This is a genomic window from Pseudomonas sp. UMAB-08 (assembly GCF_900095225.1).
GTDB lineage: Bacteria > Pseudomonadota > Gammaproteobacteria > Pseudomonadales > Pseudomonadaceae > Aquipseudomonas.
Genome location: NZ_LT607417.1, coordinates 332737 through 389682, shown reverse-complemented (window position 1 = coordinate 389682; position 56946 = coordinate 332737). Strand labels below are relative to the sequence as shown.

Annotated in this window: 55 protein-coding genes, 1 tRNA gene and 1 pseudogene (2 of these 57 cut by a window edge); 49 read left to right on the top strand and 8 right to left on the bottom strand. The window is 59.0% G+C overall.

The features are described from left to right. On the bottom strand, window positions 1-142 hold the beginning of the coding sequence (locus tag K0F75_RS09700; protein WP_219061650.1) for a PA2817 family protein. Its footprint begins 269 nt before the window's first position; 142 of the gene's 411 nt are visible here — the first part of the coding sequence; the start codon lies at window positions 140-142; its stop codon lies beyond the left edge, outside the window. 74 nt (window positions 143-216) lie between these two features. Then, window positions 217-2664, bottom strand: coding sequence for an acyl-CoA dehydrogenase (locus K0F75_RS09695; RefSeq protein ID WP_219061649.1), 2448 nt, complete (start codon window positions 2662-2664; stop codon window positions 217-219). A gap of 259 nt (window positions 2665-2923) precedes the next feature. On the opposite strand from K0F75_RS09695, the gene K0F75_RS09690 reads away from it, so the two are divergent. The 3 genes from K0F75_RS09690 (at window position 2924) to K0F75_RS09680 (ending at window position 5401) form a co-directional block, all read left to right on the top strand. Continuing rightward, window positions 2924-3547: a glutathione S-transferase family protein gene (locus K0F75_RS09690; RefSeq protein ID WP_219061648.1), complete on the top strand. Its 624-nt coding sequence runs from the start codon at window positions 2924-2926 to the stop codon at window positions 3545-3547. A gap of 133 nt (window positions 3548-3680) precedes the next feature. After that, window positions 3681-4613, top strand: a complete 933-nt coding sequence (locus tag K0F75_RS09685) for an ABC transporter ATP-binding protein (RefSeq protein ID WP_219061647.1) — start codon at window positions 3681-3683, stop codon at window positions 4611-4613. Further along, the gene (locus K0F75_RS09680; protein ID WP_219061646.1) at window positions 4610-5401 is read left to right on the top strand and encodes an ABC transporter permease; all 792 of its coding nucleotides are present in this window, start codon (window positions 4610-4612) and stop codon (window positions 5399-5401) included. The genes K0F75_RS09685 and K0F75_RS09680 overlap by 4 nt, the downstream gene beginning before the upstream one ends. A gap of 82 nt (window positions 5402-5483) precedes the next feature. On the opposite strand, the gene K0F75_RS09675 is transcribed toward K0F75_RS09680, so the two are convergent. Beyond that, window positions 5484-5999 (bottom strand): DUF2062 domain-containing protein, encoded by a 516-nt coding sequence (locus K0F75_RS09675; RefSeq protein ID WP_219061645.1) that lies wholly within the window; start codon window positions 5997-5999, stop codon window positions 5484-5486. Between the two features lie 138 nt (window positions 6000-6137). Between K0F75_RS09675 and K0F75_RS09670 the strand changes: the two genes are divergently transcribed. The 12 genes and pseudogenes from K0F75_RS09670 to K0F75_RS09620 all read left to right on the top strand — a co-directional run bounded on the left by K0F75_RS09670 (window position 6138) and on the right by K0F75_RS09620 (window position 17170). Continuing rightward, the gene (locus K0F75_RS09670; RefSeq protein ID WP_219061644.1) at window positions 6138-8354 is read left to right on the top strand and encodes a DNA internalization-related competence protein ComEC/Rec2; all 2217 of its coding nucleotides are present in this window, start codon (window positions 6138-6140) and stop codon (window positions 8352-8354) included. Window positions 8355-8437: 83 nt separating this feature from the next. Next, entirely contained in the window at window positions 8438-9073 is a 636-nt protein-coding gene (locus K0F75_RS09665; RefSeq protein ID WP_219061696.1) for a MotA/TolQ/ExbB proton channel family protein, read from the top strand. Beyond that, window positions 9070-9501: a biopolymer transporter ExbD gene (locus K0F75_RS09660; RefSeq protein ID WP_219061643.1), complete on the top strand. Its 432-nt coding sequence runs from the start codon at window positions 9070-9072 to the stop codon at window positions 9499-9501. Before K0F75_RS09665 ends, K0F75_RS09660 begins: the two co-directional genes overlap by 4 nt. Next, a complete protein-coding gene (gene lpxK, locus K0F75_RS09655) occupies window positions 9501-10523 on the top strand; it encodes a tetraacyldisaccharide 4'-kinase (protein WP_219061642.1) in 1023 nt (340 codons plus the stop codon). The genes K0F75_RS09660 and lpxK overlap by 1 nt, the downstream gene beginning before the upstream one ends. Before the next feature lie 26 nt (window positions 10524-10549). After that, complete coding sequence (locus K0F75_RS09650) at window positions 10550-10735, top strand: Trm112 family protein (protein ID WP_058437370.1); 186 nt, start codon at window positions 10550-10552, stop codon at window positions 10733-10735. Further along, complete coding sequence (gene kdsB / locus K0F75_RS09645; protein WP_219061641.1) at window positions 10732-11496, top strand: 3-deoxy-manno-octulosonate cytidylyltransferase; 765 nt, start codon at window positions 10732-10734, stop codon at window positions 11494-11496. Before K0F75_RS09650 ends, kdsB begins: the two co-directional genes overlap by 4 nt. Continuing rightward, on the top strand, window positions 11496-12521 hold the full coding sequence (gene murB, locus K0F75_RS09640) for a UDP-N-acetylmuramate dehydrogenase (protein ID WP_219061640.1): 1026 nt from the start codon (window positions 11496-11498) through the stop codon (window positions 12519-12521). The genes kdsB and murB overlap by 1 nt, the downstream gene beginning before the upstream one ends. Window positions 12522-12790: 269 nt before the next feature. Continuing rightward, the gene (locus tag K0F75_RS09635) at window positions 12791-13261 is read left to right on the top strand and encodes a (2Fe-2S)-binding protein (RefSeq protein WP_219061639.1); all 471 of its coding nucleotides are present in this window, start codon (window positions 12791-12793) and stop codon (window positions 13259-13261) included. Window positions 13262-13323: 62 nt separating this feature from the next. After that, window positions 13324-13755, top strand: a pseudogene (locus K0F75_RS26210) (molybdopterin cofactor-binding domain-containing protein); the annotation flags it as partial. A gap of 204 nt (window positions 13756-13959) precedes the next feature. After that, on the top strand, window positions 13960-15579 hold the full coding sequence (locus K0F75_RS09630) for a xanthine dehydrogenase family protein molybdopterin-binding subunit (RefSeq protein WP_374028622.1): 1620 nt from the start codon (window positions 13960-13962) through the stop codon (window positions 15577-15579). After that, window positions 15579-16565 (top strand): XdhC family protein, encoded by a 987-nt coding sequence (locus K0F75_RS09625; RefSeq protein ID WP_219061637.1) that lies wholly within the window; start codon window positions 15579-15581, stop codon window positions 16563-16565. The genes K0F75_RS09630 and K0F75_RS09625 overlap by 1 nt, the downstream gene beginning before the upstream one ends. After that, the gene (locus K0F75_RS09620; RefSeq protein WP_219061636.1) at window positions 16562-17170 is read left to right on the top strand and encodes an NTP transferase domain-containing protein; all 609 of its coding nucleotides are present in this window, start codon (window positions 16562-16564) and stop codon (window positions 17168-17170) included. Before K0F75_RS09625 ends, K0F75_RS09620 begins: the two co-directional genes overlap by 4 nt. A 112-nt stretch (window positions 17171-17282) precedes the next feature. On the opposite strand, the gene rne is transcribed toward K0F75_RS09620, so the two are convergent. Continuing rightward, the gene (gene rne / locus K0F75_RS09615; protein WP_219061635.1) at window positions 17283-20507 is read right to left on the bottom strand and encodes a ribonuclease E; all 3225 of its coding nucleotides are present in this window, start codon (window positions 20505-20507) and stop codon (window positions 17283-17285) included. Between the two features lie 711 nt (window positions 20508-21218). On the opposite strand from rne, the gene rluC reads away from it, so the two are divergent. From rluC to sppA, 3 genes are read left to right on the top strand one after another with little or no spacing between them, the layout of a single operon-like run. Beyond that, window positions 21219-22175 carry a 23S rRNA pseudouridine(955/2504/2580) synthase RluC gene (rluC, locus tag K0F75_RS09610; RefSeq protein ID WP_219061634.1) on the top strand — a complete coding sequence of 319 codons (957 nt, stop codon included), beginning with the start codon at window positions 21219-21221 and terminating at the stop codon, window positions 22173-22175. Further along, window positions 22165-22821 (top strand): HAD-IA family hydrolase, encoded by a 657-nt coding sequence (locus tag K0F75_RS09605; RefSeq protein WP_219061633.1) that lies wholly within the window; start codon window positions 22165-22167, stop codon window positions 22819-22821. The genes rluC and K0F75_RS09605 overlap by 11 nt, the downstream gene beginning before the upstream one ends. A 19-nt stretch (window positions 22822-22840) precedes the next feature. Further along, a complete protein-coding gene (gene sppA / locus K0F75_RS09600) occupies window positions 22841-23833 on the top strand; it encodes a signal peptide peptidase SppA (RefSeq protein ID WP_219061632.1) in 993 nt (330 codons plus the stop codon). A gap of 60 nt (window positions 23834-23893) precedes the next feature. Here sppA and K0F75_RS09595 read toward each other — a convergent pair whose 3' ends face one another. Then, window positions 23894-24472 (bottom strand): nucleoside triphosphate pyrophosphatase, encoded by a 579-nt coding sequence (locus K0F75_RS09595; RefSeq protein WP_219061631.1) that lies wholly within the window; start codon window positions 24470-24472, stop codon window positions 23894-23896. Between the two features lie 241 nt (window positions 24473-24713). Here K0F75_RS09595 and K0F75_RS09590 point away from each other — a divergent pair, with 241 nt between their 5' ends. The 13 genes from K0F75_RS09590 (at window position 24714) to K0F75_RS09530 (ending at window position 35118) form a co-directional block, all read left to right on the top strand. After that, window positions 24714-25241 carry a YceD family protein gene (locus K0F75_RS09590; protein ID WP_219061630.1) on the top strand — a complete coding sequence of 176 codons (528 nt, stop codon included), beginning with the start codon at window positions 24714-24716 and terminating at the stop codon, window positions 25239-25241. A gap of 13 nt (window positions 25242-25254) precedes the next feature. Next, entirely contained in the window at window positions 25255-25437 is a 183-nt protein-coding gene (gene rpmF, locus K0F75_RS09585) for a 50S ribosomal protein L32 (RefSeq protein WP_219061629.1), read from the top strand. 4 nt (window positions 25438-25441) lie between these two features. Next, complete coding sequence (gene plsX, locus K0F75_RS09580) at window positions 25442-26449, top strand: phosphate acyltransferase PlsX (RefSeq protein WP_219061628.1); 1008 nt, start codon at window positions 25442-25444, stop codon at window positions 26447-26449. A gap of 146 nt (window positions 26450-26595) precedes the next feature. Next, window positions 26596-27534 carry an ACP S-malonyltransferase gene (gene fabD / locus K0F75_RS09575; protein ID WP_219061627.1) on the top strand — a complete coding sequence of 313 codons (939 nt, stop codon included), beginning with the start codon at window positions 26596-26598 and terminating at the stop codon, window positions 27532-27534. Between the two features lie 15 nt (window positions 27535-27549). Next, the gene (fabG, locus tag K0F75_RS09570; protein WP_219061626.1) at window positions 27550-28293 is read left to right on the top strand and encodes a 3-oxoacyl-ACP reductase FabG; all 744 of its coding nucleotides are present in this window, start codon (window positions 27550-27552) and stop codon (window positions 28291-28293) included. Between the two features lie 193 nt (window positions 28294-28486). Then, window positions 28487-28723: an acyl carrier protein gene (gene acpP / locus K0F75_RS09565; protein ID WP_219061625.1), complete on the top strand. Its 237-nt coding sequence runs from the start codon at window positions 28487-28489 to the stop codon at window positions 28721-28723. A gap of 110 nt (window positions 28724-28833) precedes the next feature. Further along, window positions 28834-30078, top strand: coding sequence for a beta-ketoacyl-ACP synthase II (gene fabF / locus K0F75_RS09560; protein WP_219061624.1), 1245 nt, complete (start codon window positions 28834-28836; stop codon window positions 30076-30078). After that, window positions 30078-30893: an aminodeoxychorismate lyase gene (gene pabC / locus K0F75_RS09555; RefSeq protein WP_219061623.1), complete on the top strand. Its 816-nt coding sequence runs from the start codon at window positions 30078-30080 to the stop codon at window positions 30891-30893. Before fabF ends, pabC begins: the two co-directional genes overlap by 1 nt. A gap of 3 nt (window positions 30894-30896) precedes the next feature. After that, on the top strand, window positions 30897-32030 hold the full coding sequence (mltG, locus tag K0F75_RS09550; RefSeq protein WP_219061622.1) for an endolytic transglycosylase MltG: 1134 nt from the start codon (window positions 30897-30899) through the stop codon (window positions 32028-32030). Between the two features lie 19 nt (window positions 32031-32049). After that, window positions 32050-32682, top strand: coding sequence for a dTMP kinase (tmk, locus tag K0F75_RS09545; protein WP_219061621.1), 633 nt, complete (start codon window positions 32050-32052; stop codon window positions 32680-32682). Then, entirely contained in the window at window positions 32675-33661 is a 987-nt protein-coding gene (locus K0F75_RS09540) for a DNA polymerase III subunit delta' (protein ID WP_219061620.1), read from the top strand. Before tmk ends, K0F75_RS09540 begins: the two co-directional genes overlap by 8 nt. 301 nt (window positions 33662-33962) lie before the next feature. Beyond that, window positions 33963-34319, top strand: coding sequence for a PilZ domain-containing protein (locus K0F75_RS09535; RefSeq protein WP_219061619.1), 357 nt, complete (start codon window positions 33963-33965; stop codon window positions 34317-34319). A 13-nt stretch (window positions 34320-34332) separates the two neighbouring features. Then, window positions 34333-35118 carry a TatD family hydrolase gene (locus tag K0F75_RS09530; RefSeq protein ID WP_219061618.1) on the top strand — a complete coding sequence of 262 codons (786 nt, stop codon included), beginning with the start codon at window positions 34333-34335 and terminating at the stop codon, window positions 35116-35118. Between the two features lie 261 nt (window positions 35119-35379). Here K0F75_RS09530 and K0F75_RS09525 read toward each other — a convergent pair whose 3' ends face one another. Continuing rightward, complete coding sequence (locus K0F75_RS09525; protein ID WP_219061617.1) at window positions 35380-36513, bottom strand: aminotransferase class V-fold PLP-dependent enzyme; 1134 nt, start codon at window positions 36511-36513, stop codon at window positions 35380-35382. Window positions 36514-36591: 78 nt separating this feature from the next. Between K0F75_RS09525 and K0F75_RS09520 the strand changes: the two genes are divergently transcribed. The 6 genes from K0F75_RS09520 (at window position 36592) to K0F75_RS09495 (ending at window position 43621) form a co-directional block, all read left to right on the top strand. Continuing rightward, window positions 36592-37233: a TetR/AcrR family transcriptional regulator gene (locus K0F75_RS09520; protein ID WP_219061616.1), complete on the top strand. Its 642-nt coding sequence runs from the start codon at window positions 36592-36594 to the stop codon at window positions 37231-37233. Window positions 37234-37368: 135 nt separating this feature from the next. Then, entirely contained in the window at window positions 37369-38337 is a 969-nt protein-coding gene (locus tag K0F75_RS09515; protein ID WP_219061615.1) for a GTP 3',8-cyclase MoaA, read from the top strand. A gap of 127 nt (window positions 38338-38464) precedes the next feature. Further along, on the top strand, window positions 38465-39067 hold the full coding sequence (locus K0F75_RS09510; protein WP_219061614.1) for a DUF4823 domain-containing protein: 603 nt from the start codon (window positions 38465-38467) through the stop codon (window positions 39065-39067). A 10-nt stretch (window positions 39068-39077) separates the two neighbouring features. After that, window positions 39078-39638: a DUF1285 domain-containing protein gene (locus K0F75_RS09505; protein WP_219061613.1), complete on the top strand. Its 561-nt coding sequence runs from the start codon at window positions 39078-39080 to the stop codon at window positions 39636-39638. A gap of 106 nt (window positions 39639-39744) precedes the next feature. Continuing rightward, on the top strand, window positions 39745-40755 hold the full coding sequence (locus K0F75_RS09500; RefSeq protein WP_219061612.1) for an aspartate-semialdehyde dehydrogenase: 1011 nt from the start codon (window positions 39745-39747) through the stop codon (window positions 40753-40755). An 88-nt stretch (window positions 40756-40843) separates the two neighbouring features. Beyond that, window positions 40844-43621 (top strand): FimV/HubP family polar landmark protein, encoded by a 2778-nt coding sequence (locus K0F75_RS09495; protein ID WP_219061611.1) that lies wholly within the window; start codon window positions 40844-40846, stop codon window positions 43619-43621. 125 nt (window positions 43622-43746) lie between these two features. On the opposite strand, the gene K0F75_RS09490 is transcribed toward K0F75_RS09495, so the two are convergent. Then, window positions 43747-44787, bottom strand: coding sequence for an acyltransferase family protein (locus tag K0F75_RS09490; protein WP_219061610.1), 1041 nt, complete (start codon window positions 44785-44787; stop codon window positions 43747-43749). Between the two features lie 223 nt (window positions 44788-45010). Further along, window positions 45011-46768 (bottom strand): arsenical pump-driving ATPase, encoded by a 1758-nt coding sequence (gene arsA, locus K0F75_RS09485; RefSeq protein WP_219061609.1) that lies wholly within the window; start codon window positions 46766-46768, stop codon window positions 45011-45013. On the opposite strand from arsA, the gene K0F75_RS09480 reads away from it, so the two are divergent. From K0F75_RS09480 to K0F75_RS09425, 12 genes are all read left to right on the top strand, one after another. After that, the gene (locus K0F75_RS09480) at window positions 46767-46919 is read left to right on the top strand and encodes a hypothetical protein (RefSeq protein WP_219061608.1); all 153 of its coding nucleotides are present in this window, start codon (window positions 46767-46769) and stop codon (window positions 46917-46919) included. The genes arsA and K0F75_RS09480 overlap by 2 nt on opposite strands. Window positions 46920-46956: 37 nt before the next feature. Beyond that, window positions 46957-47682 carry an alpha/beta hydrolase gene (locus tag K0F75_RS09475; protein ID WP_219061607.1) on the top strand — a complete coding sequence of 242 codons (726 nt, stop codon included), beginning with the start codon at window positions 46957-46959 and terminating at the stop codon, window positions 47680-47682. A 234-nt stretch (window positions 47683-47916) separates the two neighbouring features. Beyond that, complete coding sequence (truA, locus tag K0F75_RS09470) at window positions 47917-48741, top strand: tRNA pseudouridine(38-40) synthase TruA (protein ID WP_219061695.1); 825 nt, start codon at window positions 47917-47919, stop codon at window positions 48739-48741. Window positions 48742-48804: 63 nt separating this feature from the next. Then, on the top strand, window positions 48805-49425 hold the full coding sequence (locus tag K0F75_RS09465; protein WP_219061606.1) for a phosphoribosylanthranilate isomerase: 621 nt from the start codon (window positions 48805-48807) through the stop codon (window positions 49423-49425). A 280-nt stretch (window positions 49426-49705) separates the two neighbouring features. After that, window positions 49706-50626, top strand: a complete 921-nt coding sequence (gene accD, locus K0F75_RS09460; RefSeq protein ID WP_219061605.1) for an acetyl-CoA carboxylase, carboxyltransferase subunit beta — start codon at window positions 49706-49708, stop codon at window positions 50624-50626. Further along, complete coding sequence (folC, locus tag K0F75_RS09455) at window positions 50623-51930, top strand: bifunctional tetrahydrofolate synthase/dihydrofolate synthase (protein ID WP_219061604.1); 1308 nt, start codon at window positions 50623-50625, stop codon at window positions 51928-51930. The genes accD and folC overlap by 4 nt, the downstream gene beginning before the upstream one ends. Then, window positions 51914-52540 (top strand): SPOR domain-containing protein, encoded by a 627-nt coding sequence (locus tag K0F75_RS09450; RefSeq protein WP_219061603.1) that lies wholly within the window; start codon window positions 51914-51916, stop codon window positions 52538-52540. The genes folC and K0F75_RS09450 overlap by 17 nt, the downstream gene beginning before the upstream one ends. Window positions 52541-52626: 86 nt before the next feature. Continuing rightward, window positions 52627-53214 carry a CvpA family protein gene (locus K0F75_RS09445; RefSeq protein ID WP_219061602.1) on the top strand — a complete coding sequence of 196 codons (588 nt, stop codon included), beginning with the start codon at window positions 52627-52629 and terminating at the stop codon, window positions 53212-53214. 12 nt (window positions 53215-53226) lie between these two features. Further along, the gene (purF, locus tag K0F75_RS09440; RefSeq protein WP_219061601.1) at window positions 53227-54732 is read left to right on the top strand and encodes an amidophosphoribosyltransferase; all 1506 of its coding nucleotides are present in this window, start codon (window positions 53227-53229) and stop codon (window positions 54730-54732) included. Between the two features lie 15 nt (window positions 54733-54747). After that, window positions 54748-55959 carry an O-succinylhomoserine sulfhydrylase gene (locus tag K0F75_RS09435; RefSeq protein WP_219061600.1) on the top strand — a complete coding sequence of 404 codons (1212 nt, stop codon included), beginning with the start codon at window positions 54748-54750 and terminating at the stop codon, window positions 55957-55959. Window positions 55960-55970: 11 nt separating this feature from the next. Beyond that, the gene (locus K0F75_RS09430) at window positions 55971-56735 is read left to right on the top strand and encodes an SDR family oxidoreductase (protein WP_219061694.1); all 765 of its coding nucleotides are present in this window, start codon (window positions 55971-55973) and stop codon (window positions 56733-56735) included. Window positions 56736-56936: 201 nt separating this feature from the next. Beyond that, window positions 56937-56946, top strand: a tRNA-Val gene (locus tag K0F75_RS09425) (it continues 68 nt past the right edge of the window).

The window sequence follows — 56946 nt, the reverse complement described above, 5'->3', positions numbered from 1 at the left end:
ATAGCGCGACCAGTTCGTCGAAGCGCTCCATGAACAGCTCATGGCTTTCTTCAGGAACTTGTTCGGCCTCGCCAAGGGCGACCAGGATGCTGCGCAGGTGCGCAAGCAGGGCAAGTTGGTGGTCGAGCGTGGCGTCGGCCATGATGGAGTCCTCTAAAGCAAAAACGGGCGCACGAGTATAAAGCTCTGTGCGCCCGCTGTCTTACCTCTGGTCAACTAGCGAGTCTTGCCCTCGGCCAGCGTCAGTTCCTCTTTAGCGAAATCGTCGACATCAATCACTGTGCGCCGCGCCGCCTCTGCTACGCGTAGCGTTTGTGCTTCGGCCGGTAGCAACACGCCTGCGTTCAAGGCAGCATCGATAACGTGCTCACCTGCCGCCGGTTTCAGCTGACCGCTTTTCAGCGCGTGGTGCAGTTTTTGTTGCAGTGGTTGGCTGGCTTTCAGCAAATCACTGGCGTGTTGCAAGGCGCCGACCGGGTCATCTGCCGATTGAGGGCGGTAGCAGCCAGCAAGCAGTTCTTCCAGGGTCGGATCACCTTTGGCGCGACCGATCACTTCGGCGACCTCGGCATCCAGTGCATCCGAGGGGCCGGTGTGCCGGCGCCCGAACGGGAACACCACCGCACGCAGCAGGCAACCCATTACCCGACTTGGGAAGTTGCTCAACAGCTCATCCAGTGCGCGCTCGGACTCGCCAAGGCTTTCCTCCATGGCCCAGCGAAACAGGGGCCGCATGTGCTCGGGTGAGTCGAGGTCGTGGTAACGCTTGAGCGCGGCGGAGGCCAGGTACAGATGGCTCAACACATCGCCGAGGCGGGCAGACAGCCGTTCCCGACGTTTTAGCTCGCCGCCCAGGAGCATCATGCTCAAGTCGGCCAGCAGGGCAAAAGCAGCGGCCTGGCGATTCAGTGCGCGGAAGTAGCCCTGGCTCAGGCTGTCTCCCGGTACGGCCTCGAAACGTCCAAGGCCGAGGTTGAGAATCAAGGTGCTGGCCGCGTTGCCGACCGCGAAACCGATGTGCTTGAGCAACAGGCCATCGAATTCCTCCAATGCGCGTTCCTGATCCTCGCGGCCGGCGAGGGCCATTTCCTTGAGCACGAACGGATGGCAGCGAATCGCGCCCTGACCGAAGATCATCAGGTTGCGCGAGAGGATGTTGGCGCCTTCCACGGTGATGAAAATGGGTGCCCCTTGCCAGCTGCGGCCCAGGTAGTTGTTCGGGCCCATGATGATGCCCTTGCCACCGTGCACGTCCATGGCGTGGCTGATGCATTCACGGCCACGTTCGGTGAGGTGATATTTAAGGATCGCCGACAACACCGAGGGCTTTTCCCCCAGGTCCACGGCGTTGGCGGTGAGCATCCGCGCGCTGTCCATCAGCCAGGCGTTGCCGCCGATCCGCGCCAGGGCTTCTTGAATACCTTCGAAAGCCGACAGCGGCACATTGAACTGTTCACGTACCTGCGCATATTGCCCGGTGACCAGGCTGGTGAACTTGGCTGCGCCAGTACCGACCGCCGGCAGGGAGATCGAGCGGCCCACCGACAGGCAGTTCATCAGCATCATCCAGCCTTTGCCGAGCATGTCCTGACCACCGATCAGGAGGTCTAGGGGGATGAATACGTCCTTGCCGCTGTTGGGGCCGTTCATGAACGCGGCGCCCAATGGCAAGTGACGGCGCCCGATTTCCACACCAGGGGTCTCGGTCGGGATCAGCGCCAGGCTGATGCCCAGGTCTTCCTTGTCGCCGAGCAGGTGCTCAGGGTCGAATGCCTTGAACGCCAGGCCCAGCAAGGTGGCGACCGGACCGAGGGTGATGTAGCGCTTCTCCCAGTTCAGGCGCAGGCCGATGACTTCTTCACCCTGCCATTGTCCTTTGCAGATTACCCCGGTGTCCGGCATGGCGCCGGCATCGGAGCCCGCCAAGGGGCCGGTCAGGGCGAAACATGGAATGTCGTCGCCGCGTGCCAGGCGTGGCAAGTAGTGATTGCGTTGTTCGTCTGTGCCGTAATGCAGCAGCAGTTCGGCAGGGCCGAGGGAGTTGGGCACCATGACCGTGGACGCCAGGTCGCCGCTGCGGGTGGCCAGTTTCATCGCCACCTGGGAGTGGGCGTAGGCCGAGAAGCCTTTGCCGCCATATTCCTTGGGGATGATCAGGGCGAAAAAGCCGTGCTGCTTGATGTGTTCCCAGGCTTCAGGCGGCAAGTCCATTGACTGGCCGATCTCCCAGTCGCTGACCATCGCGCACAACTCTTCGGTCGGGCCGTCGAGGAACGCCTGTTCTTCTTCTGTGAGCTGGACTTTTGGGTAGGCCAGCAGCGTGTTCCAGTCGGGGCGACCGCTGAACAGCTCACCGTCCCACCAGACGGTGCCCGCGTCGATGGCATCGCGCTCGGTCTGCGACATGGGCGGCAAGGTTTTCTTGAACCATGAGAACAACCGCGCAGAGAGGTACTTGCGGCGCAGGTCTGGCAGAGCCAAAGGCACTACGACTGCCAGCCACAACGCCCAGAACACCACCAACAGCCAGCCCGGTGCGTGGCTGAAGGCGCCCATGGCCAGCAAAAAGACAGCGACCACACCCAAGGCGGGCAGGGGTGTGACGCGTCGGTGGGCCAGATAAGCAACCCCGACGACCAGAACCAGTATCCACAACAACAGCATAGGTAATCCTCCGTGACGACAGCGGCAAAAAATCCGCCATCAAGAGCTTAGTCGGCATCAGGTGAAGATGGCGACAACAGCGAGCGCATCGATAGTGACCACCCAGCCGTGGCGGAGTTCGCCGGGCATGAGCGCGGTTTCAGCTCGGACCCCGCGATGCGGGCGATCAATCTCCATAATAGATAGCTGGATTTAGAGGGGCGTGCTCGGATTAAACTGATGCACGATTGGCTCATCACAGGTTTGACAGGGGAAAGGCATGCTGAAAATCTGGGGGCGGAAAAACTCTTCCAACGTGCGCAAGGCGCTGTGGTGCGCAGAAGAGGTTGCGGTGCCGTATGAAACCATTGATGCCGGTGGCGCATTTGGCATTGTCGATCAACCCGAATACCGGGCGATGAACCCTAATGGCCGGATCCCGGTCATTGAGGATGACGGCTTCGTGCTCTGGGAGTCCAACGCCATCGTGCGCTACCTCGCCGCTCGTTATGCGCCGGGCTCGGCCATGTACCCTGACAGCCTGACCGCGCGGGCGTCGGCGGACAAGTGGATGGACTGGACCACCTCAACGTTTGCCGAACCCTTCAAAACCGTGTTCTGGGGCGTGTTGCGTACCCCGGCCGATCAGCAGGACTGGGTGCAGATCAACGGTGCGATCAAAACGTGTCAGACGTTGTTGATCGTGGTCGACGACGCATTGGCCAAACAGCCGTACTTGTCCGGAGAGGCGCTGGGGATGGGCGACATTCCCTTGGGCAGCTTTATATACGCCTGGTTCGAGATGCCGATTGAACGCCCGGCGATGCACCATCTTCAAGCGTGGTATGAGCGCTTGAAAGCACGGCCGGCCTATCAGAAAGCAGTGATGACCGCGTTGAGTTAATACTGACTATCAACACATGTCGCTGTACTTGCGCGGCGTTGCCAAGCACCATTGTCCGGTTGGCCGCAGTTGTTATTGATTGTGCTCGACCTTATTTATTCTTCCTTCCCCCTTCTTGGTGCGTATTTCAGATATGAGTTCCGCTCTGTCCATCCGGCAGCTAACCAAAACCTACGGCAACGGTTTCCAGGCCCTGAGTGGTATCGATCTGGATGTCGCTGAAGGTGATTTCTTCGCATTGCTCGGCCCTAACGGCGCCGGCAAATCCACCACCATCGGCATCATTTCGACCTTGGTCAACAAAACCAGCGGTACAGTGAATATCTTTGGTCATGACCTGGATCGCGAGCCCGCAGCGCTCAAACGGTGCATCGGCGTGGTGCCGCAGGAATTCAATTTCAACCAGTTCGAAAAGACGTTCGACATCGTGGTGACCCAAGCCGGGTACTACGGTATCCCGCCCAAAATCGCCAAAGAGCGGGCCGAGCAATACCTGACTCAACTGGGTTTGTGGGACAAGCGTGACGTGCCATCGCGCGCGTTGTCCGGCGGGATGAAGCGCCGTCTGATGATCGCTCGGGCGTTGATTCACGAGCCGCGGCTGTTGATTCTTGATGAGCCGACGGCAGGCGTGGACATTGAGCTGCGTCGCTCAATGTGGACGTTCCTCACCGAGCTGAACGAGAAAGGCATCACCATCATCCTCACCACGCACTACCTGGAAGAGGCTGAGCACCTGTGCCGTAATATCGGGATCATCGATCACGGCGTCATCGTCCAGAACATGGGCATGAAGCAGCTGTTGAACACGCTGCACGTCGAGACGTTTTTGCTTGATCTGAGGGATTCGTATCAGGTGGCGCCGACCTTGATCGGTTACCCGGCGAAGCTGGTCGACAGCCATACCCTGGAAGTGCAAGTGGACAAGACTGTTGGCATTACCGCGCTGTTCGGTCAGTTGGCCGCGCAGAAAGTCGAAGTCCTGAGCCTGCGCAATAAAACCAATCGCCTTGAGGAGCTGTTCGTGTCTCTGGTGGAAAAAAACCTGGCGAAGGTGGCGGTATGAGTTCCAATCCTGGCTCCGAGCTGCGTCCCAACCTGATTGCCCTGCAAACCATCGTCTATCGCGAGATCCGTCGTTTCACCCGGATCTGGCCGCAAACGTTGCTGCCGCCAGCGATCACCATGGTGTTGTACTTCGTGATCTTCGGCAACCTGATCGGCCGGCAGATTGGCGACATGGGTGGCTTCACCTACATGCAGTACATCGTGCCGGGCCTGATCATGATGTCGGTGATCACCAACTCCTACGGCAACGTTGTGTCGAGCTTCTTCGGTGCCAAGTTTCAGCGTTCGATTGAAGAGTTGATGGTCTCGCCCGTCTCGCAGCACACCATTCTGATCGGCTACACCCTGGGGGGCGTACTGCGCGGTTTGATGGTGGGCCTGATCGTGACCCTGTTGTCGATGTTCTTCACTGACCTGCAGGTCCATCATTTGGGGATCACGATAGTGGTGGTCGTGCTGACCGCGACGATCTTCTCGCTGCTGGGCTTTATCAACGCTGTCTTTGCGCGCAACTTCGACGATATTTCGATTATCCCGACCTTCGTCCTGACGCCATTGACCTACCTGGGCGGGGTGTTCTACTCGATCAACCTGCTGCCGCCGTTCTGGCAGACCGTGTCCATGGCCAACCCGGTGTTGCACATGGTCAACGCCTTCCGTTACGGCATCCTGGGCGTGTCGGACATCCGCATCAGCATCGCCCTCACGTTCATGGTGGTGGCGACCGTTGTCTTGTACCTGGGCTGTGCACGTCTGCTGATCAGTGGGCGCGGGATGCGTCAGTAGTCTTTTGCTTTACAGGCTGTGTACTCAATCCCCGTGGGCGCGAATTTATTCGCTCCCACGGATTGCGTCAGCCGTAACACCCTCACTTCCTCCTCTCTCTCCGCAAACGCCACTGCCTGCCGACCCACCAGCGCCAATACAGCTGGGTCAGGCCGTATGCCAGTGTGCCAAACACGATGCCTGCCACCACCGAGCCCAGCAAGAAGGGCTGCCACAAGGTTGATAGCTGCCCGCTGATCCACTCCCAGGACAGTTCAGGCGGCAGGTGGCGCGGTGGCAATTGCATCAGCCAGGCACCGATCTGGTACGAGCAATAAAACACCGGAGGCATCGTGACTGGATTGGTCAGCCAGACCAGGCTGACGCCAATCGGCATATTGCCGCGCACCGCGATGGCCAGCATGGCCGCCAACAACATCTGCAAGGGAATGGGCATGAATGCCGCGAACAGCCCGATGCCCATCGCACGCGAGACAGAGTGGCGATTGAGGTGCCAGAGGTTAGGGTCATGCAGAAGACGACCGAGAAAGCGTAAGGATTTGTGTTCCCTGATGCGGGTCGGGTCAGGCATGTAGCGTTTGAATAGACGACGCGGCATAGGGGGTCTCGTCCCGGGTGTGTGGGTCAGTATGCCTAGATTCTGCCCGCATCAAATTCAGACTTTGTGACAATTAATAAAAGCGGGGTCTGGCGGGGTGCGCTAATCCAAAGGGAGGGACTTCTCAAGGACAGACTTATGCGCACAGGGATGGTGGCGCTCGCGCTGGGTCTTTTGGCTATTCGCTTCATGCCGGCATTGCCGCCGTTTTGGCTGTTGCTGTTGATGCCTGTCGTGGCGCTGATGTTGTTGCCGTTTCGCAGTTATCCACTGGCATTTTTTCTGTTCGGCTTCAGTTGGGCGTGTGTGTCGGCGCAATGGGCACTGGACGATCGCCTTCTGCCCCGGCTCGACGGCCAGACGCTATGGGTGCAAGGCAAGGTGGTCGGCTTGCCACAGTCGAGCGACGGTGTGGTGCGCTTTCAGCTCGACGGTGCGCAATCACGTCGTGCCCGGTTGCCTGAGCGTATGCGTCTGGCGTGGTACGGCGGCGCCAATGTGCGCAGTGGCGAGCACTGGCGGCTGGCGGTCAAGCTCAAACGTCCGGCGGGCCTGGTCAATCCTGACTCATTCGATTACGAAGCCTGGTTGTTGGCGCAGCGCATTGGCGCGACTGGCACCGTGGTGGATGGGCAATTGCTCGCGCCCGCACGTTCAGCCTGGCGCGATGCGGTGCGTCAGCGGTTGCTGGCAGTCGATGCACAAGGGCGGCAAGGCGGGTTGGCGGCGCTGGTGCTGGGTGACGATTCAGGGCTGACGCCGGCTGATTGGCAAGTGCTGCAGGACACCGGCACCGTGCACTTGCTGGTGATCTCGGGCCAGCATATCGGGTTACTGGCCGGGTCGATTTACGCGCTGGTCGCCGGGCTGGCGCGTTGGGGGCTATGGCCGCGCCGTTTGCCGTGGCTGCCCTGTGCGTGCGGTCTGGCGTTTGCCGCCGCGCTCGGTTACGGCTTTTTGGCTGGTTTTGAAGTGCCGGTGCGTCGGGCCTGCACGATGATCGGCATGGTCCTGCTCTGGCGTCTGCGCTTTCGCCACCTGGGTGTGTGGTGGCCCTTGTTGTTGTCCCTCAACGCGGTGTTGGTCGTCGAACCGCTGGTCAGCTTGCAACCGGGTTTTTGGTTGTCCTTTACCGCTGTCGCGATTCTGATCCTGGTGTTCAGTGGCCGACTGGGCGCCTGGAGCTGGCTGCAAAGCTGGACCCGTGCGCAATGGTTGATCGCCATCGGGTTGCTCCCGGTCCTGCTCGCATTGAACCTGCCGGTCAGTCTCAGCGGGCCATTGGCCAATTTGCTCGCGGTGCCGTGGATCAGCGTCGTCGTGCTGCCGCTGGCGCTGCTCGGCACCGTGTTATTGCCGGTGCCCGGTATTGGCGAGGGTTTGCTGTGGCTGGCCGGTGGTCTGCTGGGGTGGCTGTTCCAGGGGTTGGCGTGGGTTTCTGGATGGGTACCTGCCTGGATCGGCAGCGCCGTGCCGTGGTGGGCGTGGTGGCTGAGCGTGCTTGGCGGCGTCTTGTTGCTGCTGCCCAAGGGCGTGCCGTTGCGTCTGTTGGGCTGGCCGCTGTTGCTGCTGTGCGTGTTCCCGCCAGTGAAGAACGTGCCCCATGGCCAGGTCGAGGTGATGCAACTGGATGTGGGGCAGGGCCTGGCGATTGTGTTGCGGACGCGCCAGCACACGCTGCTGTATGACGCTGGCCCGCGCTTCGGTGATTTCGATATTGGCCAGCGCGTTGTACTGCCGTCGATACGCAAGACCGGCGTACGCAAGCTCGACTTGATGTTGATCAGTCATGCGCATGCCGACCATGCGGGTGGGGCGCAGGCCGTCTATAAAAGCTTGCCCGTTGCCCGCGTATTGGCGGGCGAGGCGGCCAGTTTGCCGCCGCTCTTGCAGGCTCAGCCCTGTCGGAACGGTGAGCAATGGCAGTGGGATGGCGTGCATTTCTCGACCTGGCGCTGGGAACACGCGACAGAGAGTAACGAGGCTTCCTGCGTACTGCGGGTCGAGGCCAATGGTGAGCGCCTGTTGTTGACTGGCGATATTGAAGCCGGGGCCGAACGTGCGGTACTCGACAGCGGGTTCGATGTGCGTGCCCACTGGTTGCAGGCACCGCATCATGGGAGTCGTAGCTCCTCATCCACGGCGTTTCTCAAGGCGGTGGCCCCCGAAGGGGTATTGATCTCCCGTGGGCGCAACAATGCTTTCGGGCACCCGCACCCGCAGGTGATGGCGCGCTACGCGGCCCTGGCTGTGCAGCCTTATGACAGCGCCGAACTGGGCGCGATTCGTCTGCAACTGGGGGTGTTCGGTGAAGCGCAGGGGGAGCGGGCCCGACGGCGCTTCTGGCGCGATTGATCAGGGCGGTTATTCATCGCGGGGTTCGGCGAGCGGGCGGCCCTATGGTAGAGTGGCGCCACTTTTTTCAAGGGGTCGTCACTGTGTGGGAACTGGTCAAATCAGGCGGTTGGATGATGCTGCCAATCATTCTGAGTTCCATCGCTGCTGTCGCGATCGTCATCGAGCGGCTCTGGACGTTGCGTGCCAGCCGCATCACCCCGCCGCATTTGCTCGGTCAGGTGTGGCGCTGGATCAAAGACAAGCAGCTCACCAGCGACAAGCTCAGGGAACTGCGCGCTGATTCGCCGCTGGGCGAGATTCTGGCGGCCGGTCTGGCAAACTCCAGGCATGGTCGCGAGATCATGAAAGAGTGCATCGAAGAGGCTGCGGCGCGGGTCATTCATGAACTCGAGCGTTACCTGAGTGCCCTGGGCACCATTGCTGCCATGGCGCCGTTGCTCGGCTTGCTGGGGACGGTGCTGGGCATGATCGATATCTTCGGTTCGTTCGTGAACTCGGGCATGACCACCAATGCGGCGATATTGGCCGGCGGTATTTCCAAAGCCCTGATCTGTACCGCTTCCGGCCTGATGGTCGGTATTCCTGCTATCTTCTTCCACCGGTTCCTGCAAAGTCGGGTCGATGAACTGGTGGTGGGCATGGAGCAGGAAGCGATCAAGCTGGTCGAAGTGGTGCAGGGCGACCGTGACGTCGATCTGACCGAGGGTAAAGCGTGAAATTCCGCCGCCGTAAACCGCGGGAGATCATCGACATCAACCTCGTGTCGTTGATCGACGTGGTGTTTATCCTGCTGCTGTTCTTCGTTGTCACCACCACGTTTACCCGTGAGACCCAGTTACGCGTCGAATTGCCGCAAGCGGTCACCGGCAGCCCGGAAACCGATTCGGAACTCAAACACCTGGACATCGCGATCAGTGCCGATGGCGTCTATTCGCTGAACAATCGGTTGCTGCCCAAGAATGATCTACCAACGCTGATCGACGCGCTGCAGAAGGAGTCGGCAGGTGACACGACACTGCCGCTCTCGATCAGCGCCGACGGCAAAACCCCTCACCAGGCAGTTATCACAGCGATGGATGCGGCGGGCAAGCTGGGTTTCAGCCACCTGCGCATGACCACCGTCGAGGCGCCAACGGCTAACTGATGGCGCTGACCGACCGCTTACTCAATGCCTGGTACACCGGCCATCCTGCGCTTGGCCTGTTACGCCCGCTGGAATGGGTGTACCGGCGAGTGGTGCAGAACAAACGGGCGCGCTTCCTGGCTGGTGAAGGCGACATCTATAAGGCGTCGGTCCCGGTGCTGGTGGTGGGTAACGTCACGGTGGGCGGTACCGGCAAGACGCCGATGATCCTGTGGTTGATCGAGCACTGTCGCCGCCAGGGTCTGCGGGTCGGGGTGGTCAGCCGGGGGTATGGCGCCACACCGCCGAGTTTCCCGTGGCGGGTCCGTGTCGGGCAGAGTGCCAGCGAGGCCGGTGACGAACCGCTGTTGATCGTGCAGCGCAGCGGTGTAGCCCTGATGATTGACCCGGACCGCAGTCGCGCCGTGCGTGCCTTGCTCGATGCCGAGCCGCTGGACCTGATCCTGAGCGACGACGGCCTGCAACATTATCGTCTGGCCCGGGATCTGGAACTGGTATTGATCGATGCCGTTCGCGGCCTGGGTAATCGCCGCTGCCTGCCCGCTGGGCCCCTGCGCGAACCGATGGAGCGCCTGAGCAGCGTCGATGCGGTGCTTTATAACGGCGCCGCCAGCGACCGCGAAGACGGCTTCGCCTTTGCTCTCAAGCCCACCGCCCTAGTCAACCTGCGCAGCGGCGAGCGTCTGTCGCTGGATCACTTTCCGGCCGGACAAGCGCTGCATGCGGTGGCCGGTATTGGCAATCCACAACGTTTCTTCAACACCCTCGAAGGGCTACACTGGCAGCCTGTTCCCCACGCGTTCGCCGACCATGCAGTTTATAGCGCGCAGGCGTTGACGTTCACACCGTCGTTGCCACTGATCATGACCGAGAAGGACGCCGTGAAGTGCCGGACCTTCGCCGCTGATGATTGGTGGTATCTGGCTGTGGATGCGGAGCCTTCGGCCGCCTTCGTCTGTTGGTTCGATTCGCAGTTGTTACGCCTGTTGCCCTTTTCGTCACTGTCTCCGCTTTCTCCATAAATAACAGCAGCACCACAGGATTTCTTATGGACACCAAATTGCTCGACATCCTCGCTTGCCCTATCTGCAAAGGGCCGCTCAAGCTCAGCGCCGACAAAACCGAGCTGATCAGCAAAGGCGCTGGCCTGGCCTATCCGATTCGTGATGGCATTCCGGTGATGCTGGAAAGCGAAGCGCGCACCCTGTCCACCGAAGAGCGTCTGGATAAATGACTGCAGTGTTCACTGTTGTCATTCCGGCACGTTTCGGCTCCAGCCGTTTCCCCGGCAAACCCCTGAAAATGATCGCTGGCAAGCCGATGATCCAGCATGTCTGGGAACAGGCGTGTAAAAGCAGCGCTGAGCGCGTGGTAGTGGCCACTGATGATGCGCGCATCGTCGAGGCTTGCCGTGGTTTTGGCGCCGAAGTGCTGCTGACCCGTGACGATCACAACTCCGGCACCGACCGACTGGCCGAAGTCGCCGCTCAACTGGGCCTGGCACCCGACGCTATTGTGGTCAACGTGCAGGGCGATGAGCCGATGATCCCGCCTGCGGTGATCGATCAAGTGGCGGACAACCTCGCTGCGCATCCGGAAGCGCGGATGTCGACCCTGGCCGAACCGATCGATGATGTCGCCAGCCTGTTTAATCCGAACGTGGTCAAGGTCGTGGCTGATCTCAATGGCCTGGCCCTGACGTTCAGCCGCGCACCCTTGCCTTGGGCGCGTGATGCCCTGGCCAAGAATCGCGATCAGTTGCCGGCCGGCGTGCCCTATCGTCGACATATCGGGATCTACGCCTACCGTGCGGGTTTCCTTCACGACTTCGTCAGTTGGGGCCCGTGCTGGCTGGAAGACACCGAGAGCCTGGAGCAACTGCGTGCCCTATGGCATGGCGTACGGATTCACGTCGCCGATGCGGTGGAAGCGCCGCCGGCCGGTGTCGACACCGCTGAAGACCTTGAGCGCGTGCGCCGCTTGCTGGAGGTTTGATGACTTTGCAGGTGCAGTCCGCCGTTTCCCTCAAGCCTTTCAACACCTTTGGCGTTGGCGTGCAGGCCAAAGCGTTCGCCGAGGCCCGCAGCGACGATGAGGTGCGTCAGGCATTGGCGTTTTCGGCTGAACACGGATTGCCATTGCTGGTCATTGGCGGTGGCAGCAATCTGTTGCTGACGGCCGATATTCAGGCACTGGTGCTGCGTATGGCCAGTCGCGGCGTTCGTCTACTTGCCGACGATGGCGAGCAGGTCATCGTCGAAGCCGAGGCGGGTGAGCTTTGGCATCCCTTTGTGTTGTGGAGCCTTGAGCAGGGCCTGTCCGGCCTGGAAAACCTCAGCCTGATTCCCGGCACCGTGGGCGCTGCGCCGATGCAGAACATCGGTGCCTATGGTGTCGAGATCAAGGATGTATTCCACAGCCTGACGGCGCTGGACCGCCAGACAGGCCAGTTGCTTGAGTTTTCCCTCGGTGACTGCGCCTTTGCTTACCGCGACAGCGTGTTCAAGCGCGAAACAGGGCGCTGGGTGATTCTGCGCGTGCGCTTTGTGCTGAGTCGCGCGGCGCACCTGCATCTGGAATACGGCCCGGTGCGTCAGCGTCTGGATGAACAGGGCATCGGTCAACCGACGCCCAAGGATGTCAGTCTGGCGATCTGCGCGATCCGCAGCGAAAAACTGCCGGACCCGGCCGTATTGGGCAATGCCGGCAGTTTTTTCAAGAATCCGTTGGTACCTGCGGCACTGGCTGCTGAACTGAAGCGCCACTACCCGGGTCTGATTGCTTATCCACAGGCCGATGGTCAAGTGAAGCTGGCTGCGGGCTGGCTGATTGAACACGCGGGGTGGAAAGGGTATCGCGACGCGGGCAACGGGGCGGGGGTACATCGCCTGCAGTCACTGGTGTTGGTCAATTATGGTAACGCCACCGGGTTGCAACTGCTGAACCTGGCGCAACGTATTCAAAACGACATCGCCCAGCGCTATAACGTGCAATTGGAAATGGAGCCGAACCTTTACTAAGGTTCGGCTGCGTTTAGGGCTATTCTCTACCCTCACTTTGTTCCTGTTTCATTAGAACCATCAGAATCCCTGAGGCGGACTCGTTCGCTTAAACGCTTTTAGTTAGCTTGCTATCGATACGTGTAAAGCGAGCGACTTGTTGATGCATCCGAACCGAGGACCGTGCGACACGGTCCTGTATTAGCCTGAGCCGATCTGCCTCAGCCAAAGAGCTGAATCCAGAGAAAGATCGCTCGTCTCGAACCCCTGATAAATAGGCGGCGTGCTCCATGATTACCCTGAATCTCAATGGCAAAGATCACCAATTGGATGCGACTGACGATATGCCGCTGCTGTGGGCTATCCGGGACATCGCGGGTTACACCGGGACCAAATTCGGCTGTGGCATGGGCGTGTGTGGTGCCTGCACCATCCACATCAACGGTGAGCCCGCGCGCTCATGTGTCACCCCGATCGGCAGCGTGGTCGGTCAACCGGTCACTACCATCGATAACCTGCACAGCGATCCGGTCGGTCAAGTGGTGCAGCAAGCCTGGCTCGACAACGGCGTGGCCCAGTGCGGTTTCTGTCAGGGTGGGCAAATCATGTCCGCGACCGCCTTGCTCAAGAGCAATCCGGCACCCAGCGATGCTCAGATTGAAGACTATATGGCTGGCAATATCTGCCGTTGCGGTACCTATAACCGGATCAAAACCGCGATCCATCAGGCCGCGACTCACCTGAAGGAGGCCAAGGCATGAGCCAGTCCCTGAACGATTTCGCCCTGAATAATTTGAGCCGTCGCGGCTTCCTTAAAGGTGTCGGCGCAACCAGCGCGCTGGTACTGGCTGCCAGTTGGGGTTGGCAGGATGCCTTTGCCGATGAGAAGAAGTTCGGCGCCGACGGCATGCCGCACGGTTCGGTCGACGACCCCAAGGTCTACGTCAGCATCGATGCAGACGGCACCGTAACTGTGACGTGCAACCGTTCCGAAATGGGCCAGGGCATTCGCAGCAGCCTGAGCATGGTGGTCGCGGACGAACTGGAAGCCGATTGGGCGCGGGTCAAGGTCAAGCAGGCACCCGGTGACGAGGTACGCTTCGGCAACCAGGACACCGACGGTTCGCGCAGCATGCGCCACTGGTATGAGCCGATGCGCCGCTGCGGTGCTGCTGCACGGACCATGCTCGAACAAGCCGCTGCCAATCAGTGGAAAGTGCCGTTGGCCGAATGCCACGCGCAGCTGCATAAAGTTATCCACAAGCCCACGGGCCGTGAGTTGGGTTATGGCGAGCTGGCCACGGCTGCCGGTGCGTTGGCCGTGCCTGCCCGTGACAGCCTGCGCCTCAAGCAGCCTTCCGAGTTCCGTTACATCGGCAAGGAAGCAACGCGCGCCCTCGATGGTGATGACATCGTCAATGGCCGGGCGATTTATGGCGCTGACGTGCATTTCGACGGCATGCTCTACGCCACCATTGCGCGGCCACGGGTGTATGGCGGCAAGGTTAAATCCGTTGATTCCAGCGCTGCCCTGAAAGTACCCGGCGTGATCAAAGTCATGGAAATCGAGAGCAGCCCGCTGCCTTCCGAGTTCCAGCCGCTGGGCGGTGTGGCGGTGATCGCCAGCAACACCTGGGCCGCGATCAAAGGCCGTGATGCGCTGAAAATAGAGTGGGACGATGGCGTCAACGCCAGTTACGACTCGGTTGCTTACCGCAAGGAAATTGAAGCCGCCGCGCAGAAGCCAGGCAAAGTGGTCCGCAGCACCGGTGATATCGACGCCGCCCTGAGCAAGGCTCACAGCACGCTCGACGCGTCGTATTACTTGCCGCATCTGGCGCAATCGCCGATGGAGCCGATGGTTGCCATCGCCCGTTTCCAGGATGGCGTCTGCGAAGCCTGGGCGCCGAGCCAGGCGCCGCAAGTGACCCGCACGCGGATCGCGGACCGTCTGGGCATCCACTTCGACAAGGTCACGGTCAATGTCACCTTGCTGGGCGGCGGTTTCGGGCGCAAATCCAAACCGGACTTCGTGATCGAAGCGGCGATCCTTGCCAAAGCCATGCCTGGTAAAGCGGTGCGGGTCCAATGGACGCGTGAAGACGATGTGCATAACTCTTACTTCCACACGGTGTCGGCGGAATACCTCAAGGCCAGCCTCAATGAGGACGGCATGCCGTCTGGCTGGTTGCACCGCACCGTAGCGCCGAGTATCACCGCGCTGTTCGCACCGGGGGTCAAGAACGAGGGTGCGTTCGAACTGGGCATGGGCTTCACCAACATGCCGTACGCAATCCCCAATGTCCGCCTGGAAAACCCCGAAGCCGTTGCGCATACCCGTGTGGGCTGGTACCGCTCGGTATCGAACATTCCCCACGGGTTTGCGGTACAGAGCTTTATCGATGAACTGGCGGCCAAAGCGAATCAGGATCCGCTGAAATATCAGCTCAAACTCCTGGGTCCGGATCGGCAGATTGATCCACGCACCCTCAGCGAAGAGTGGAATTACGGTGAATCGCCGGAGCGTTACCCGATTGATACCGCGCGTTTGCGTGCAGTGATCGAGCGGGCCGCCAAGGAAGCCGATTGGGGGCGTAAATTGCCCAAGGGTCGTGGTCTGGGCCTGGCAGCGCATTACAGCTTCGTCACCTATGTGGCGGCGGTGATTGAAGTCGAGGTCAAGGATGACGGGACCTTGATTGTGCACAAAGCCGATATCGCCGTGGATTGCGGGCCGCAGATCAACCCGGAGCGGATTCGTTCGCAGTTCGAAGGTGCTTGCGTGATGGGCCTGGGCAACGCGGTGCTGGGCGAGATCAGCTTCAAGGACGGCAAGGTTCAACAGGACAACTTCCATATGTACGAAGTTGCGCGCATGTCGCTGGCGCCCAAGCACGTCGCCGTGCACCTGGTGACCCCTGCCGGTGACGTGCCGTTGGGCGGTGTTGGCGAGCCAGGTGTGCCGCCGATTGCGCCGGCCTTGTGCAACGCGATCTTCGCCGCCACGGGCCAACGGATCCGCAGCCTGCCGGTTCGCTATCAGCTCAACGGCTGGCAGGCGAAACAGGCCAAGGTCTGATGGACAGCGTTGACCTCAATGTCCTGCGCAGCGTGCTCGAATGGCGCCGCGCGGGACACCGCGTGCTGTTGTACAGCGTGGTGCAGACCTGGGGCAGCGCGCCTCGGCCGCCCGGCGCGATGCTGGCCTTGCGCGACGACGGTATGGTCATCGGCTCCGTATCCGGTGGCTGCATCGAGGACGACCTGATTGCGCGCTTGCAGGAAGGGCGTGTTCACGCCAGCGATGGCGTGCAACTGGTGACCTATGGCGTGACCCGTGATGAGGCCGCCCGATTTGGTCTGCCGTGCGGTGGCACGCTGCGTTTGACCGAAGAGTGGGTCGGCGATGTGCAGTGGGTTGTCGAGGTGTTGCAGCGCTGCGAGGATCATCAGATCGTCGCTCGCGAGCTGAATCTGCAGTCTGGCGCTGTCAGCCTGCACCCGGCCAATCGTGAAGAGGGGGTGACGTTCGATGGGCAGACCCTGCGCACAATCTATGGGCCGCGCTGGCGTTTGATGTTGATTGGCGCGGGGCAATTGTCACGGTATGTCGCCGAGATCGCCCATCTGCTGGATTTCGACGTGCTGATCTGTGATCCGCGCAAGGAATTTGCCTACGGTTGGGAAGATCAGCAGGCGCGCTTCGTGCCCGGCATGCCGGACGATGCCGTGTTGACCATCGAGCCCGATGAACGCACCGCCATCGTTGCCCTGACCCATGACCCGCGCCTGGATGATATGGCCCTGCTCACGGCATTGAGTTCCAACGCGTTCTACGTGGGCGCGCTTGGGTCGAGGGCCACCAGCCAGAAGCGCCGGGAAAACCTTGCTCAACTGGGCATGGATGCTGAAGTTATCGGACGTTTGCATGGGCCTATCGGTCTGCACATTGGCAGCCATACCCCCGCAGAAATCGCGCTGTCGTTGATGGCAGAGATCGTGGCCCTTAAAAACGGCATTCCCTTGAAGCAGAAAAGACCGCTCAGCGCAGAGACTGCACATTGAGCACAACCCTCTGCGCGGTGGTACTTGCCGCAGGGCAGGGCAGTCGCTACCGGGCCGTTGCCGGCGCGGATCAGGATAAGTTGCTGGCGCCGTGTGTCGGGCGCGACGGCGTTGTGCGCCCGGTGCTTGAGCAGGTGTTGCTGAGCCTGCAAGAGGCTGTGGATAAAGGGGCTGTGGATAACTGTGTGCTACTGACCCGTCCCGAGCGTCTTGAGGTCATTGAACTGGGACTGCGTTATGGCTGCCAGGTGGAGTTGCTGGCGTCAGGCGGTATGGGCGACAGCATCGCTGCGGCGGTAACCGCTCAGCCCGACCATCGGGGTTGGCTGGTTGTGTTGGGGGATATGCCATTTATCTTGGCCGATACCCTGGTTCGGGTGGTGGGGTCGCTGGAAGACGGATCCATCAGTGTGCCGGTTAGCGCCGGAGAATACGGTCATCCCGTAGCATTCGGCCGTCAGTTTTGCCTGCCGTTGATGGCATTGGCGGGCGAGCGGGGCGCAAAACGCTTGTTTCAGCCTGGGCGGGTTCGGGAAGTGCCGGTCGACGACCCCGGCGTGCTGTGGGACGTTGATACGCCTGCATCGTTGGCGTTCACGCCTTGATTGGCTGAAGTGTCGGGTTTAGCGCCTTCGTGTCCGATGGATAAACCCGTTTCGCAGGCATGAAAAAGCCCCCATCTGCTCGCGCAGGTGGGGGCTTTTTCATCAGCCGGGATTAAGCGAGCGGTTTAGGCTCTTTGCTTTCTTCCAGTGCTTCAGGGTGCAGCTTTACAACTTCTTCAATCGAACGCAGGTTCTCATCGATGACCGGCGCTTGTTCGGTGCTTTCAACGTGCTGGGTCGATTCGACTTCAGCAACGACTGGAGCAGCTTCTACAGCGACAACCTGTGGAGCGTTGGCAGCGGCTTCTTCAGCTTCTTTCAGCAGACGCTCGGCTTCACGCTTGCGACGACGCACTTCGCGAGGATCGTTCGGCGCGCGGCCAGTGCTGCTGACTGGAAGAGCCGGGGCTTCTTCAACGATGGCTTCAACCACTGCTTCAGGTGCTGGTTCGGCTTTGATTTCCGGAGCAGGCGTCACGGGTGCAGGCTGTTCGACGATGACAGGTTCAGCGACGACCGGTGCAGCAGGTGCTTCGGTCGGCAGTTCTGGCGACTCAGTTGCCTGAACCTCTTCCTGAACAGGCGCCGCAGGTGCTTTGTGGTACGACGCTGCCTGCTCGACGACCGGTGCGCTGAACAGCTCAGCCTGAGCGGCTGCTGGTTGTTCAACCGGTGCTGCGAGTTCTTCGCGGGGTACTACAGCCTGGACTTCAACGTCCGGAGCGGCTTCTGCTGCAGTGGGTGCAACGTCTACGGCCTGCGCTTCAACCACTGGGGTCTCGACGGCTGGCGCTTCGGTTGTTTCTACAGCGGCAGTGGCGCGTTCAGCCTGACGGTGTGCATCGGCTTCGGCCGGTGCACTGATCACGCTGCTGGCAACGGCGGCAGTGACTGCCAGACCGGCAGCCAGATCAGAAGTGGTTTCTTCGCTGGTGCTTTCTTCAGCGCCTTCCGAACCTTCCGAACCTTCCGAACCTTCGATCACATTGCCGTTGGCATCACGTTGACGCTCGCGACGGTTGCTGCGACGACGCTGACCACGTGAACGACGACGAGGGCGATCGCCTTCGGCGTCATCCTGGTTGTCATCCTGCAGCAGCTCTTCGTTAGGCAGCACTTCTTCTTCGCTAACGGCTACGGCCTGTTCGGCACGTGGCTGACGCTCTTCACGCGGTGCACGCGGTTGGCGTTCTTCACGCGGTGCGCGCTCAGGACGTTCTTCGCTACGGGCTTCAGCTGGAGCAACAGCATCCAGAGGTTCGCGCAGTTCGCGGACCGGACGCTCTTCGCGTGGCTTGCGATCTTCGCGTGGAGCACGTGGGGCGCGTTCTTCACGAGGCGGGCGAGGTGCGCGCTCTTCGCGAGGGGCTGCAGTTTCTTCGCGCACTTCACGAACTTCACGTGGCGCACGTTCTTCACGAGGGGCACGCTCTTCACGCGGTGCACGTTCTTCACGGGCCTCACGAGGAGCGCGCTCTTCGCGTGGTTTGCGTTCTTCATCGCGGCGGCCAGTACGGCTACGGCTCTGCTGACGACCGTTGCGGCGCTCTTCGGTGCGAGCAGGGCGTTCAGCAGCGGCTGGTTTTTCGACCACGACCGGTGCTGCTGGCTCTTCCTTGGAGGCGAACAGGCTGACCAGCGACTTCACCAGACCTTTGAACAGGCTTGGTTCGTGGGCAACGGGAGCAGGTGTCGGTGCAACGGCAACGGCTTCAACCGGCATCGGCGCGTTGGCACGCGGCGGAGCGGTTTTGACTGCAGCTTCCTGACGAACCAGGGTGCGGGTCGCAGCCGGGGCTGGCGGCACTTCTTCCACTTCAGCGGCAGCCGCAGCGATTTCGTAGCTGGACTGGTTGGTGTGGGCTTCCGGGCTGTCATCGCGCAGACGCTGCACTTCGAAGTGCGGCGTTTCGAGGTGATCGTTCGGCAGGATGACGATGCGAGCGCGAGTACGCAGTTCGATCTTGGTGATCGAGTTGCGTTTTTCGTTGAGCAGGAACGCAGCCACCGGGATTGGCACCTGAGCGCGCACTTCGGCAGTGCGATCTTTCAGGGCTTCTTCTTCGATCAGGCGCAGGATTGCCAGCGACAGCGATTCAACATCACGAATGATGCCGGTGCCGTTGCAACGAGGGCAAACGATGCCGCTGCTTTCGCCCAGCGATGGACGCAGGCGCTGACGGGACATTTCCAGCAAGCCGAAACGCGAGATGCGACCCACCTGGACGCGGGCACGGTCTTGTTCCAGGCTTTCGCGGACTTTCTCTTCCACGGCGCGCTGGTTCTTGGCCGGGGTCATGTCGATGAAGTCGATGACGATCAGGCCGCCGATATCACGCAGACGCAACTGGCGGGCGATTTCTTCAGCCGCTTCCAGGTTGGTTTGCAGTGCGGTTTCTTCGATGTCGCTGCCTTTAGTGGCGCGCGCCGAGTTGATGTCGATGGACACCAGGGCTTCGGTCGGATCGATGACGATGGAGCCACCGGAAGGCAATTCGACGACGCGCTGGAAAGCGGTCTCGATCTGGCTTTCGATCTGGAAACGGTTGAACAGCGGTACGCTGTCTTCGTAGAGCTTGATCTTGCTGGCGTACTGCGGCATCACCTGGCGGATAAAGGTCAGGGCTTCTTCCTGAGCTTCAACGCTGTCGATCAGTACTTCGCCGATGTCCTGGCGCAGGTAATCGCGGATGGCGCGGATGATGACGTTGCTTTCCTGATAGATCAGGAACGGCGCGGAACGATCAAGCGACGCTTCTTTGATAGCGGTCCAGAGTTGCAGCAGGTAGTCGAGGTCCCACTGCATTTCTTCGCTGCTGCGGCCAAGGCCGGCAGTGCGCACGATCAAACCCATGTCGGCCGGAGCGATCAGGCCGTTCAGCGCTTCACGCAATTCATTGCGTTCTTCGCCTTCGATGCGGCGGGAAATGCCACCGGCACGCGGGTTGTTCGGCATCAGCACCAGGTAACGACCAGCCAGGCTGATGAAGGTGGTCAGGGCTGCGCCCTTGTTGCCACGTTCTTCTTTTTCGACCTGAACGATGACTTCCTGGCCTTCGGTCAGGACGTCCTTGATGTTGACGCGGCCTTCAGGTGCTTTCTTGAAGTATTCGCGGGAGATTTCTTTGAGTGGCAGGAAACCATGGCGCTCAGAGCCAAAATCGACAAAGGCAGCCTCAAGGCTTGGTTCGATGCGAGTAATCCGGCCTTTATAGATGTTGGCCTTCTTCTGCTCGCGCGCACCGGATTCGATGTCCAGGTCGTAGAGGCGTTGGCCATCTACCAGTGCAACACGCAACTCTTCGGGTTGGGTTGCGTTAATCAGCATTCTTTTCATGTAGTACCGTCGGTTTCCGGGCTGCCGGAAACGGCGTTCGGCACACACGACTTCTCACGGTCGGTGTCAGGGCGCGTCAGGAGTGGTTGGCCACTCCAGTGTCTAACGAGTTTCGACCAGAGGGGTCGGAGTCGCGACGACGTTTCCTGCTTGCTGTGGTGACAAAAGACACCCTGTCAGCAAAAGCTTTGTCAGGAGGAGGAATCAACCATCGGCAGCGGACGATATGAAGCGTCTTGAATAAAGCCTAGTGCTACACGGTCCGATGGTTGTGCGTCTCCACCCCGCACGTATCCCTGATAATTCGGGTGCTGCCGCGCGCAGAATCCGCAACGGGTTGGCATTTACCGCGGTCTTCGATAGGGAAGATCGCGCATCATTGCTTGAGGCTTTATTTCCGAAGCATTCGCTCTGAGTGTCTGAAAGCGACTGCACTTTGTGAACTGGCCGTGAATATGGGCTCCGAAGGCGAGTGATAACTCTGCGATCTGGCTTGTTTCAGGCCTCATGTCACCTGCGCTCGTTACGTTTCCAGACCTTCCGTTATCCAGCGAAAGCCCCGTCGGACGGCCTTGCGTCCTTGTAATTGCGATGGTCAGGGCCGGTGGTTATACCGTTTGTCCGCTGTCCAGGCCGCTTTTGGCGACGTTCGCGACTATAACAGTAATCATTAAGTGCTTCAAATCCATAAAAATTGTTATGATTTGCGGCATGACGAATATTGCCCCCCCAACCTCCGGCGTCCAGCTGGTTGAGGTTGCGCCGGAACTTGCCGGTCAACGCATCGATAACTTTCTATTCACCTATCTCAAGGGCGTTCCCAAGACCTTGATTTATCGCATTTTGCGCAAAGGCGAAGTGCGTGTGAACAAAGGTCGGATCAAGCCTGAGTACAAGCTGAAAGGTGGCGACATCATTCGCGTCCCGCCTTTGCGCCTGCCTGAGCGTGACGAACCCGTGCCTGTGGCTCAGGGCCTGTTGCAGCGCCTGGAGGCGGCCATTGTCTACGAAGACAAGGCGCTGATCGTGCTGAACAAGCCAGCCGGCATCGCTGTGCATGGCGGTAGCGGTCTGAATTACGGGGTGATCGAAGCCTTTCGTCAGATGCGTCCGGACGCCAAGGAGCTGGAGTTGGTCCATCGGCTCGATCGGGATACGTCTGGCCTGCTGATGATTGCGAAAAAACGCAGCATGCTCCGTCATCTGCATGAAGCATTGCGCGGTGATGGTGTTGATAAACGTTATATGGCCTTGGTCCGTGGCCACTGGGAAACGGCTCAGAAGCGCGTAAACGCACCGTTGCTCAAGAGTAATCTGCGGTCCGGCGAGCGCATGGTCGAGGTCAACGATGAGGGCAAGGAGGCGCTGACACTCTTCAAGGTGCTGCGTCGCTTTGGTGATTTTGCCACCATGGTCGAGGCTAAACCCGTCACCGGGCGGACGCACCAGATTCGTGTCCACACCCTGCACGCCGGGCATTGCATCGCAGGTGACACCAAATATGGCGATGAAGACTTCAGCCGTGAAATTCGTGATCTGGGCGGCAAACGCCTGTTCTTGCACGCCTATATGCTGACCGTGCCGCTGCCCGATGGTGGTGAACTGAAGCTGCAAGCGCCAGTCGATGACATGTGGGCCAAAACCGTGGAGCGTTTGAGTGCGCCCTGATTATAAATTGCTGATTTTCGATTGGGACGGCACGCTGGCCGATTCCATTGGTCGTATCGTCGAAGCCATGCGTACTGCCGCGCATCTTAGTGATCTGGCCGCGCGCGATGACTTTTCGATCAAAGGCATCATTGGTCTGGGTTTGCCTGAAGCGATTCGCACGTTGTACCCCGAAATTTCTCCGACCTTGATGACGGCTTTTCGTGATCACTACGCGCAAAGCTACATCGCGCTGGAGGCCGAGCCTTCGCCGTTGTTCGCAGGTGTTGTGCAGTCGCTCGAGGCGTTTCGTGTTCAGGGGTATCAGCTTGCGGTGGCTACGGGCAAATCGCGCCGTGGCCTGGATCGGGTGCTGAGCGCGCATGGCTGGGAGGATTACTTCGAGATCACCCGTGCTGCCGATGAGACCGCGAGTAAGCCGGACCCTTTGATGCTGCACGAAATCCTTCGGCACTGCGACGTCGCACCCGAGGAAGCGCTGATGATCGGCGACTCATCGTTTGATTTGTTGATGGCGCGCAACGCAGGCATGGATTCGGTGGCGGTGGGTTACGGTGCGCAATCTCTGGCATCGCTGCGCGAGTTCGAGCCGCGTCTGGCTATCGAGAGTTTTCCAGAGTTGCACGCCTGGTTGGGCGTGCGCTGATTTTTTAGGGTGATTGAACATGTCGGACGAATGGAAAGACAGCAAGGCTGAAGTCGCGGGCAATAGTTCCGACGACAAAAGCTGGAAACTGCTGGAAAAGACCTTGTTGGCCGGTGTGCAAGAGCAGCGCCGCTCACGACGCTGGGGTATTTTCTTCAAGCTGCTGACGTTCGCTTATCTCATTGGCGCGCTGATGTTGTTTACGCCGCTGATGGATGTCGAAAAAGGTGTTTCTCGCGGCAAGAATCACACTGCGTTGATTGAAGTGCAGGGCATGATCGCGGACAAGGAGCCGGCCAGCGCCGATAACATCGTTGGCAGTCTGCGTGCGGCATTCGAGGACTCGAAGACCAAAGGCGTGATCCTGCGTATCAACAGTCCAGGTGGCAGCCCGGTACAGTCCGGCTACATCTATGACGAAATACGTCGGTTGCGCGCCGAGAAGCCGGATATCAAGGTTTACGCGGTCATCACCGATCTTGGCGCTTCAGGTGCCTATTACATTGCCAGTGCCGCCGACCAGATCTATGCCGACAAGGCGAGTCTCGTGGGTTCCATTGGGGTGACGGCAGCCGGTTTCGGTTTCGTCGGGATCATGGATAAGCTGGGTGTTGATCGCCGGACCTACACGTCGGGCGAGCACAAGGCGTTCCTTGACCCGTTCCAGCCGCAGAAGGCCGATGAAACTCAATTCTGGCAGGGTGTGCTGGACACTACTCATCGCCAGTTCATCGCCAGCGTCAAGCAGGGCCGTGGTGATCGCCTGAAGGACAAGGAACACCCCGAGTTGTTCTCCGGGTTGGTGTGGACCGGTGAGCAGGCGCAACAGCTTGGTCTGGTTGATGGTCTCGGCAGTGCCAGCTATGTGGCACGTGAGATCATCGGTGAGAAGGAAATAGTCGATTACACCATTGAAGAGTCGCCGTTTGATCGATTCTCCAAGAAGCTGGGCGTCAGCATGGCTAACCAGATAGCAATGTGGATGGGCTTCCAGGGGCCGTCGTTGCGTTAACGAAATCAGCGGTGTGTGCAAAGAAGCCCGGCCATTGGTCGGGCTTCTGCATTTCAGCGACTAAGGAATCGCGACCCCTTCGATCAGCAGCATGTCGATCAGGCGAATCAAGGGCAGGCCGATCAGGCTGGTGGCGTCGCTGCCTTCGGTGCTGCGAAACAGGCTTACACCCAATCCTTCGGCCTTGAAGCTTCCTGCGCAATCGTAGGGCTGCTCGGCGCGCAGGTAGCGCTCAAGGCTGGCTTGGTCCAGGTCGCGCATATGGACGGTGAACGGCACGCAATCGACCTGGCAGTGGCCTGTACGGCTGTTGAGCAGTGCCAGGCCGGTCAGGAACGTCACGCTGGCGCCACGGGCTGCTGACAGTTGCTCCAGGGCGCGCTCGAACGTGTGGGGCTTGCCGAGAATCTGTCCATGGAGGACCGCAACCTGATCCGAGCCGATGATCAGGTGGTCTGAGTGGCTGTCGGCAAGCGCCTGTGCTTTCTCTCGGGCCAGGCGCTGAACCAGTTCGATCGCGGGTTCTTCAGGGCGGCGGCTTTCATCGATATCAGGTGAGCAGCAGGTGAACGGCAGGCGCAGGCGAGCCAGTAATTCACGGCGGTAGGGCGAGCTCGATGCGAGTAGCAGAGGCGGCATACTGTTCTCCAAAAGATGAAAGGTCATTCTAATCAGCATTCAATATTGAGGCTTTCAGTCTGCTGAAACGTAGCGAGCGAAGGCAAGGCAAGGCAAGGCGAGAAAGCGGAGTCTACGGGCTGTAAATGAGCATTTCGAGCCTGCTCTCAACGCAGCATTACCGAGTGCAGTAGTTTCAACAGATTGAAAGGCCTGAATTTCCTTTGACAGGGGGAGGCCTCGTCCCTAGAATGCTGCGCCTATGTTGAATGACCCGATTCCACCTCACGTTGACCCGCGCAAATTAGCTGATCGTGGCACTACTCTTCAGGGAGAAGTACTGCTGGCTGATTTGGAGAGACTCTGCGACCCGCTTTCCGATAACCTCGGTACGGTGCAGGCTAAATTCATTTTTGAGCGAGACGAGCGCAGATCTGTGGTCATCCACAGTTCCATCGACGCCGAGGTCAAAATGGTTTGCCAGCGTTGTCTTGAGCTGGTCACCCTGCCGATCCACAGCGAATGCAGTTACGCTGTGGTGAAAGAGGGTGCGAATACCCAGTCGTTACCGAAAGGTTATGACGTGCTGGAACTGGGCGAAGATCCATTGGATCTGCTGGCATTGATCGAGGAGGAGCTGTTGCTCGCCTTGCCCATTGTGCCTGCTCATCATCCGGAAGAATGCCAGCAGCCGGCGGACCTTAACGAGTCCGAGCCGAGCGTGGACGAGGTAACGCGGTCCAACCCGTTCAGTGTATTGGCGCAGTTAAAGCGTGACCCAAACGTTTAGGAGTTAATCAATTATGGCTGTTCAGCAGAACAAAAAATCCCGCTCTGCCCGTGACATGCGTCGTTCGCACGACGCTCTTGTGGCAAGCACTCTGTCTGTAGAAAAAACCACAGGTGAAATTCACCTGCGTCACCACGTATCGCCGGAAGGTGTTTATCGTGGTCGCAAAGTGATCGACAAGGGCGCTGACGAGTAATTTCTTGTCCGCTCCGATCATCGCGATTGACGCAATGGGTGGGGACTTCGGTCCCCGCAGCATTGTGCAGGCCAGTATCGCTTGTTTGTTTGCTACGCCCTCGCTGCACCTGACCCTCGTCGGTCAAGCCCCCCTTATTGAAGAATTGATTGCTCGCCATTCCGGTGTGGATCGCTCACGTCTGCGTGTTGTAAACGCCAGCGAAGTGATTGCCATGGATGAGCGGCCTTCGCAGGCGTTGCGCAGCAAGCCCGATTCGTCGATGCGGGTGGCGTTGGGGTTGTTGGCCGAGGGCCAGGTTCAGGCCTGTGTAAGTGCGGGTAATACCGGCGCGTTGATGGCGCTGTCACGCTTTGTGCTCAAGACTTTGCCGGGCATCGATCGTCCCGCGATGATCGCAGCCATCCCGACCCAGCGTGGTTATTGCCAGTTGCTGGATCTGGGAGCAAATGTCGATTGCAGTGCCGAAAACCTTTACCAGTTCGCCGTCATGGGTTCGGTCGCGGCTGAGGCGCTGGGTGTTCCCCGGCCTCGGGTGGCGCTGCTCAATATCGGCACTGAGGACATCAAGGGTAATCAGCAAGTCAAATTGGCGGCTACTCTGCTCCAGGCTGCGCCGGGTTTGAACTACATCGGCTTCGTTGAAGGTGATGGGGTGTACCGTGGCGAGGCTGATGTCGTGGTGTGCGACGGTTTTGTCGGTAATATCCTGCTCAAGTCCAGCGAAGGGCTGGCGACGATGATCGGTGCGCGGATCGAATCGCTGTTCCAGCAGAATGTGTTTACAAGGGTCGTGGGTGCGTTAGCGCTGCCCATGCTCAAGCGTTTGCGGGCTGACCTGGCGCCTGCGCGGCATAATGGCGCGAGTTTTTTGGGTTTGCAGGGCATCGTCGTGAAAAGCCATGGTGCCGCAGGCGTGCAAGGCTTCCAGAGTGCGATTCAACGGGCCTTGATCGAAATACAGGAAAACCTCCCGCAACGCTTGGGTGGACGCCTTGAGGAGCTGCTTTAGGCTGTCTCCGGGCGTGAGTTGCGCAAATGTGACGCTGGTGACGGGTCAGTCATCCAACTGCCATTCACGGACAGTTAATTTTTGAGTTTTGCGCCGGGCTTGGCCGGGCGTCAATTTTCGACGACAAATCATTAGGGGCTTGATCAATGTCTGCATCCCTCGCATTCGTCTTTCCGGGTCAAGGATCACAGTCCCTCGGCATGCTCGCCGAGCAGGGCGCTCAGCACAAACTGATCCTCGACACCTTCAGTGAAGCTTCCGAAGCCTTGGGTTACGACCTTTGGGCGCTGACCCAGCAAGGGCCGGAAGAGCAACTCAATCAAACCGATAAAACCCAGCCTGCGATCCTGACGGCCTCCGTGGCGCTGTGGCGCCTGTGGTTGTCTGAAAGTGCTTTGCGCCCTGCGTATGTCGCCGGGCACAGCCTGGGTGAATACAGCGCGCTGGTAGCGGCAGGCAGCCTGACCTTGAGCGATGCGGTCAAGCTGGTGGAGCGCCGGGGTCAGTTGATGCAACAGGCTGTGCCTGCGGGCCAGGGCGGCATGGCTGCCATTCTGGGTCTGGACGATGCCGATGTGCTCGCGGCGTGCGCCGAGGCTGCCCAGGGTGACGTCGTCAGTGCGGTAAATTTCAATTCGCCGGGCCAGGTTGTGATCGCAGGTTCTGCTGCCGCTGTCGAGCGTGCCATCGAGGCCTGCAAGGCCCGTGGCGCCAAGCGAGCATTGCCATTGCCTGTGAGCGTGCCGTCGCATTGCGAATTGATGCGTCCGGCCGCTGAGCGCTTCGCTGAATCCATTGAGGCGATTGCCTGGCAGGCGCCGCAGATCAAGCTGGTACAGAACGTCAGCGCGTCAGCGGTGGCCGACCTCGATACCCTCAAGCGCGATTTGCTGGAACAATTGTACAAACCTGTGCGTTGGGTCGAATCTATCCAGTTCCTGGCAGCCCATGGCGCGACCCGATTGGTCGAGTGCGGGCCGGGTAAAGTGCTGGCGGGTTTGAACAAGCGCTGCGCCGAAGGCGTGACAACCTACAACCTCAATACCCCAGACGCCTTCGCCGCCACCCGTGCGGCACTGGCCTGATTAGGAGAAGCTTGCATGAACCTGCAAGGTAAAGTTGCACTGGTCACCGGTGCGAGCCGCGGTATTGGCCAAGCCATTGCCCTTGAGTTGGGACGTCACGGTGCGATCGTGGTCGGGACGGCAACGTCCGAGTCCGGCGCCGAGCGTATCAGCGCGACGTTCAAGGAAAACGGCATTGAAGGTTTCGGGCTGGCGCTCGACGTCTGCAGCGATGCGTCTGTCAGTGCGACGCTGGCATTGATTCAGGAGCGCGTTGGCGCCCCGTTGATTCTGGTCAATAACGCCGGTATCACCCGTGACAACCTGATGATGCGAATGAAAGATGACGAATGGCATGACGTTGTCGACACCAACCTGAACAGTCTATTTCGGCTGTCCAAGGGTGTTTTGCGCGGCATGACCAAGGCGCGTTGGGGTCGAATTATCAGTATTGGCTCGGTAGTGGGTGCCATGGGCAACGCAGGCCAAGTAAACTATGCGGCCGCGAAAGCCGGTCTGGAAGGTTTCAGCCGGGCCCTGGCCCGTGAAGTCGGCTCGCGTGCGGTCACCGTTAACGCGGTTGCACCTGGTTTTATCGATACCGATATGACCCGCGAGCTGCCAGAAGCGCAACGTGAGGCATTGATTACCCAGATTCCTTTGGGACGTTTGGGGCAGGCGCAAGAGATCGCGCACGTGGTCGCTTTTCTTGCATCTGAAGGTGCAGCCTACGTTACCGGGGCTACAATCCCGGTGAATGGCGGCATGTACATGAGTTGAATGTGACGGATCGCTTCAAAAAAATGTCATACGAGCGGTCTAAAATCCGTTATAAAGCTGCAATCTATTAATAGGCGGAAGGCGGGTGTGGTTACAGAGGATGAGCATTGAGCTTGAAATGCGCAAAACCTCTTCGCTACACTTACCCACCGGCCAGCTGCCTGAATTTGTCCACTAGGAGTTAAAACAAGGTATGAGCACCATCGAAGAGCGCGTCAAGAAAATCGTTATGGAGCAACTTGGCGTCAAAGCAGAGGAAGTGACAAACGCTGCTTCTTTCGTTGAAGACCTGGGCGCTGACTCCCTTGATACCGTGGAGCTGGTAATGGCTCTGGAAGAGGAATTCGAGACCGAAATTCCTGACGAAGAAGCCGAAAAAATCACTACCGTTCAAGCCGCTATCGACTACGTTACTGCCCACCAGGCGTAATGGTTTGTAGTCGTCGCTTGCTGTCGGGAAAAACCGCACTGCCATCATGGCGTGCGGTTTTTTCTTTAGAAGTGATGTGAAGAGTCGTCAATAGATTAAAGGAGAGTGCTGTGTCGCGTAGACGCGTCGTAGTCACCGGTATGGGTATGTTGTCGCCATTGGGCACGGACGTTCCGAGCTCTTGGCAGGGCATTCTGGCTGGTCGCAGTGGCATTGGTCTGATCGAACACACGGACCTTTCGGCCTTTACCACCCGTTTTGGCGGCTCGGTAAAAGGCTTCAACGTTGAGGAGTATCTGGCGCCCAAAGAGGCACGGCGTCTCGACCTTTTCATTCAGTACGGTTTGGCCGCGAGCTTTCAAGCCGTGCGCAACTCCGGGCTTGAAGTGACCGACGCTAACCGTGATCGCATTGGCGTTGCCATGGGCGCGGGTATCGGTGGCTTGACCAATATCGAGAACAACGCTCGCTCGTTGCATGAGCAAGGGCCGGGGCGGATTTCTCCGTTTTTTGTTCCGGGCTCGATTATCAACATGATTTCCGGCTTCCTGTCGATCCATCTGGGTGCACAGGGGCCTAACTACGCCATCGCAACTGCGTGCACCACAGGCACCCATTGCATTGGTATGGCCGCACGCAACATCGCCTACGGTGAAGCTGACGTGATGATCGCCGGGGGCGCAGAAATGGCTGCCTGCGGTCTGGGTATGGGTGGCTTTGGTGCGTCTCGGGCGCTGTCTACCCGCAATGACGACCCTACCCGGGCAAGCCGTCCGTGGGACAAAGGGCGCGATGGTTTCGTCTTGTCCGATGGCGCTGGAGCCTTGGTGCTTGAAGAGTTGGAGCACGCCAAGGCGCGTGGCGCGACCATCTACGCCGAGCTGATCGGTTTTGGCATGAGTGGCGACGCTTATCACATGACATCGCCACCTGAAGACGGTGCCGGTGCTGCACGTTGCATTGCCAACGCGCTGCGTGATGCCAGGATCAACGTCGATGAAGTCCAGCACATCAACGCTCACGGCACATCGACCCTGGCGGGCGATTTGGCCGAAGCGTCGGCGATCAAGACCGTCTTTGGCGATCACGCCTACAAACTGGCTATCACGTCGACCAAATCGATGACCGGCCACTTGCTCGGTGCCGCAGGGGCGGTCGAGGCGATCTTCAGTATTCTGGCGATCAACGGTCAGGTCGCGCCGCCGACGATCAACCTTGATGAGCCGGGCGAAGGCTGTGATCTGGACTTTGTCCCGCACGAGGCCCGAAGCATGCCTATCGATGTTGTGCTCTCCAACTCCTTCGGGTTTGGCGGCACCAATGGGTCGCTGGTGTTCCGTCGGTACGCGGATTGATGCCGAGCTGGATCAATGGTCTTCCGGCTGAGACCCTGTCCGTGACGGATCGGGGTCTGGCTTACGGCGATGGTTTGTTTGAAACCATTGCCGTCAAGGCTGGGCAACCTTTGCTGTTCGAGCGTCACCTGCAGCGCCTGGCGACAGGTTGCAGTCGATTGGCGATTGCGGCGGATCAATCGTTGATCCGCAGCGAATTGCTGGCGTTTGCTGCGCAGTTGGGCGACGGCGTGATGAAGTTGATTCTCACCCGTGGCGACAGCTTGCGTGGCTACGCACCCGCACCCATGGCCGAGCCGCGGCGCATCCTTCAGGGCAGCGCGGCGCCAGACTATCCGCCGGCTCATGCCGAGCAGGGTGTTTACCTGTTTCAATGCCTCACGCGTTTATCTGAACAACCGTTGCTGGCCGGGCTTAAACACCTGAACCGGCTCGAGCAGGTGCTCGCGCGCAGCGAGTGGCAGGACAGCGCATACGCCGAAGGGCTGATGTGCGATACCTCCGGGCGGATTATCGAGGGCGTGTACAGCAACGTCTTTCTGATCAAGGAGGGTGTGCTGCTGACCGCTGACCTGAGCCGTTGCGGCGTGGCCGGTGTGATGCGCGCAGAACTGCTGGCTCAAGCCCGGATGCTGGGCATTGGCACTGAAGTGCGCGACATTCAGTGGCTCGATCTGGAGCAGGCGGACGAGGTTTTTCTGAGCAACAGTGTCTATGGTGTGTGGCCCGTGCGAGGGTTTGCACAGCTGAACTGGCCGGTTGGCCCGCTCACCCGTAAACTGCAGGATATTGCTCGCGCGCTTCTGGATGTTTGATCGGTGATTCGTAAATTATTGGTGTTGTTCGAAGGTTGTCTGGTCCTGGCAGGGTTACTGCTGGGCCTGTCCGTCTGGCAACAGGATGTAGCGCTGAAACAACCCTTGAACCTGACTCAGGAGCAGTTGCTCGACGTCCCCGCAGGCTCCACGCCCACTGGCGTGCTTAATCGTTTGCAGGCCGACGGGGTGATCAAGGACGCCTTCTGGTTGCGTCTTTACTGGCGTTTCAATCTGTCTGATCAGTCGTTCCACAGCGGCGAATACCGCATGACACCCGCAATGGACGCCAAGGCGCTGCTGGGGTTGTGGCAGCGTGGCGAGGTCGTGCAATACAGCCTGACACTGGTCGAAGGCTGGAATTTCCGTCAGGTCCGTGCGGCCTTGGCCAAACAGCTCAAGCTTGAGCAGAACCTGGCCGGGTTGAGCGACACGGAATTGATGGCCAGGCTGGGCCACGCCGATGTATTCCCTGAAGGTCGTTTCTTCCCTGACACCTACCGTTACGTACGCGGCATGAGCGACGTCGACTTGCTCAAGCAGGCGTACAACCGTCTGGATGAAGTCCTGGCGGAGGAATGGACCCGGCGCGCGGCCGACGTGCCTTACGTCGACCCGTATCATGCGTTGATCATGGCCTCGCTGGTCGAGAAAGAAACCGGCGTGCCTCAGGAGCGTGCGCAAATCGCGGGCGTTTTTGTCCGGCGCCTGGAGATGGGGATGTTGTTACAGACCGATCCGACCGTGATCTACGGCCTTGGTGAGCGTTACAACGGCAAGCTGACCCGCGCCTCGCTGAAAGAGCCAACGCCCTATAACACTTATGTCATCGCCGGTTTGCCGCCGACCCCGATCTCGTTGGTGGGACGCGAAGCCATCCATGCCGCGCTTAACCCGGTGCCTGGCAGCAGCTTGTATTTCGTTGCTCGCGGTGACGGCAGTCACGTGTTTTCTGCTGATCTGGACGCCCATAACAACGCGGTTCGCGAGTTTCAGCTCAAACGACGTGCGGACTATCGCTCCAGTCCGGCACCTGTTTCCGCCCCGGGCGCCGTGCCACCGTCGGAGTCAGAGGTCGCACCGGCTCCCGCACCCACTGCCACGCCAGATGAAAAAAGCGAGCAGGGCCCGCAATGAATTTGATTAAGGACTGCCTGTGACTGGCTTGTTTATTACCCTGGAAGGTCCGGAAGGCGCCGGAAAAAGCACCAATCGCGAATACCTGGCCGAGCGTCTGCGTGCCCATGGTGTCGATGTTGTGCTGACCCGGGAGCCGGGCGGCACGCCTTTGGCCGAGCGGATTCGCGAGCTGTTATTGGCGCCGAGCGATGAGCCGATGAATGCCGATACCGAGTTGTTGCTGGTGTTCGCTGCCAGAGCCCAGCATCTGGCTGAAGTCATTCGTCCTGCGCTGGCTCGCGGAGCAGTGGTGTTGTGTGATCGGTTTACAGATGCGACCTACGCTTACCAAGGGGGTGGCCGTGGCTTGTCCCATGAGCGAATTGCCGTCCTGGAGCATTTTGTCCAGGGTGATCTGCGTCCTGATCTGACCCTGGTGTTCGACTTGCCGGTGGAAGTCGGTCTGGCGCGTGCGACGGCCCGTGGGCGGCTCGACCGTTTCGAGCAGGAAGGCCGGACGTTCTTCGACGCCGTGCGCAGTACCTATCTGAAGCGTGCGGCCGCCAGTCCTGAGCGCTACCGTCTGGTGAACGCCGCGTTGTCGCTGTCTGAGGTTCAGCAGTCACTTGATGGCTTGCTGCCCGAGTTGCTGGAGCTTCAACGTGGCTGAGGCCTACCCCTGGCAAGAAAGTCTTTGGCAGCAACTGGCCGGGCGTAGCCAGCACGCGCACGCTTACTTGCTTCATGGGCCTGCGGGCATCGGCAAGCGCGCACTGGCGGAGCGCCTTATGGCTCGCTTGTTGTGTCAGCGCCCTGAAGGGCTGGATGCGTGTGGCCAGTGCAAGTCCTGCCTGCTGCTGGTCGCGGGCAGTCACCCGGATAATTACGTGCTGGAGCCTGAAGAAGCGGACAAGGCGATCAAGGTCGATCAGGTCCGCGATCTGGTCAGCTTCGTCGTGCAGACCGCGCAAATGGGCGGTCGAAAGGTGGTATTGATCGAGCCTGCCGAGTCGATGAACGTCAACGCCGCCAACGCATTGCTCAAAAGCCTCGAAGAACCTTCTGGCAATACCGTATTGTTGCTGGTCAGTCATCAGCCGAGCCGTTTGTTGCCGACAGTCAAAAGCCGTTGCGTGCAACAGGCCTGTCCACTGCCCAGTGAGGCAATGAGCCTGGACTGGCTGGCCAACGCGTTGCCCGATTGCGCGGAGGATGAACGCGTCGAGCTGCTGGCTCTGGCCGCCGGTTCCCCCTTGGCGGCAGTCAGCCTGCAGGCTCAGGGCGTACGGGAGCAGCGGGCGCTGGTGGTGGACGGTGTGAAAAAACTGCTTAAGCACCAGCAATCACCCACTCAGTTGGCTGAAGGCTGGAAAGATATTCCGCTGTTGTTGCTGTTCGACTGGTTCTGCGACTGGTCGCATCTGATTCTGCGCTATCAGCTGACTCAGGACGAAGCGGGTCTCGGTTTGGGTGATATGCGTAAGGTGCTGCAATACCTGGCGCAGAAATCCACTCAGGGCAAGGTGCTCGGTATTCAGGATTGGGTGCTGGCCCAGCGTCAGAAAGTCATGTCCAAAGCCAACCTTAACCGGGTGTTGTTGCTCGAAGCGTTGTTGGTGCAGTGGGCAGGCTTGCCCGGACAAGGTTAGACTCTAGGGTCTGTTGACGTTTGGTGACGACCGCGACGGAGGCCCATTTGGCGCAGGGCGAGGCGCGAGGAACGCGGTTTGGTTGTTCCAAATAAGTTCCGAGCAACGCAGCCCTGCGCCAAATGGGCCCCGTCCCTTCGGGTTGCGCGCCAACGTGCGCGAGGCTGCGTTGCGGGATTTGCCAAGGGAACAACCATTAGCGGCATCCCGCGCCTTGCCTCGCACACGTTGGCATCGCAACGCGGTTCGCCACCAAACGTCAACAGACCCTATTATTCGGATCACGTCCCCAGGAGTTGCAATGAACTTGCCGCTGAGTCCAGGCCCACGGAATGGTATTTTGTCCCTGACGATCAAGGACAAATCCGTGTTGTACGCCGCTTATATGCCATTCATAAAAAATGGCGGGCTGTTCATCCCCACCAGCAAAAGCTACAAGCTGGGTGACGAGGTGTTCATGCTGCTCAACCTGATGGACGAGCCGGAAAAAATCCCGGTGACAGGCAAGGTTACCTGGATAACGCCCAAGGGCGCCCAGGGTAATCGGGCGGCGGGAGTTGGCGTCCAGTTCAATGATGGCGACAACACTGCCCGGAACAAGATTGAAACGTACCTGGCCGGAGCCCTGAAATCCGACCGTCCAACCCATACCATGTAGTTGCCATCCTGCCATGCTTGTAGATTCCCATTGCCACCTCGACCGTCTCGATCTCGCTGTGCATGCAGGTTCGCTCGATGCCGCCCTTGAGGCGGCGCGGGCGCGAGGCGTCGGGCATTTTCTGTGCATCGGTGTCAGCGCCGAGAATGCCGGAGCGGTCAAAGCCTTGGCTGAGCGTTATGACGACGTGGATTGTTCGGTGGGTATTCATCCGCTGGACCTGCAACCGGGCGAGGCGCCTGCACTGGACTGGCTGCTGGATGAGCTGAATCACCCGCGGGTGGTGGCCATTGGCGAGACGGGCCTTGATTACCACTATGAGCCCGAGGCTGCCGAGCTTCAGCAGCAATCGTTTCGCCTGCACCTGCAGGCTGCCAGCATCACGGGCAAGCCGGTCATCGTGCACACCCGTGGTGCTCGCGCCGACACCTTGAACCTGTTGCGAGAAGCTGCGTTGCCACACGCTGGCGTACTGCACTGCTTTACCGAAGATTGGGAGATGGCCAGGGCGGCGCTGGATCTGGGTTTTTATATCTCGTTATCCGGGATCGTCACCTTCCGTAATGCCGATGCGCTGCGAGACGTGGCACGTCAGGTGCCCGCTGATCGATTGCTGGTGGAGACCGATTCGCCTTACCTGGCGCCGATTCCTTATCGGGGCAAACCCAACCTTCCGCAATATGTGCGGGAAGTGGCAGAGTTCCTGGCGATGTTGCGCGGTGAGTCCTACGAGCGTTTTGCCGACCAGACCACTGAAAACTTTATGCGGCTGTTCCCTTTGGCACATGTGAAGCGCTAGGGGCTCGTTCCCCGAGTCCCCCTCGAGCGCTGTCCCGCAGGATATTTTTATGCAAAAAAAACCCGGGCTCTGGGGGGGGAATCCGGGTTAAGACCATTAGGAGTAAAACAAAGGCGCTCGGTCCATCGGCACCTTCATTGACGCGTCACTTGGGGGAGATGTCGCGTCAACTAACTTAGTATTGGTCAGGATTGGCGGACGTCCAGTCGCAGGTGCTCATTTTTTAAACAGATTTGGAATACACCCGCTTCTGTTGAGTTCTCAACGAGCAGACAGCGTGCGTACGATGGCCAATGTCTCCTCGATCACCCGCGATTCAGTATAGAAATGTGGGGAAAATCTGATGCCGGGTCCGCGTTGAACGCACACCACCTGTTCCTGTTTAAGGTGCTCGAATACGTGGGCGTTCGCTATCCCGTCCAGGCTGAAGCTCAGGATTCCCGCGCGTTTCTCAGGGTTTTTCGGGGTGTGCAAACGGACACCTGGAATGGCGCTCAACCCTTCTTCGAGCCAGAGAACACGCTCGGCAATGGCTTTCCCCACTGTTTCCATGCCGACGTCTTCGAGCAGCGAAAGGCTGGCCTCCAATGCCATGGTGCCAAGCATGTTCGGGCTGCCGCATTCGAAGCGGCGCGCGGACAGGGCCGGTTCCCAGGTCGTGCGGTTGTAGTCACCCATGTGCTCGAGCATGTGCCAGCCGAACTCACTGAGTTTCAGTAGTGGTCGCAATTCGCTGCGGCAATAAAAAACGCCCAGGCCTTCCGGGCCCAGCAGCCACTTATGGCCATCTGCCATGGCGAAGTCGCATTGGCTCGCCTGAACATCAAAGGGCAGGGCGCCCAATTGCTGGATAACATCAATGCAGAACAGCACGCTGCGTTGTTTGCAGCCCTGGCCCAGGCGTTCGAGATCCAGGCGCAGGCCGGAAGCGTATTGCACCGCGCTGATCGACAGCAGCCGTGTGCGAGCACCGCAGGCGGCGAGCAGCGCCGCTTCCGGGTCGTCGTTTTTGAGACTGACCTGAATGACTTCGACGCCTTGGGGCGCCAGCGCCTCCCAGACGATGCGGTTGGATGGAAACTCTTCGTCGCTGATAACGATCTGGTCGCCGGCTTTCCAGTCCAGTCCAAACGCAACGAATGACAGCGCTTCCGAGGTATTTTTGACCAGAGCGATGTCATCGGTCGACGGCGCGTTCAATAGACGCATCAGGCGTTCACGCAAGCGTTGCTCTACCACCATCCAGTCCGGATAGTCCCGCGCGCCCAGTAAAACGTTCTCCTGAGCGAAGCGGCTGACGGCGGTCGCGGCGCGTTTTGGCCAGGGGGCGACCGCAGCGTGGTTTAAATATCGCAGGCCCGGGGCCTGTGCAAATTCATCAAGAAACGTAGACATGGTCGGATGATCCGTGCAATTTGGCGCAAGTTAGGCATAATACGCGGCTTCGATTTTGACCCCTACAGACCTTTTCTTATGCAAAAAGAACCTCGTAAGGTCCGTGAGTTTCGTCGCCGCGAGCAAGAAATTCTCGATACCGCGCTAAAGCTGTTCCTCGATCAAGGTGAAGACAGTGTCACCGTCGAGATGATCGCTGATGCCGTGGGTATCGGCAAAGGCACCATCTATAAGCACTTCAAGTCCAAGGCGGAGATCTACCTGCGCCTGATGCTCGACTACGAGCGCGATTTGAACGAGTTGCTCCACTCTGCCGACGTCGACAAGGATAAGGAAGCTTTATCCCGCGCCTACTTCGAATTCCGCATGCGCGATCCTCAGCGCTATCGGTTGTTCGATCGTCTGGAAGAAAAAGTGGTCAAGGGCAATCAAGTGCCGGAGATGGTCGAGGAGTTGCACCGGATTCGCGCGTCAAACTTCGAGCGCCTGACCTTGTTGATCAAGGGTCGGATCAGCGAAGGCAAGCTCGAAGACGTGCCCCCTTATTTCCATTTCTGCGCGTCCTGGGCACTGGTGCATGGCGCCGTAGCCCTGTATCACTCGCCGTTCTGGAGCAATGTGCTGGAAGATCAGGAGGGCTTCTTTCAGTTCCTGATGGACATCGGCGTGCGCATGGGCAACAAGCGTAAGCGTGATACCGATACCCCGCCAGGCAGCTGATATATTCGGTACCTTTATAGCGTCAGGTAGTGAATGCAGGGATCGTCGGTGCGGGAATATACTGGGGTCCGAGGTTGGTAAAAACGTGATGCTCAGTCATGTTTCACCGGCCTAATTTCTTAGCCGGAGTCGCTCATGATCGTTGACCGTCAAGGCAGGCGTTTCCGCAATTTGCGAATCAGCCTGACTTCAGCCTGCAACTATGCGTGTACCTATTGTGTGCCCAACGGCAAACGGTTGGTGGCTGCGCAGGATGAATTGTCGGCCGATGCCATGGCGCGTGGCGTAGCGTATCTTATCGAAGCCGCGGGCATTGAGCGTCTGCGCATTACCGGCGGTGAGCCACTGGTGAGCCCGAAGCTGGAAGCGTTCATGGGTCGAGTCGGGCATTTGGGTCTGGCCGACATCAGCCTGACCACCAATGGACAATTACTCGCTCGCAAGCTGCCATTGCTGGTCGATGCGGGTATTCGCCGGCTCAATGTGTCCCTCGATACCCTCGATCCTGTGGCCTTCCGCCAGATCGCCCGTGGCGGGGATCTGGCCAGCGTGCTGGATGGCATGGATCAGGCGCGCGCTGCCGGGATCAAAATCAAAGTCAACATGGTGCCGCTGCGTGGGCAAAACCTGGATCAGGTGATGCCGATGCTCGACTACTGCCTTGAGCGCGGGTATGAGCTGCGGTTTATCGAGCTGATGCGCATGGGCCATCTGGCCAGCGATTCGAATGCCTTCCTGCAGCAGTTTGTCAGCCTGCAACAATTGCTGGCATTGATCGGCGAGCGTTATGAGTACCTGCAAGCCGACGCGCCAGTCGATGCGACAGCTGTCCGCTATCAAATTCCCGACCTTGGTTTTTTCGGCGTGATTGCCAACGAAAGCGTGCCGTTCTGCCGTACCTGCTCACGTTTGCGCCTTTCTTCCTCGGGCTGGTTGCACGGCTGCCTGTCCTCCAGCAACCGCCATTACGTCGGCGATCTGTTGGATAAGCCACGCCACGAAGCTTTGCCAGCGCTGCAGCGTTTGCTGGTCAAAGCCTTGGGCGACAAGCAAGAAGTAGCGTTTTCCGGCGGCGCCACGATCATGAAAATTATCGGCGGCTAAGCCTCGCGCCTCCCGGCGTCCCACGCAAAACTGTCCACCACTGTCGCCCATGCACTGCCTGATGGCGCGGAAGCTGCATCTTGTACCCATTCGCCGGTTTTCCGTCACCGGCACGAGGGAGTGGATGATGCGTAGTCTGGTTTTGCTACTGACGCTGCTGGCGTTGAGTGGCTGCATGAGTGTCAGTGACATGGGGCAGGGCGCTCACGATCAGTTGAGCGATGCGGGCTTGCTCGATCACAGCAACACGAGTCGCGCCAACAATCTGCGTATCCAGGCAGACTCCTTCATCTATATCGCCCAAGGCTCATTCGTTCCTCCCGGCAATGCCTATCCGCGGCCCAATGTCGTGGCGGAAGAAGCCTTTAACGGCTTTGTCGAATACTTCCCTATGGTTCGTCGGGCCCGAGCACCGATTGGCCTGGACGCTGCCTTAAGTGAAGCGCGCGCGGCGGGTGCGCACTATTTGCTGTACACCCGTTTCGCCAAAGGTGACGACAGGATCGGCAACACTGACGAATGGCACGACCAGCAAGCCGTGGACCGGCTGGGTGTCGACAGCGGCGTGATTCAGCTGATGCTGATCGAAACCAGCACCCGCTATTTGATCGATACCGCACGGATTCACACCCGCGGCGGATTGCTGACACTGCGCAACACCAAGCCCGAAGATTTGCTTGGTCCACCCTTGGAGGACTACGCTCGCAGTCTGTTAGGCATGAGTCGCTAAGGAGAAAGGCATGAGTGGTCCCGGCAATGCCAACGATCTATTCGCGCAGATTCCCAAGTCGAAGGGGTTGCCGCCTGTTCATCTGTGGAATCCTGATTTTTGCGGCGATATAGATATGCGTATCGCCCGTGATGGCACGTGGTATTACCTCGGTACGCCCATTGGGCGTAAGCCTATGGTGCGCCTGTTCTCCACGATCATGCGCCGTGACGGCGACGACTACTTCCTGATCACTCCGGTGGAGAAGGTCCGGATCAGGGTGGATGACGCGCCCTTTGTCGCGGTCAGCCTTGAAGTGGAAGGCCAGGGCGAAGATCAGCGCTTGCGCTTCACCACCAATGTCGAGGATCAGACCGAGGCGGGGCCCGAGCATCCGATACGGGTAGAAATCGACCCGGTTACCCAGGAACCAACGCCCTACGTCCATGTGCGGGTCAACCTGGAAGCGCTGATGCACCGCAATGTGTTCTATCAATTGGTTGATCTGGCGGTGACGCGAGAAATAGACGGCCAGCGTTGGTTGGGCGTATGGAGTGGTGGAGAATTTTTTCGAATCGGACTCGAGCCCTGAAATGGGCTGTCAGTAGCGCTGGACCTGTCTCTGTTCCTGCGGTTAATTGCCTGTCGGTACCTCGACGGTTAAAGTGCCGCTCCCCGTTTTTGCTTGAGGTTTTTGCATGAAGCAGTCCTTTGATATTGCCGTGATCGGCGCCACCGGCACTGTTGGCGAAACCCTCGTCCAGATTCTTGAAGAGCGTGAGTTTCCGGTGGCCAGTCTGCACTTGCTGGCGAGCATCGAATCGGCTGGCCATTCGGTGCCGTTCAAGGGCAAGAACGTGCGCGTGCGTGAAGTGGATGAATTCGATTTCAGCAAAGTCCAACTGGCCTTTTTTGCCGCTGGCCCAGCGATTACCCGCAGCTATGCGGCGCGGGCGACAGCAGCGGGCTGCACGGTGATTGATCTGTCGGGCGGTTTGCCGGCCGAGCAGGCGCCCACTATCATTCCAGAAGTCAACGCGGCCTTGATTGGCGCGCTGAAAAAGCCGTATCAAATTGCCAGTCCCAGCCCATCGGCGACGGCATTGGCAGTGGTGATCGCGCCGTTGCGTGCGCTGCTCGACGTCGTTCGGGTCAATGTCACCGCGTGCCTTGCGGTGTCCAGTCAAGGCCGCGAAGGTGTGGCGGAGCTGGCTCGACAAACCGCTGAGTTGCTCAATGTGCGACCGATGGAACCACGCTTTTTTGATCGGCAGATGGCGTTCAACCTGCTGGCCCAGGTCGGTACTCCCGACGCCCAAGGCCATGCGCCGCTGGAAAAGCGTTTGGTCACGGAGTTGCGTGAGTTGCTGGCCATGCCATTGCTTAAGGTGTCCGCTACCTGCGTTCAAGCGCCTGTCTTTTTTGGCGATAGCTTTAGCGTTTCGCTGCAGCTATCGGGTGCGGTAGATCTTGCGGCAGTCAATGCTGTGCTGGAGGCTGCGCCGGGAATCGAACTGATTGAAGCGGGCGATTACCCCACGGCCGTTGGCGATGCCGTTGGCCAGGATGTTGTCTATGTAGGACGAGTGCGTACAGGGATCGACGACCCGGAGGAACTTAATCTGTGGATCACGTCTGATAATGTGCGCAAGGGTGCAGCGTTGAACGCTGTGCAAGTGGCTGAATTGTTGATAAAAGACCTTGTGTAAAAGATACTTGGCAACAACTCAAGAATCATTTTAGCTTTCAGACTTTACCTTCTCGGTTGCCGAGGAATATTCAAACAAGGGATGGGCTATGGTTCAGGTTCGCAAACTGGTATTAGCAATCGCTGCCGCTTCGGCGCTGTCATCCGGTATGGCGCATGCGTTGGGGCTCGGGGAACTGACCTTGAAGTCGACCCTGAACCAGCCTCTGGTTGCCGAGATCGAGCTGCTCGATGCGCGAGACCTGAATGCCAGGCAGGTAGTGCCGAGCCTGGCGCCATCCGCTGATTTCGCCCAGGCAGGTGTTGCTCGGCAGGCATTTCTCGATGATCTGACGTTTACCCCTGTGCTGAATGCCAGCGGCAAAAGCGTTCTGCGGATTACGTCGAGCAAGCCGGTTCGCGACCCCTACATGAAATTCCTCGTGCAAGTGCTCTGGCCTAACGGCCGGTTGTTGCGCGAATACAGCCTGTTACTTGATCCGCCGAAGGCCGCGCCTGAGGCAGCCGCTGCTGCCGCGCAACTTCCGGCCACTGCGCCGGTTGCCGTCGAGCCTCAAGCGCCGGCCGCAACGCCACCAGCACCGGCAGAGGCGCCCGCGCCGACCCCGGTCGCGGTCGCGGAGGCCAAGCCTGCTCGATACACCACCAGCAAACGCGATACGTTGTGGGAAATCGCCGCTCGCGTGCGCAATGGCGGGTCGGTTCAGCAGACCATGCTGGCCATTCAGGCGCTGAACCCGGATGCGTTTATCGGCGGTAACATCAATATGCTGAAAACCGGTCAAGTGTTGCGTCTTCCCGATCAGCAGCAAATCGCCACGCTCCCTCAGCCGCAGGCCGTCGCTCAGGTGGCGGAGCAAAATGCTGCCTGGCGCCAGCGTCGCAGTTTGCCCGCGGCCGCGCGTCAGGTTGATGCGACCCGTCGCGCTCGTGCCGACGCCGCACCTTCCAAGGTCGATGCGCAGGACAACTTGAGCCTGGTCTCGGGCAGTTCCAAGGCGGGCGGCAAAGGTGCCTCGGGTGATAGCAAGGCGCTCAGCAGCAAGCTGGCGATAGCCAAGGAAAACCTCGACACGACGCGTCGTGATAATGCTGAACTGAAAAGCCGCATGACTGACTTGCAAAGTCAGTTGGACAAGTTGCAGCGCTTGATCCAGTTGAAAAACGATCAGTTGGCGAAGATGCAGGCTGAGGGCGCGACCGCACCTGGTGCCGCTAATACCGTGCCACCGATACCTGCTGAACTGGTCGCTGCTGCGCCGTCGGCTGATATGGCGCCTAAGGTCCCAGGCGAGATTGCGCCCGAAGATGCCCTGCCACCGGGTGCTGCGCAAGCCAGCGCAGCGCCGGATGCAGAGCCGATTGCCCCTGCGCCTGCCACGCCCGCAGAAGAAGAAAACGCAGAGAATGCGTTGAACAAATTGCTGGCCAGCCCGCTGATGTTGGGGTTGGTCGGGGGTGGCGCGCTGTTGATTGTGCTGCTCTTGTTGCTGCTCCTGGCTCGACGTCGCAATGCTCGGCAAGCGTCTGACAAACATAAACGTATGGCACGGGCGCTGGCCGAAGAAACCCAGTTTGCCGCTGACATGGATTTGCCTGAAGACAGTTTCGACGGTGTCGATGTTCCGCCGCCAAGCGTGATGCTGGCGCCAGCGCCGATGCCTGTCGTTGAGCCGGTGCGTGAACGGTCGACTGACGTTCTTGATCAGGCAGAGACTCATGTCGCCAACGGTCGCCTCAATCAGGCTGCCGAACTTCTGGAAGAGGCCATCAAGGAAGAGCCGCAACGCAGCGACCTGCGCCTGAAGCTGATGGAAGTCTATGCAGAGCAGGGTAATCGCAATGGCTTTACTGGCCAGGAACGCCAGTTGGTGGCCACCGGCAAAAACCACGCTGAAGTCGAACAACTGAAAAGCCGCTATCCGACGATGCTGGTGGCAGCTGCTGCTGGCTTGAGCGCTGCAGCCCTGGCAGCAGAGCTTGACGCCAACTACGTCAAGGACCTGATGCTTGACGAGCCTGAAGCACCTGCACCCGCACCCGCAGCTACTCCGGCTCCAGCTCCAGCTCCAGCTCCAGCGCCTGCCGCGGAATCTGATGATCTCGATGAGTTCGACCAGGATTTCGACCTGAGTCTGGATGATCTGGAAGAGGCCTCGCCTGCGATCATCAAAAACCCGATTGAATCGACGCTCGAGAATGAGCCTGTTTTGGACGACGAGCTGAGCCTCGATGCGCCTTTGGTGAACGACGCGTTGCTCGATGACGACCTGAATTTTGACGCGGTGTTGCAACAGCAGACGGAAGCCAGGAAAGCCCAGTCCGATGATTTGGCAGATTTCGACCTGGATCTCCCGGAAGAGCAGCCATCGTTGAGTGCCGAGGATGACTTCCTGCTCAGCCTCAAAGATGACCTGCGAGATCTTCCGGCTTTTGATGACGCTCCGATCCTGGATCAGCCCGTCGACGATAATTCGTCTGCGGACGATTTGGAATTGCCTGCTGATTTCGACCTGTCGCTGGCCGATGAAATCGACGCTGAAGCAGCGCCCGAAGCCTTCGATTCGGAACTCAACGACGTCAATGCCGAGCTGGATCGTTTGTCCCAGAGCCTTGAACAGCCACCGATCGCCAAGCCGTTCGAAGCTCCAGCCGTTACCGCGCAAGACGCTGCTCTCGCGGACGACGAGCCTGAGTTTGACTTCCTTGCGGGTACGGATGAGGCTGCGACCAAGCTTGATCTGGCCAGGGCTTACATCGAAATGGGCGACAACGATGGTGCTCGCGATATTCTCGACGAAGTAGTTGGTGAAGGTGATGAGACCCAGAAAACCGAAGCGCAGGAGATGCTGGCGCGCTTGGTCTGAGTCGATGCCCAGGGTTTTACCGCATGACGACCGCCTTGGCGGTCGTTTGCGTTTATGGGGTTTGGCAGGTTCGTCATGGAAGGTGCGGGGCGTCCTCGCTGAGGAGCACCCTGGCGACTCAGGGTTTAAGTTGAGCTGGCCTTTTTACTCAGCCTTTCGACCAGGCAGGTTGCAGAAATGGACGGAGGGGGTACGAAGAGGAAGTTTAGTTTGTAGCGTTCAATGAGCGTGAGGGCGAGCAGTGGTACGGTTATGCCAACCAGGGTTCCCACCGCCAAATGAACGGACGCAGCCTGTACTCCGGCGACCTTCACCAGGATTATCCGTGCACCGCTGCCGGCCAGAACATGCATTAGATAGATCGCCATGGAGGACGTCCCTATAAACATGAACCCTTCCAGGCGAACTTTATCCAGGCACATGGACAACGACACAACAAAAAGAATCGAGACCGCCGCGAGCATTAATGCCGTAACGCCGACGACGTCGTAGGTCAATCCCAGTACGAAGTGAAAAATGTATTGCCCCGCCAGAAAAGCAATGCCAAGGCCCATCGCCAACGCCCTGCAGCGCCGCTCGAAAAAATCCTTTATATCGTTGAACACGATGCCGAAGACAAAGAAAACGGTATTTCCGGCTATGTAATACACGATGACCCCTGCGTGCAGCTCTTTGCTGACCACAAACAGGACAGCGAAAAACAAGAGCAACAGTGCCGAATAAGCCTTGCTGACCAGCGAGTAAATAAGCGCACTTAAAACAAAGATCCAGAAAAGAGCATACAAGAACCAAAACTGCGCCCTTGGGTTCCAGGCAAAAGAAAGTACATCGAGGTAAGAGGTGCTGTGGGTGGTGTAATTCGACAGTGCAAGCTCAATACTGCCTTGCAACAAAGACCAGATGATGAATGGATAGGCGATGGTGTCTATCTTGTTGACGATCAGTCCGCCTGCGCCACGCTTCGTGAGAGACTCGTAAAAGAACAGGCCTGACAAGAAGAAAAACAGCGGCATGTGGAAGCTGTAAATAATGCTGTCTACCATTCGAAACGTATAGGCATCAATAGGCAGGCCGGCACTGTAAACGCCTCTGGCGACGTGACCATATACAACTAAAATGATACCTATCGCTTTTGCGTAATCAACCCAATAGCTTCTGTCCCTCATCGTAAAACGCCTGTGTAGTGTGGATGTTTACTGCTGGCGATCGGCAAGCGCAAGCTTAGTCGGGTATCAGGTTTGTGCCAGTTCCCACGCGCAGATAACCACGCCGCTGTCTCGTTGCCTTCCGCCCGCCAAACAGGGGCTTGTTTGGGGGTGGAAGGGGCAAGGAGATTGCAGCTTGTCGTGCGTACGGCACCGCTTTTGTAAAGGAAAAACAGCAGAAAAACTACAGTGCTGCACTCAGTCCAAGCAAGCGTTCTACCCCGACAGGTTCCTCAGCCATCAAGGGGATCACGGCATAGCGTTGAGCATGCTCGTGGATCACATGATCAATTTCCTTGAGCTCATTTATCGCCCGCTTACGAAGCAATGGGGATTGGGTCCTGGACGCTGCGATGCAGTTGTTGATCACCCAGGCCCAAGGCTCGATACCCGCCCGCCGCAGATCGGCTTGCAGATTGGCAGCCTCTAGCACGGGGGTTGTTTCAGCCAGCGTGACAAGTAAAACCTTGGTTTTTTTGGGGTCTTGAAGCTGCATCATCGGCGTCGTGAAGTGCGTGCTGCTGCCTGCCATCTGCCGGGCGATGTCGCGATGATAGGCGCCCGTGGCATCAAGCAACAAAAGGGTGTGCCCGGTCGGGGCGGTATCCATGATCACGAACTTCTTGCCCGCCTCTCGAATAATGCGCGAGAAGCTCTGAAAGACCGCGATTTCTTCGGTGCAGGGAGAGCGAAGGTCTTCTGCCAAAAGCGCTTTTCCCTGCTCATCCAGATGCGCGCCTTTAGAGGCCATCACTTGATCGCGATACCGCTGGGTTTCAACGTGAGGATCAATGCGACTCAGGGTGAGGTTTGCCATTGAACCGTCCAGGGTTTCTGCGAGATGAGCCGCTGGGTCGGACGTGGTGAGGTGAACCGGCAACCCTCTGTGTGCGAGCTCGACGGCTACCGCCGCCGCCAGTGTTGTTTTGCCGACGCCGCCTTTACCCATGACCATAACCAGCCCATGGCCATCAGCCGCAATCTCGTTTACCAGGTCGCTCAAGCTGGGCGCATGAATCTCGGTAGTCGGAGGCTCAAGCGCTTCGACCGCGCTGTCATCCTCGCTTAACAACTGTTTCAGCGCGTCAATCCCAACCAGATTGAAAGCTTTCAGGGGGAGTTGATCAACGGGCAACGCCTTGAGCGTGTCCGGCATTTGCGCAAGGGCTTGTTGTTCCCGTGCATATACTGCGGCGGCCAAAGGATCTTTATCCGCCTCAGTCCTGGGCAAAACTCCGTTGACCACCAGATATTGCTGGCGCAGGCCGATGCTCGCGAGTTCCTCGTGGGTGTGCGCAGCTTCGCGCAACGTGGCGTTCTGGGCGCGAGCGACCAGGACGAGTCGGGTAAGTGCCGGGTCGGACAAGGCTTCAACGGCTTTGCGATATTGATCGCGCTGTTTATCGAGACCTGCCAATGGCCCCAGGCAAGAGGCATCGCCTTGGCCAGCTTCAAGGAATCCACTCCAGGCGCCAGGCAGTTGGAGTAGGCGAATAGTGTGCCCGGTAGGGGCGGTATCAAAGATGATGTGGTCATAGTCATGGAGCAACGTGGCGCTCACCAATAGCGCGGTGAACTCATCGAAAGCGGCGATTTCTGTTGTGCATGCCCCGGACAGCTGTTCTTCCATGCCCTTGACGACATTGGCGTCCAGTACGCCGCGTGCAGGCCCGATAATGCGATCTCTGTAGGCCTGGGCTGCCGCCTGCGGGTCGATTTCGAGCGCAGACAAATGAGCAACTGCGGGTACAGGGGTTATGCGGTTGCCAATGCTGATGCCAAATACTTGGCCGACGTTGGATGCAGGATCGGTACTCACCAGAAGTACGCGTTTCCCTCGTGCTGTCAGCTCCAGGGCTGTAGCGCAGGCAATCGACGTTTTACCTACACCTCCCTTGCCGGTAAAAAACAGAAAGCGTGGTGCGTTCTCGAGAAACTGCATGAGCGACTCCGTCAAGGTTCAAGTGGCCATGTGTGTCGCTCAGAACGTACGACACATAAAGGCGGCCGGCGATTTTATCGGGCTTGAACATGATCGCCTACACCGTGTGGTCTTCGCCATTGCGTGCAATACCGTGAACCCGACGTGTTAATCTTTTTAGCCTCTTTCATTCAATCAGGTCGTGAATAATGAGTAAGTGGCTCGTACTGATGGTTCTGCTGTGCTCGTCTCTGGTTTATGCCGAAGAGGCTGTGCAACGCGACTTGCCGCTTAACTATCTGGAACAGACCCAGCCAGGTTCGAACAATCAACCTCTGGTCATTTTTCTCCACGGTCATGGTGGTAGCGAGAATGACTTGTTCGGGCTGAAAGAATCTTTGCCTGCCCGCTACACCTATCTGTCTGTTCGCGCGCCGATGACCCTGACCAATGGCGTCTTCCAATGGTTCGACAAGACTAATCGCACCGGTGAATACGACGGCAACACTGCACAGATGAGAAACAGTGAGCGGCTGATCGCCGAGTTTGTCGTTGCGGCGATTCAGAAGTACCGGACTTCGGCGAACAAGGTGTATCTGGTAGGTTTTAGCCAGGGCGCGATGGTGAGTTACTACGTTGCGCTGCACCATCCGCAGGCTATCGGCGGAATTGCGGCGCTGAGCGGAACGATGCTGCCCTCGTTGCGCGCTGAAGTGGAGCCGGGTAAGCCTCTGGGGATGCCGGCCACGTTCATCGGGCATGGCACTTCCGACGCGACATTGCCCTTTGCTTTGGCTATCGAGGCGGATCGACTCTTGAAGAGGGGTTCGGTCGCGGTGCAGTTTCATGCATACCCCGGCTTGGGGCATTCGATCAATGAAGCTGAAGTGGCCGACCTCAAGCATTGGCTGGAACAGATGAATCGCGGCGCTTGAGCACCTTAGTGTCACTTTTTTGCAAAAAAAGAGTGGCGAAAAGAGCGGCCAGATAGCACGCGAGAACAGGCTGTGGAGGTGCTGGCCGGCAAACCACTGTTTCTTCGATGGTCACGCTCTATAAAGGAAGGCTGGCCTGCGTGGTGCTCCGCTTTCAGGTGCGTATAATGGCCGCCACTGCGAAAACGATATTGGCGTAACAAATTGAAAAATATGACCACTGCGGCAGCCGAGATGGCTGCCGCCGGCTTTTCCAGAATCGCATTAGGCGTCGAGTATAAAGGTTCGCGTTATTGCGGATGGCAGCGCCAGGCTTCCGGCGTACTGACCGTTCAGGAAACTCTTGAGAACGCATTGTCCAAAGTCGCTGCTTCCCCCGTCTCGTTGTTGTGCGCCGGGCGTACCGATGCGGGTGTGCACGCCTGTGGGCAAGTGGTGCACTTCGACACTCAGGCCGAGCGGTCGCTGAAAGCCTGGGTCATGGGCGCTAATATCAATTTGCCTCACGATGTCAGCGTGACTTGGGCCCAGGTCATGCCGGCGCATTTTCATGCACGGTTCAAGGCGATTGCCCGCCGTTACCGCTACGTCATCTACAACGATCCAATCCGGCCGGCGCACCTGGGCCAGGAAATCACCTGGAATCACCGCCCGCTGGATGCAGAACGCATGGCGCTGGCCGCTCAGTACCTGGTCGGCACCCATGACTTCAGTGCGTTTCGTGCCGGGCAATGTCAGGCGAAGTCACCGATCAAGCAGTTGCATCACCTGCGGGTGACGCGTCACGGTCAAATGATCGTCATCGACGTTCGCGCCAACGCCTTTTTGCACCACATGGTGCGCAATATCGCTGGCGTGTTGATGACCATTGGCACCGGCGAGCGGCCAATCGAATGGGCCGGGGACGTACTGGAGAGCCGCGTCCGTCGGACCGGTGGCGTGACCGCGCACCCGTTCGGGCTTTACCTGGTGAAAGTGGAATACCACGATGAGTTTGCCTTGCCGGAACGTTACGTCGGCCCGCACTTCTTGACCGGCTTCACTGAACTTGGCGGCTGACGCCCGGAAAAGCATTTGCTAACATCCGGGACTTTCCCGAACAAGGCTTGAGGTTTTCACTGCATGTCAGGCGTTCGCAGCAAGATCTGCGGGATTACCCGCATAGAAGACGCGTTGGCCGCGGTTGATGCAGGGGCCGATGCCATCGGCTTTGTGTTCTACGCCAAAAGCCCTCGGGCCGTCAGCGTCGAACAGGCGCGTGCAATCATTGCTGCCCTGCCACCGTTTGTTACCACCGTTGGCTTGTTCGTCAATATCAGCCGTTGCGAGCTCACCGAGATACTGGAAATCGTACCTCTGGATCTCTTGCAGTTTCATGGCGACGAAACGCCCGAGGACTGTGACGGCTATCATCGACCTTACATCAAGGCGTTGCGCGTGCAGGCGGGCGATGACATCGCCGCCAGTTGCCGGGCCTATTCCAGGGCCAGCGGTATTCTGCTCGATACCTATGTTGCCGGCGTGCCGGGCGGCACAGGCGAAGCGTTTGACTGGTCGTTGATCCCGCAGACGCTGAGTAAACCGATTATTCTGGCGGGCGGTTTGACGCCAGACAACGTCGCGCAAGCCATTGCTCAGGTCCGACCTTATGCGGTGGATGTCAGCGGCGGAGTTGAAATGAGCAAGGGAATCAAGGACCACGACAGGATCCGTGCGTTCATGCACGCGGTGCGGGGTTCTTGATTCGGTCATTGACAGGTTGTTTGCCTGATGTGACGGTTGGTGTTTGGCCACCGTCCATAAGCCTGGCGTAGCGATAAGCGCGCGGGTCGACATTGAATAAGCGACGACGCTGATGCGCGTCGTCACAATGGCGAGTGACGAGGTTCGGTTCAGGCAGGTCCGGCGGTATGCCGATCCCTGAAGTTGCCCGTCGCCGCTGTACACATGAATTAGCTCAAGGGCATACGCGGGGCTGTGAATCGCTAGCGCGTTCGAGCCACCGGTACTGGAGAAAGAAAGCATGAGCAACTGGTTGGTAGACAAACTGATCCCTTCGATCATGCGTTCCGAGGTGAAAAAAAGCTCGGTACCAGAAGGGCTTTGGCATAAGTGCCCGTCTTGTGAAGCGGTGCTTTATCGTCCGGAACTCGAAAAAACCCTGGACGTCTGCCCCAAGTGCAATCACCACATGCGCATTGGCGCACGTGCTCGTCTGAACATCTTTCTCGATGTGGAAGGGCGTGCAGAGCTGGGCGCCGACCTCGAGCCAGTGGATCGCCTGAAGTTTCGCGACAGCAAGAAGTACAAGGATCGCCTGGTCGCTGCGCAGAAGCAGACCGGCGAGAAAGATGCGCTGATCTCCATGAGTGGCACGCTGCTCGGGATGCCTGTCGTGGCCTGCGCATTCGAGTTCTCGTTCATGGGCGGCTCGATGGGTGCCATTGTCGGCGAGCGGTTTGTACGCGCGGCCAACTACGCACTGGAAAATCGCTGCCCAATGGTCTGCTTTGCTGCTTCCGGCGGTGCGCGGATGCAGGAAGCGCTGATTTCCCTGATGCAAATGGCCAAGACGTCGGCGGTGCTGGCGCGTCTGCGCGAGGAAGGCTTGCCGTTCATCTCGGTCCTGACCGACCCCGTCTACGGCGGTGTTTCCGCCAGTCTGGCGATGCTGGGCGACGTGATCGTTGCCGAGCCCAAAGCCCTGATCGGCTTCGCGGGTCCTCGTGTGATCGAGCAGACTGTGCGTGAAAAACTGCCAGAAGGTTTCCAGCGCAGCGAGTTCCTGCTGGAGCATGGCGCCATCGATTTGATCGTTCCGCGTCAAGAACTGCGTCCGCGTCTGGGTAATCTGCTGGCCCAAATGATGGACTTGCCGACACCTAAATTCATCGCCGCACCTTCGGAACCGATCATCGTTCCGCCGGCACCGGCCACTGTATGACCCTGCGTACCTTGGGCGACTGGCTCGCTTACCTTGAGCAACTGCATCCATCGGCCATCGATATGGGGCTGGAGCGTTCGCAACAAGTGGCGGGCAAGCTGGGGTTGACCCGGCCGGCCCCCAGGGTGATCACGGTCACGGGGACCAACGGTAAGGGTTCGACCTGCGCGTTCATTGCTTCATTGATGCAAGCGCAGGGGCTCAAGGTGGGTGTTTACAGCTCGCCGCACTTGTTGCGTTACAACGAGCGGGTACAGGTCCAGGGCGTTGAGGCCACCGATAGTCAGTTGTGCGAGGCTTTCGCAGCAGTGGAAGCCGCCCGCGGCGACATCTCCCTGACCTATTTCGAAATGGGCACGCTCGCCGCGTTTTGGCTGTTCGAGCGCGCGGCGCTGGACGCGGTGGTTCTGGAAATCGGCCTCGGCGGACGTCTGGATGCGGTGAACCTTATCGATGCCGATCTGGCTGTGATCACCAGTATTGGTGTTGATCACGCTGACTGGTTGGGTGATACCCGTGAGTCGGTCGCCTTCGAAAAGGCCGGGATCTTGCGTCAGGGGCGTCCAGCCCTGTGCGGCGACCTCGATCCTCCCGCGCCATTGCTCGAACGCGTCAAGGCCCTCGGTTGCCCGTTCCTGTTGCGCGGTCGTGATTTCGATCTGGCGGTGACCGACAGTGATTGGCATTGGCAGGGGCATGATGCGCGCGGCCAATTGGTTGAACTGCACCACTTGCCGCTGCTTGACCTGCCGATGGAAAATGCCGCATTGGCGTTGCAGGCTTATCTGCTGCTGGATCTTCCTTGGGTGCCGGAACACATTAGTGCAGCCTTGAGCAGCACGCGGTTGACCGGTCGTCTGGATCGGCGTCAGATCAACTGGCATGGCAAGCCACTGAAGCTTTTGCTGGATGTCGGCCATAATCCTCATGCGGCACACTATCTGGCGCAGCGTCTGGCAGGTCGGCCCCTGGCTGGCAAACGCCTGGCCGTTTTCGGATTGCTGGCGGACAAGGATCTCAAGGGCGTACTGGCCGAACTGGCTGGCAGCGTTCAGGATTGGGCTGTTGCACCTTTACCGACCCCCCGTAGCTGTTCGGCTGGCGAGTTGCAGGCTGCGCTACAGAACCTTGGCGCACGCGTGACGTCTTATCAGAGTGTCGCGCTGGCGCTGGAAGGGCAGTGCGATCAAGCGACAGCCGAAGATGAAATTCTGCTGTTCGGATCATTTTATTGCGTCGCCGAGGCCTTGGAATGGCTGGCCCGGCGCGCCAAGGAGGACATTGCAAATGGCTTTGCTGGATAACGTGTTCAAGCAGCGGATGGTCGGTGCACTGGTATTGGTCGCATTGGCGGTGATTTTCTTGCCGATGTTGTTTTCGCGCCAGGATGAAACGCGTCGCGTGTCGGTCGATGTGCCCGCCACGCCGCAAACACCGGCAACGTCTCAAGTGCAGGTCGAGCCCGTAGCGGTTCCAGAGCCTCAATCGTTGCCGCAGGAGCCTGTGCCGACGGACGAAGACCTTGCTCAGCCCAAGGCCTCTTCGGTGCCTGTGCCAATCACCACGGTGACCCCGTCGGTCGCGACCACGCAGCCGGCTCCGGTAGTCAAGCCGGCAGCGGCTCAGGCGCCCGCCAAGCCCGCCGCAGAACCCAGTCGTGTGGATGCCAATGGCCTCTCGGTCAGTTGGTCGGTGCAACTGGCCAGCCTGTCCAATCGCGCCAGTGCCGACACGTTGCAGAAAAGCCTGCGCGCTCAGGGCTATAACGCCTATATTCGGTCCTCGGATGGCTTGAACCGAGTGTTTGTCGGGCCGCTGATTGAACGTGCCGAGGCTGATCGTTTGCGTGATCAATTGAGCAAACAGCAGAAACTCAACGGTTTGGTGGTGCGCTTTCAGCCTGAGCGAAATTGAGTCCACAATCTAATCGGTAATCGCTGCTTACGGGCGGGCTAGCGCTCTGCTAAAATACGCCGCCTTATCCGTCCGTAGGCTTCAACGTGCCATTTACCCCGGTTGATTGGGCGATCATTGCGATCATTGCCATCTCCGCCTTGATCAGTTTGAAACGCGGCTTCGTCAAGGAAGCATTGTCGTTACTCACCTGGATCATTGCAGGTGTTGTTGCCTGGATGTTCGGCGGCTCGCTTTCGCAGTACCTTGTCAGTTATATCGAGACACCTTCAGCTCGCGTGATTGCCGGCTGCACCATCCTGTTTGTCGCCACCTTGCTGGTAGGCGCCATGGTCAACTTTCTCATCAGCGAACTGATTCGCGTCACCGGGCTTTCCGGGACCGATCGTTTTCTGGGTATGGTCTTCGGCGCTGCGCGCGGAGGCTTGCTAGTGGTTGTCGCGGTCGGGCTGTTGAGCCTGGGCCCCGTACAGCAAGATCAATGGTGGCAGCAGTCGAAACTGATGCCACAATTTCTGTTGGTCGCTGACTGGTCGAAAAACCTGATTCTCGGGTTGTCCAGCAAGTGGCTAGCCAGCGGTATCAGCGTACCCGCTGATCTCCCGTTCAAGGAACACCTCCTGCCGTCAACAATGCCGCAAGAAGTGTTCGGTAAATCCAGTTCCACTAAGTAGGGGTTGCGTCGCATGTGTGGCATCGTCGGTATCGTCGGTAAGTCGAACGTCAATCAGTCGCTGTATGACGCGCTAACCGTCCTCCAGCACCGCGGCCAGGACGCTGCCGGTATCGTAACCAGCCATGGCGGCCGGTTATTCCTGCGCAAGGACAATGGGTTGGTCCGTGATGTATTCCACCAGCGCCATATGCAGCGCCTGGTCGGTCACATGGGCATCGGCCATGTGCGCTATCCCACCGCGGGCAGCTCGACTTCGGCCGAAGCTCAACCGTTTTACGTCAACTCGCCGTATGGCATCACCCTGGCGCACAACGGCAACCTGACCAACGTCGAGCAACTGGCCAAGGAGATTTACGAATCTGACCTGCGCCACGTCAACACCAACTCCGATTCGGAAGTGTTGCTCAACATTTTTGCTCACGAACTGGCCCAGCGCGGCAAGTTGCAGCCGACAGAAGAAGACGTCTTCGCGGCCGTGACCGATGTGCACCATCGTTGCCGTGGCGGATACGCCGTGGTCGCCATGATCACTGGCTATGGCATCGTCGGTTTCCGTGACCCGCATGCCATACGTCCTATCGTCTTCGGTCAGCGTCATACCGACGAAGGCGTCGAGTACATGATTGCGTCGGAAAGCGTTGCGCTGGACGTGCTCGGTTTCACCCTGATCCGTGATCTGGCGCCGGGCGAAGCGGTCTACATCACTGAAGACGGCAAGCTGCACACTCGCCAGTGTGCGACCAACCCGCAATACGCACCGTGCATTTTCGAACACGTCTATCTGGCGCGCCCTGACTCGATCATCGACGGCGTCTCGGTGTACAAGGCACGTCTGCGCATGGGCGAACGACTGGCGGACAAGATCGTGCGCGAGCGTCCTGATCACGACATCGACGTGGTCATCCCGATTCCTGACACCAGCCGTACCGCAGCGCTCGAACTGGCCAATCGTCTGGGCGTGAAATTCCGCGAAGGTTTCGTCAAGAACCGTTACATCGGTCGCACGTTCATCATGCCGGGGCAGGCTGCGCGGAAAAAGTCCGTACGCCAGAAGCTCAACGCCATCGAGCTGGAATTCCGTGGCAAGAACGTGATGCTGGTGGATGACTCCATCGTGCGCGGTACCACCTGCAAGCAGATCATTCAGATGGCCCGTGAAGCCGGGGCGAAGAACGTGTACTTCTGTTCTGCGGCACCTGCTGTGCGTTACCCGAACGTCTACGGCATCGACATGCCGAGCGCTCACGAGCTGATCGCACACAATCGTACGACGCAGGACGTTGCAGACCTGATCGGCGCCGACTGGCTGATTTATCAGGACCTCAGCGACCTGATCGACGCAGTGGGCGGCGGCAAGGTCAAGATCGCAAACTTCGACTGCGCGGTATTCGACGGCAAGTACGTGACCGGCGATATCGACGAGCACTACCTGAACAGGATCGAGCAGGCGCGCAACGACGCCTCCAAGGTCAAGACTCAGGCGGTCAGTGCCATTATTGATTTGTACAACAACTAAGAAGGGGTAGGCGGCATGGCTCACGAATGGGATGCAGGCCGGCTGGACAGTGATCTGGATGGCGTGGGTTTCGATACCCTTGCCGTGCGTGCCGGTCAGCACCGCACGCCGGAAGGTGAGCATGGCGATCCGATGTTCTTCACGTCCAGTTACGTGTTCCGCACTGCCGCCGATGCGGCGGCGCGGTTCGCGGGTGAAGTGCCGGGCAACGTCTATTCGCGTTACACCAACCCGACTGTGCGTTCTTTCGAGGAGCGTATTGCCGCGCTCGAAGGTGCTGAGCAGGCCGTCGCCACCGCTACAGGCATGGCGGCGATTCTGGCTGTAGTGATGAGCTTGTGCAGCGCTGGCGATCATGTGCTGGTGTCGCGCAGTGTGTTCGGTTCGACCATCAGCCTGTTCGAGAAGTACTTCAAACGCTTCGGTGTCGAAGTCGACTACGTTCCGCTGGCCGATCTGTCTGGCTGGGATGCAGCGATCAAGGCCAATACGAAGCTGCTGTTCGTCGAGTCGCCGTCCAATCCTCTGGCCGAGCTTGTGGATATTGCCGCACTGTCCGAGATTGCGCATGCCAAAGGCGCGATGCTGGTCGTCGACAACTGTTTCTGCACGCCTGCGCTGCAACAGCCTCTGTTGCTGGGCGCTGACGTGGTCGTGCATTCGGCGACCAAGTTCATTGACGGCCAGGGCCGTTGCATGGGCGGCGTGGTCGCGGGTCGCAGCGAACAGATGAAAGAAGTGGTGGGATTCCTGCGGACCGCCGGGCCGACGCTGAGCCCGTTCAACGCCTGGATCTTCCTCAAGGGCCTGGAAACCTTGAGTCTGCGTATGCGCGCTCACTGCGCCAGCGCCCAGATTCTGGCCGAGTGGCTGGAGCAGCAGGACGGCATCGAAAAGGTTCATTACGCAGGCCTCAAGAGCCATCCACAGCATGCCTTGGCGCAACGTCAGCAAAAGGGCTTTGGTGCGGTGGTGAGTTTTGAAGTCAAAGGCGGCAAAGAGGGCGCCTGGCGCTTTATCGATGCCACGCGGTTGATTTCGATCACCGCTAACCTGGGCGACAGCAAAACCACGATTACCCACCCGAGTACTACCTCTCACGGGCGTCTGGCGCCGCAAGAGCGCGAAGCTGCCGGGATTCGTGACAGCTTGATCAGGGTTGCAGTGGGTCTCGAAGACGTTGCCGACTTGCAGGCGGATCTGGCGCGCGGGCTGGCGGCTTTGTGAGTGAGTGGGCGGTGGAAGCTGTCCCGGCCAGCAATGGCCGGGTCGCGCTGGTCACAGGGGCTGCTCGCGGTATCGGTCTGGGCATTGCCGCCTGGCTGATCAGCGAAGGCTGGCAGGTGGTGTTGACGGACCGGGATCGTGTTCGCGGTTCGAAAGTGACCAAGGTGCTTGGCGAAAACGCCTGGTTCATTGCCATGGACGTGTCCAGTGAAGAGCAAGTGACGCTGTGTGTGGCGGAAGTGCTGGGCCAGTTCGGTCGCCTTGATGCGCTGGTGTGCAATGCGGCGGTTGCCGATCCCCACAACGCAACACTGGAAAGCTTGAGCCTGCATGACTGGAACCGGGTACTGGCCGTCAATCTCAGTGGGCCGATGCTGCTGGCCAAGCACTGCGCGCCTTACCTGCGCGCTCACGGTGGCGCCATCGTCAATCTGACCTCGACCCGTGCCACACAATCGGAACCGGACACTGAGGCCTATGCGGCGAGCAAGGGCGGCCTGTTGGCGTTGACCCATGCCCTGGCCATCAGTTTGGGCCCGGAGATCCGTGTAAACGCTGTCAGCCCCGGCTGGATCGATACCCGTGATCCGTCTGTGCGTCGTGCAGAGCCTTTGTCCGATAGCGACCATGCCCAGCACCCGGTGGGCAGGGTGGGGACGGTTGAGGACGTAGCGGCGATGGTGGTCTGGCTGCTGTCGAAAAATGCTGGGTTCGTTACCGGTCAGGAGTTTGTGGTTGATGGCGGCATGACCAAGAAGATGGTTTATCAGGATTAAGGTTTTCAGCGAAAGCGCCGCATCAGATCCGCATGATTTGGCGGTGCCGATCTGTTCGCGGATAGAGACGTTCCCGCAAATGTGATTCGGTAAAGCGATATCGGGCAATTGATTCAAAAGGGTACTTTTTAAAAAAACTTCAAGCAGGGTATTGACTTAGGTTCGATATCTGCGTAAATTTCGCGGCCTCAACGAAGCAAAGGGTGATTAG

Bases quoted from the DNA above. Each gene is read 5' to 3' on its own strand.
- fabG (WP_219061626.1), top strand. From the start codon at position 27,550: ATGAACCTGCAAGGTAAAGTTGCACTGGTCACCGGTGCGAGCCGCGGT.
- K0F75_RS09465 (WP_219061606.1), top strand. From the start codon at position 48,805: ATGTCAGGCGTTCGCAGCAAGATCTGCGGGATTACCCGCATAGAAGAC.
- acpP (WP_219061625.1), top strand. From the start codon at position 28,487: ATGAGCACCATCGAAGAGCGCGTCAAGAAAATCGTTATGGAGCAACTT.
- K0F75_RS09510 (WP_219061614.1), top strand. From the start codon at position 38,465: ATGCGTAGTCTGGTTTTGCTACTGACGCTGCTGGCGTTGAGTGGCTGC.
- K0F75_RS09530 (WP_219061618.1), top strand. From the start codon at position 34,333: ATGCTTGTAGATTCCCATTGCCACCTCGACCGTCTCGATCTCGCTGTG.
- K0F75_RS09535 (WP_219061619.1), top strand. From the start codon at position 33,963: ATGAACTTGCCGCTGAGTCCAGGCCCACGGAATGGTATTTTGTCCCTG.
- K0F75_RS09525 (WP_219061617.1), bottom strand. From the start codon at position 36,513: ATGTCTACGTTTCTTGATGAATTTGCACAGGCCCCGGGCCTGCGATAT.
- lpxK (WP_219061642.1), top strand. From the start codon at position 9,501: ATGGCGCTGACCGACCGCTTACTCAATGCCTGGTACACCGGCCATCCT.
- K0F75_RS09515 (WP_219061615.1), top strand. From the start codon at position 37,369: ATGATCGTTGACCGTCAAGGCAGGCGTTTCCGCAATTTGCGAATCAGC.
- pabC (WP_219061623.1), top strand. From the start codon at position 30,078: ATGCCGAGCTGGATCAATGGTCTTCCGGCTGAGACCCTGTCCGTGACG.
- K0F75_RS09495 (WP_219061611.1), top strand. From the start codon at position 40,844: ATGGTTCAGGTTCGCAAACTGGTATTAGCAATCGCTGCCGCTTCGGCG.
- K0F75_RS09650 (WP_058437370.1), top strand. From the start codon at position 10,550: ATGGACACCAAATTGCTCGACATCCTCGCTTGCCCTATCTGCAAAGGG.
- fabD (WP_219061627.1), top strand. From the start codon at position 26,596: ATGTCTGCATCCCTCGCATTCGTCTTTCCGGGTCAAGGATCACAGTCC.
- K0F75_RS09670 (WP_219061644.1), top strand. From the start codon at position 6,138: ATGCGCACAGGGATGGTGGCGCTCGCGCTGGGTCTTTTGGCTATTCGC.
- arsA (WP_219061609.1), bottom strand. From the start codon at position 46,768: ATGCAGTTTCTCGAGAACGCACCACGCTTTCTGTTTTTTACCGGCAAG.
- K0F75_RS09690 (WP_219061648.1), top strand. From the start codon at position 2,924: ATGCTGAAAATCTGGGGGCGGAAAAACTCTTCCAACGTGCGCAAGGCG.
- kdsB (WP_219061641.1), top strand. From the start codon at position 10,732: ATGACTGCAGTGTTCACTGTTGTCATTCCGGCACGTTTCGGCTCCAGC.
- rpmF (WP_219061629.1), top strand. From the start codon at position 25,255: ATGGCTGTTCAGCAGAACAAAAAATCCCGCTCTGCCCGTGACATGCGT.
- K0F75_RS09630 (WP_374028622.1), top strand. From the start codon at position 13,960: ATGCTCTACGCCACCATTGCGCGGCCACGGGTGTATGGCGGCAAGGTT.
- K0F75_RS09675 (WP_219061645.1), bottom strand. From the start codon at position 5,999: ATGCCGCGTCGTCTATTCAAACGCTACATGCCTGACCCGACCCGCATC.
- K0F75_RS09635 (WP_219061639.1), top strand. From the start codon at position 12,791: ATGATTACCCTGAATCTCAATGGCAAAGATCACCAATTGGATGCGACT.
- K0F75_RS09500 (WP_219061612.1), top strand. From the start codon at position 39,745: ATGAAGCAGTCCTTTGATATTGCCGTGATCGGCGCCACCGGCACTGTT.
- K0F75_RS09625 (WP_219061637.1), top strand. From the start codon at position 15,579: ATGGACAGCGTTGACCTCAATGTCCTGCGCAGCGTGCTCGAATGGCGC.
- truA (WP_219061695.1), top strand. From the start codon at position 47,917: ATGGCTGCCGCCGGCTTTTCCAGAATCGCATTAGGCGTCGAGTATAAA.
- accD (WP_219061605.1), top strand. From the start codon at position 49,706: ATGAGCAACTGGTTGGTAGACAAACTGATCCCTTCGATCATGCGTTCC.
- K0F75_RS09520 (WP_219061616.1), top strand. From the start codon at position 36,592: ATGCAAAAAGAACCTCGTAAGGTCCGTGAGTTTCGTCGCCGCGAGCAA.
- sppA (WP_219061632.1), top strand. From the start codon at position 22,841: ATGTCGGACGAATGGAAAGACAGCAAGGCTGAAGTCGCGGGCAATAGT.
- K0F75_RS09435 (WP_219061600.1), top strand. From the start codon at position 54,748: ATGGCTCACGAATGGGATGCAGGCCGGCTGGACAGTGATCTGGATGGC.
- K0F75_RS09685 (WP_219061647.1), top strand. From the start codon at position 3,681: ATGAGTTCCGCTCTGTCCATCCGGCAGCTAACCAAAACCTACGGCAAC.
- K0F75_RS09450 (WP_219061603.1), top strand. From the start codon at position 51,914: ATGGCTTTGCTGGATAACGTGTTCAAGCAGCGGATGGTCGGTGCACTG.
- murB (WP_219061640.1), top strand. From the start codon at position 11,496: ATGACTTTGCAGGTGCAGTCCGCCGTTTCCCTCAAGCCTTTCAACACC.
- rne (WP_219061635.1), bottom strand. From the start codon at position 20,507: ATGAAAAGAATGCTGATTAACGCAACCCAACCCGAAGAGTTGCGTGTT.
- K0F75_RS09590 (WP_219061630.1), top strand. From the start codon at position 24,714: ATGTTGAATGACCCGATTCCACCTCACGTTGACCCGCGCAAATTAGCT.
- K0F75_RS09475 (WP_219061607.1), top strand. From the start codon at position 46,957: ATGAGTAAGTGGCTCGTACTGATGGTTCTGCTGTGCTCGTCTCTGGTT.
- K0F75_RS09695 (WP_219061649.1), bottom strand. From the start codon at position 2,664: ATGCTGTTGTTGTGGATACTGGTTCTGGTCGTCGGGGTTGCTTATCTG.
- purF (WP_219061601.1), top strand. From the start codon at position 53,227: ATGTGTGGCATCGTCGGTATCGTCGGTAAGTCGAACGTCAATCAGTCG.
- folC (WP_219061604.1), top strand. From the start codon at position 50,623: ATGACCCTGCGTACCTTGGGCGACTGGCTCGCTTACCTTGAGCAACTG.
- K0F75_RS09505 (WP_219061613.1), top strand. From the start codon at position 39,078: ATGAGTGGTCCCGGCAATGCCAACGATCTATTCGCGCAGATTCCCAAG.
- K0F75_RS09490 (WP_219061610.1), bottom strand. From the start codon at position 44,787: ATGAGGGACAGAAGCTATTGGGTTGATTACGCAAAAGCGATAGGTATC.
- K0F75_RS09595 (WP_219061631.1), bottom strand. From the start codon at position 24,472: ATGCCGCCTCTGCTACTCGCATCGAGCTCGCCCTACCGCCGTGAATTA.
- rluC (WP_219061634.1), top strand. From the start codon at position 21,219: ATGACGAATATTGCCCCCCCAACCTCCGGCGTCCAGCTGGTTGAGGTT.
- K0F75_RS09480 (WP_219061608.1), top strand. From the start codon at position 46,767: ATGAGCGACTCCGTCAAGGTTCAAGTGGCCATGTGTGTCGCTCAGAAC.
- K0F75_RS09680 (WP_219061646.1), top strand. From the start codon at position 4,610: ATGAGTTCCAATCCTGGCTCCGAGCTGCGTCCCAACCTGATTGCCCTG.